Raw genomic sequence first — 42211 nt, forward strand, 5'->3', positions numbered from 1 at the left:
CAATGGCCACATGGTCCCATCCGGCCGCGTGCCGCCCGGCCAGCCACGCCCCGATGATCCGGTCCAGGTGGCCGGCGTCCAGATCACGCAGCAGCAACGACAGGGTGTTGGCCGCAGGCATCTTCTTGCTCGGGAACCCGAGAGGGTGGCCGAGTCGCGGGCCGCGCAGACGGCCGAAGTGGGCAATGGCGGCCAGACTGGTGTGCCCGGCGAGAATGGCGACCAGGCACAGTCCCAGAACGGACGCCAGCGGATACTGCAACCCGCGCGGGTCACGCGGGTCTTTGAGTTCTCGCAACAAATCGATCAGCGACGCGGCCATGACGGATCTCCAAAAGGAAATCCTCCATAACCAATTTCGCCATCCTGCCCAAGATCAACCGCTGAGTAGCCCTGCCACTTCTGGCGTGTTTAAAACAAATTCTCCACCGTTGAAATTCCCGCCAATTTTCCAGTCTCTTGATTTAAATCTTGGACCGGCTGGTTTGATGAAAGGATATCCCTCTTTTCCATTCCTCAATGTGGTGATTTTTTCCGCGAGGACGGACCATCGGGTCATTGTGTGTGATTTAAGATTGCGATCACTCTTTTCAAACACGACCAAACGGAAACCTCTCCTTCCAACATGTTTGATGTGTTTTTTCCGCCCCTTTTTCTCTCGAAAGAAACCGAATCATGTCAACAAGAATCTTGGGGAAACTCCGCGACGGGTTCACCTTGATTGAACTGCTGGTGGTGATCGCCATCATCGCCATCCTCATCGGACTTCTGCTGCCCGCCGTGCAAAAGATCCGCGAGGCCGCCAACCGCATGAGTTGCTCCAATAACCTCAAGCAGGTTGGCCTGGCACTGCACGGCTACCATGACGACAACAACAAATTTCCCCCCGGCTGCTCCAATGACGTCGCTCCCTTTGGCAACGGGACCAATGGATGGGGGTCGTCGTGGAAGGTGTACATTCTGCCATACATCGAGCAGGGCAACATCTACAAACAATGGCAGTTTAACAACAACAGCGGTTACACGAACGCGACCAACATTGCGTTGGTAAACAACGTCACCATCAAAACGTATCGATGTCCGTCCACCGTTCTCCCCGCCATGTCCCCATGGGTCAAGACAGGCTCGGCGTTGGAGATGTACACCTCGTACATGGGCATCTCCGGATCGGCGCTTGACACCACTCTGGGTTCCGGGGCGTCCGGCTACACTTCCGGGACTGGATTTCTGTTTGCCAACAGCCAGCAGACGTTCGCCAGCATCACCGACGGCTCCAGCAACACCCTGATGGTCGGCGAGCAGAGCGACCATCTCCGGGATGCCGCCAACGCGCCAATCATCAGCGCGACGTACTCAAACATGGCCATCACGAGTCAGGGACCGGATGGCTGGACAATGGGGGCGGGCACCACGGCCGTCGGCGCCGCCTGGACGGACCGTGCGTTCAATTGCACCACCGTTCGCTGGTCGATCAATCAGCGCGGGCTTGGCAACTCCGGTTCAAACGGAACAAATGACAACACCGGAAACAACATTCCGCTGTCTTCCAGCCACACGGGCGGTTGCCTGGCCGGCATGGGCGACGGATCAGTCCGGTTTTTGCGACAGGCGCTGGATGTGACCATCTTGCAGCGGCTTGCGGGCGGGAATGACGGCGTGGCGGCGAGCGCCAACTGATCGCAGAATTTGACATTCCGACGACGGCCTTCCGGGCAATTCGGGAGGCAATCGCTCTTGCTCCATTTGTTTCAAACGAAGGATGACTGCCCCATGGATCGGCGTGCCTGGCTGATGGCCCTCTTCATCACAATCGTCTCGACCACGGGTTGCGACTCGGGAAAAAAGAAAGCGGTGGCTGTTCCCGTAAAGGGGAGCGTGATGATCGACGGAAAACCCCTGGCCGAGGGGGAAATCTCGTTCTTGGTGTCCAACGAGGCTCCGACCACTTTTCCGATCAAAGACGGAGCCTACTCCGGGAATGCCAATGTTGGCAAAAACAAAGTCGAAGTCCGGGCTTTCAAGGATGGGCCGCCGCTTTCCACCGACCCTGAGAAGAAACCCACCAAACTGAACTACCTGCCGGAACGGTTTGGCATCTCCAGCCAACTCACCGCCGAAGTGACGGCCGGCGGAACGAACGATTTCAAGTTTGAAGTCAGCGCCAGATAAGAGTGGATTGGTGTTATCCACGCCAACCCACGGAGACCGACGACAATCTCGATTTGCCCACCCCTTCCCGGCAGTTGTGGCGACTGCGTGGTTCGGTCATGCGATTGGACTGCTTGCCGACCAGAGTTCTTGCAAAACCTCAAACTCAAACTCAAACCCATACCCGGCGACCAGCTTTCTGAACGCCGGTGTCGTTTTCATTCGTAACTTTGACTTCCCAAACATTTTGCCTTCCGGGTTCTTCCAATGACGGATAAAGAAGATCCTTTCAGGAAATTTGCCGGGCTTGTGGACGCTGACTACGGTCACGATCTGGCTTCCCACGCCATCCGCAACTGCCACTGGATCACCGTAACCCATCAGCTCATGACGAACCCCGGGACGCCATGACAACGTTTTGTAGGTTCCTTCACCGTCGAACAGATTCACTTCTTCGCGGAAGAACGGGTAATTGAACTCGAAAACCTGCCCTTCCAGAAATGAGGGTTATTTGCTCATTCGCCATCCCCATTTGCACAAGTGAACGGCACATCGCCTTCGTGGTGGTCACCGCACACCCCGCATCGCAAATGGTGGCGGTTGGTTTACGCCCAGGGCGGCCAGGACGGCCCTTTGCTGGAACATGGTTTTTGCCTTGGCGAAGTCGGATGGAAGTTGATGGGTCATACAGGTAGCTCTTGGTTTGGATCGGTGGCGGCAAGGACTTCCTCCGCGAGGCAGTAGCCATTGGTCAAAAGCTCTTCGGTGGGGACAGACAGGTCATCCTCGGGATCATTGCTGTGGGGCAGCAGGTTATCTTTGAAGAGCCGCAACGCCTCTCTTACTGCCTCGATCTGCTTCTGCTGGACGCGGATGACGGCCATGGCATCTTGGAATCCGTTCAGATAGGTCGAAACGCCCAGAGGCGGATACTCATCTTCCACACCTGTCAATCTGGTTATCTCACTTGCGATGGATTTGGGAACGTATTGATCGTAACTGTTCTCGGCAGCATGATCGCGGCAGAACATTCGTACAAAACCATGCCCCGGATGTGAAATGCATTGATAGTCGGCGAGGTGTGCGTGTCCATCCCGGTCTTCGTCCCACGATTTCGGCAGGAACAACTCGCCGTCGAGCAGGGTCTTGAAGCCGTTTTTCACCGCCGCCAGGTGAACCGTGACGATGCCGTTCTCGATCTTGCCGAGACAGCCGAGGTATTGCCGTTGCACGCCCGGCGTATTGTCCCCTTCCTTGACGGCGCTGGTCTCGTCGCTGACCGCCACCGTCCCCAAACCGTCGTCGGGCCGGCGGACGGCTTCCTCGCGCAAGTGTTGTTGAACCGCGTCGACCAGCCCCCGGTCGTCCCAGACGCAAGCCTTGAGAAACTGCCGGACGTTGCGGACCGGGACGCCGGAGAACAGCGCCAGCGGCTCGGCGGCCTTTCGTTCCAGATCCGAGAGCAGCCCTCGCGAATAATTCCGAAGATGAACAACCCCCTGCGGATTGTCAAAAAACTGCTCGAAAGTCCGCAAAAAGGCGGTCAACGCCGACCCGATCTCCTGAAGTTGCTCGCTCGTCACGACGAATCCCTCCCGATAGGATGGAGAAAATCCCACCCGAAACTCGCCTCTTTGTCACAGCGATGTTGTGTTAATGGCGAGACGGGCGCAAAAATCTTGCGGGTCTCGGCGTCTCCACCAACTCCGGCTCGTCACAAATGGCATCAACGCCCCCTAAAGCCGTCCGCACTGGCCCGGCTCATCTCACCCATGAGATCGCCGATTTGCTTGAGGCTCCGGGCGGGTCAAAGAAACAAATCTGAAAAATCTTGAAGGGTTTTCACCCGGCGCGTCGCATTGGGAATGCGTGACGTTGACGCGCCTCCGGCGGGTGGCGAAACAGGCGGGTTTCGCAGGTCATAACGAATAAGCGGCCGTTCCCATGATGATCATGCGCCAGCTCGCTTTCCCTGGTCGGCGGCCAGATCTATTTCGTGAGCGTCCGCGCCGTTGACAACGTCGGCAACACCAGCCTGCCGGGGTTGTCCGGCGGGGTCACTGTCGCCGTGGATTCCAGCTTTCTGGCGGGCAATGTCGGCACTTTCACCGACACCGACGACGACAAACAGACGGTGCGGCTGACGCCCGCCAACGTCGGCAAGATCGCCGTCCTTCAGTACGCCCCCTTGTCGGCGGCGCGGGGCCGATCGCGGGGATCGTGTTGGAGAACACCGATCCAGCCAGGAGCGTCCTGAGCATCACGGTGGTCAAAGCCAAAACGGGGGGACGGTTATGTGGACATCGGCGACATCCAAGGATCGGGGCTGAAAACGCTGTCGGCCGGAAGTGGGACAGCCGGGGCCATTTCTTCGCCGCCGCCGAGGCCATGCGCCGGTTGCTGGTTGAGAGCGCCCGCCGCAAAAAGCGGCTCCGGGACGGTCTCGGCCGTCGGCTCGTCGATCTGGACGCGGCCGAGTCGCTGGAACTGGTTCCCGACGAGGATCTCCTGGCGATTGACGAGGCGTTGACCCGCCTGACGGATCTCGACTCGGCCAAGGCCGAGGTGGTCAAGCTCCGCTTTTTCGCCGGGCTGACCATGCCGGAAATCGCCAGTTCGCTGGACATTTCGCTTTCCACGACGGAAAGGCACTGGACCTTCGCCCGCGCCCGGCTCTACGCGCGTCTCTCCGGGACGAACTCGGAATAATTTCAACAAATCCTCATTTTGATGAAGGATTTGAGGGCCTTTCGTCGCATTGAAGCTAAGGCAACCGGTCCGTGGAGCGAGGTCATGAGCAAAACGTCCGCCGTAGAAGACCTGTTTTTCGCCGCCCTAGAAAAGGGGACGGAATCCGAGCGAACAGCCTTTCTGGACTCGGCCTGCGGCGACGATGCGAAGTTGAGCCGGGAGATCGAAATCCTTTTGAAAGCCCACCCAAAAGCCGGAAGTTTCCTGAACAAACCGATCACAGACCAACTGGCCGCGTCGGGGGATCGGCCCGACGCCAACCTCGTCCTCGACAGTTCCCCCGACACTCGTTCCGCCGCCGGCCAAAACGGGTCGGCCCCGGCCAAAGGCGACGGATCGGACGGGGACGACGGCCTCGATTTTCTGCAACCGTCATCCCGGCCCGATTCGCTCGGCCGGCTCGGACACTACGAAATCCTCCAAGTTCTCGGCAAAGGGGGATTCAGCGTCGTGTTCCGCGCCTTTGACAATGTTCTGCAACGGGTTGTCGCCATCAAGGCGCTGAACAAGCAGGTCGCCGCCACCTCCCCCGCCCGCAAACGCTTTCTCCGCGAGGCGCGCTCGTCCGCCAAGGTCCGGCATGAGAACGTCGTTCAGGTGCATGCGGTCGAGGAACAGCCCCTGCCTTACCTGGTGATGGAATTCATCCCCGGCGAGACCCTTCAGCAGCGGTTTGACCGGTCGGGGCCGATCGAGCCCCGGGAGGCGGCGCGGATCGGCCGGCAAATTGCCGAGGGGCTGGCCGCCGCCCACGACACCGGGCTGATTCACCGAGACATCAAACCCGGCAACATCCTGATCGAGGACGGCCCGCAGGAACGCGTCAAGATTACCGATTTCGGTATGGCCCGCGCCGCCGACGCCAGCATCACCCAGTCGGGGATGATCGCCGACACGCCGATGTTCATGGCCCCGGAACAGGCGCTGGGGGGAAAAACTCGACCACCGGGCGGACTTGTTCAGCCTCGGAAGCGTCCTCTACACCATATTGCTCCGGCCGACCACCGTTCCGGGCCAATGGCGCGCTCGCAGTGCTCAAGCGAGTGGTCGAGGACGCGCCGCGACCGATCCCCAAAGTGATTCCCGAAGTTCCCCGGCGGCTTTGCGACATCATCTCCAAACTGCACGCCAAGAACGTACGACCGGTTCCAGTCGGCCCGCGAAGTGGCCGTGTTACTGGCTTGCGGCTCCGGCGAAATTCCCGAAACCACCTGATTTGCCGACGGTGACCTTCGAAGGCCGCCCGCCCGGCCGCGCCGCCCCGCCAGTCGCCGGGCCGCCGGCGCCGCCGTGCTGCTGATGTTCGTCGCCGGCCTCGGTTTCGCGGAGGCGGCCGGGGCCACGCATTTGAGCGGCACGGTTATTCGCCTGGTTTCACCGGAGGGGACGCTGGTCGTCGAAGTCGATGATCCCGACGTCAGCATCAACATCGACGGATCGGATGTCGTCATCACGGGGGCCGGCCCCAAGGAAATCCGCGTGCAAGGCACGCAGGTGAGCGGCGAGGGACTGGCCAATTTCAAAGAATGCAAAAACCTCGCCGAACTCTTGTTGAACGGCTCCCTCGTGGATGACGCCGGGCTGGCCGGCCTCAAGGAATGCAAAAACCTCAAGAGCCTGGCGCTTCAAAACACGCTGGACAACATGACGTTGAGCGACGAGGGGCTGGCCCGTCTCAAGGAATGCAAAAACCTGACGCAACTGGTCCTGATCGGGAACACCAAGATCACGGCGAAGGGAATCAACCAGTTGCAGAAGGCATTGCCAAAGTACAAGTTCAAATGGGACGGCGGCGTAATCGAGCCAAAATAGATTTTTGGTTTCCTCCGATTGAACATCAAATTACGCCGACAATAAAACCTGATTGTCGTGCCGCCGTTCTCCGCATCAATCCGGACAGAACGATGTGGAGGCTTCCCGTCGAACCAATCGGGGCATTCCCATTTCTGCCGCCAATGCCCCCATCCACAACGACCTCGAAAAGTGTTGAACGGCCTGAAACGGCATCCGGATCACCGAGTGTTTCCAATGATTCAAAAGCGGAAATCTCAAGTCGGCAGATCGACTTTTTGGAGCGGGTCGAGCAATGGCTGTCGGCCGGCCCCGCCCACATCTGCGCCATCCTCGACAACTTGGCCGCCCACGGGCCCCGCGACGTGCTGCTCTTCAACGTGGCGTACCCGCGGTGGGAGTCTGTCTTCCAGCCGGTCGCGGCGGCGTACTTGAACCTGTTCGAACTATAGTGGAAGGTTCTGCGGTCCTTGGCGCTCAAGGGCCGCCGATTCGGGACATGGGAGGAGATCGTTGAGGCGGTCAACCGGGCGACGGCTTACTGGAACGCGCACCGACATCCGTTTCACTGGGGCCGACGACGGCGTCACCGGCCCGTCGGACGACCGGAGTCGCCACCCCGCCATCTGTGCGTTAATTTGGCGGATGCACCATTTGGCGTTGTTTCGCGAATTCGCCAAATGCCCGGACATCCTTGCGCTGGCCGAGGAAGTTGGTTACGGACCCTATGAGGCTTCCAAAATGCCGGGGGAAAAGGCGGCCGCTCTCCGGATCCTTGGGATCAGGGATCCGGAGCCGGTCGTCCGGCTCGCTTTGGAACTTCTGAAAGATCCTGAAACAACCGACGGCGAATCCTATGTTCAAGTAGTGTCAGCCTTATGCCCGTCAGAAGCCGCAAAACATTTCCTCACGGCACTTCTGCTCAATCCACCTGGCCGGGTTGTTCAGGCGATCGGGCGAAAACTGGGACGGGTGGGGGCGACGGAGATGGTGCGACAGTGGTTCCACGATGAGTTGCCTGCAAAGAGGATCGCGGCATGTTCTGTTGTGGACTTCCTGCCACAGGCCGAAGAATGGGATCTTGAAGTTCTGCTGCTCGCGGACGACCCGAATTCCGACGTTTCCGACGCCGCACTGGTTGCGGGAGACAGCTTGCGGAGGGCGAGGATCACGGCCGATCTGCTGATCTCAATCGCCAATGAACGGGATCTTTCCCATCGATGGGTCTTGCTCGACGCGCTGATCAACGTCGGAGATCTGCACGGCGGAGGCGCCGTCCCCCCCGTGGTCAGAAACGGTGCAAAAGTTTCTGGAACCTGCCATGGCCATACACCTTTCGGAACAACTCAAAAAAAGCAGGAAGAAATTGAAAGAAGATCTCGACAGAACTGATCGCTGGCGGCGGCGAGCGCCAAACAGAATCGAGAGCGGAGGTTCCCGATGACACAAGAAGTTTGATGAAGTTGCCAGCTGGCAGCCGGTGGCTTTGATTCGAGGCACCGAACAACTCTGAGCGATTGAATCACCGCCGCACACCTACAAAATGTTCTTGGTGACGCAACAAAGTTCTTATGCAAACGCCGCAACGTCTCGTCGATCAGTTTGATCAGGTTCCTGTCCAAATCTGAACGTCTTTTCGTTGCACGAGGCGTATTGGAAAATAACTGAATCACTCAGCTAGTTTTGCGGACGCCATTCGACACGAAAAAGCGAGTGATCGCACGTTGGCAACCTTGCGATCTTGCCCAACTCAAATCGTTGGCATGTGAAGTAGACGCAGGCAGAAAATCTTGCGTTTTTGAGACGAGGTGAGGAAACGAAGAGACGGCGAAAAGCACTTGCCCTCGCCGTCTCTTCGTTTTTCCGAACGCGTTACGAAGACTCACAAGCTGCTTTGGAGCTCACCAACTTGAAGATCCTTCAGCAAGTCGCCTGTTGAGAAGACGAACCAGTCGAGACCGGCCTCGCCAAACAACTGATCGGCAACGCCGTCTTTGTTGACGGTCGTGCTGTTTAAGAATGTGGGGCTGTTGGCCCCATCGACCAGGGAACCGATCAACCGACGCTGCCGTGTCAGGTAATCTTCACTGGTGTTCCCCCACTCGGCCATCAGTTGCAACAGACCAGCCTGATTGGTTTCCAAGGGCGAACTGTCGGCAACCAAGATGTCGTCGCCGGCCCCGCCCATCAGCGTGTCCCTTCCCAACCCGCCCAGCAGGATGTCGCGTCCGCTGCCTCCCGTAATCTTGTCGTTGCCGGCCCCGCCCACCACGACATTGTTGGCGCTGCTACCCGTGAGGGTGATCGTGTCGTTGCCGACATCGCCATCGATTACCATCGGAACTGCCATCTGCACCCCTGCCAGGGCACCGGCACCCGGCTCCAGTTTGATCGTGTCGTTGCCCGCCAGTCCGTAGATCAAGATCTTGCCTGTGGGAGTGAACGGTCCCAAGGGCAGCGCCGTGGCGCTTGTGCCGAAAAAGACCAAGACCTGAGTGCCGTCGACATTGGCCGGCCGGATCCGAATGGTATCGGCGCCGGCCGTCCCGCCGATAACCAAGTCGCCGCCCGGCTCTTGGAAGGCAGACTTGTAAGGCAGGGCTCGCGTCTGCACCGTGCCTTGGATCAGCGGTGAAGCCGCGGTGTTCTGGACGGTGATGATCTGCACACCCGGAGTGGTCGGCGTGATTGTGAAGACTTTCTTGCCCCCGTCCTTGGCGACAAAGGTGTAGCCGGCTGGCAGGGTGGCCGGGCCGTCGCTGGTCAGCCGCACGGTGCCGGTGTAGCCCTTGACCACGTTGTCGAAGGCATCCAGGGCGGTGACCGTGACTTTATAGGGCTTGTCACCGGTAGTCAGAGGTGTCCCGATGACAGAGAAGCGGGCGGGCGTGGCCTGGGGGTTGACCGTCAGCGCAGCGGTCACGCCTTTGATGGTGCCTTTGCCCAAATCCGCCACCGTGACCGCGTATCTGCCAGCGGTCTTGTATTGAACGGTGAAACTGCCAATGCCGTTGGTCAAAGCCAGACTCCCTGGCAACACGGCTTGCTTGTCGGTGCTGCCCAACTTGACCATGCCGTCATAATCCACGACCTGATTGGCAGCGGTGACCGCCCGGACGTTGTAGGTAATTGTGGTGCCTGCGGTGATGGGCGAGGCAGGCGAACCGATCGCAGGGGTCACCAGGAATTTCTTGATCGTGCCCAGAACGTCGAAGGCGGGGGACACGATCCCCGGCAGCGTGGCGGTCGATACCAAGAATGTGTAGCCCGTGCCCGCCTTGCTGACCGTCAGATTGGAGAGCGTGGCCATGCCGTTGACCAGGTTCACGCTGGTGGTCCCACCCAGCGTTGCTGCGGACGGATTGTTGAGGAGACGAACGGATGCCTTCTCGCTGACATTAACGGGATTGTTGAAGGCATCGCGCACCTGGAGTATCAAGGCCGGGGCCAGCGGCACGCCGACGATGCCGGCGACCGGCATTTGCACGAAGGCAATCTGGGTCGCCGCGCCCGCGGCGATCATCACGGCGGACGTCGTGGTCAGGGTCGGGTCGCCTTGGACAGTGGCGGTGATTGTCTGGTTGCCGGCAGTCTTGAGGGTAGTCTGGAACGTGCCGACGCCGTGGTTAAAGATCACACTGTCCAAGGCCGCCTGAGTGTCACTGCTGGTCAGGGTAATCGGTCCGTTGTAGCCAGTCACCACGTCGCCGTTGATGTCGCGGGCGGTGAAAGTAACTTGGAACGGGACGCCTGCGGGGCTGCTGGCGGGGGCCGACAGGGTCAGATGAGTGACCGGGGCGTTGACCGTGATGGACTTCGTGTCCGTATCCGTCTTCAAACCACCGATTCCGACGTTGCCCAGATCGTTGGTGACCATGGTCAACGTGGCGGTGGCGGAAGCGGCGGGCGACTGGTAGCACACGCCAGCGGCGAGAGAAGCATTGATCTGGCCGACGGTGCCGGTGAGGGTGAGCACGCTGCTGGCATTGGGATCATTCGTGATCACCGATAGCTTGCCGGTGGTGACGCTGAGGACCACCACAAATGTCCCGGTGTTGGTGTCCACATCCGGGTCACTGATCGAGAGGCCGGAGATCAGCAGTTCCTGGCCGATGTTAACCGACAGCGTCGCCGCCGGAAGGGTGTTGACCGGGGCGTCGTTGACGGCGTTGACCGTGATCGTCACCGTGGCCAGATTCGACAAACTCATCCCATCAGTGGCCTTGTAGGTGAATCCGGTCGATCCATTAAAGTTGGAGTTGGGTGTGAAACTGAACGAACCGTTGCTGTTGACGGTCAGTTTGCCTCCCGTGATGGTGATCTCATTGCCTACGTTGCCTGCCAGCCCGTTGATCTCCCCGACGGTGAGGGCGGGGCTATCGATGTCGTTGTCGTTGGTCAGCACATTGCCGGAGATAATACCCTCGTCTTCGTTACCGCTGGCAGTGTCGTCACTGGCCACTGGTGCGTCGTTGACGGGGTTGACGGTAACAGTGAAGGCGCTATCCACAAACACGCCGGCCACGTCTGTCGCACGGATGGTGATGTCGGCTGAGCCGAAAGCATTAGGCGAGTAGCCGAGGGTCAACTCGTTGGTGGATGCATTGATCGATACTGAGGCGAACATCGCAGCGTTCGTGTTTGAGTGGACAGTGTAGATTAGGCCGGCTGCGCCATCTTCTGTGTCCGCAAAGGCGGTCCGCAGATCAATCACCGAGTCGGGGGCATCCTCATCAACCGTCACGTTGGCAATGCCCGTGGTTGTCGGCGGATCGTTGACGTTGACCAAAGTTAGTTGGAAGTCGTCGAAAACGTTGCCGCCTCTGCCATCGTCGGCGGTCACGCGGACCTGCAATGGCGTGACATCGCTGGGGCTCGGGTTGCCGCTAAAAGTACGGGTGGCGGGTGTGAAAGTCAGCCACGCCGGCAGCGGGTTGCCGTCTGCCAGGGTGGCGTTGTAACTGAGCACGTCGCCAGCGTCCGCGTCGGCGAACGTATTGGCCGCGAACTGAAATGCTTTCGGGCCCGGACCGGAGAACGTCTGATCGGGGATCGTGTTGGCCACCGTCGGCGCGTCGTTGACATTGGTCAGGGTCAGTTGGAAGTCGGCGGATACGTTGCCGCCGTTCCCGTCGTCGGCGGTCACGCGAATCTGCAAGGGGCTGGTGTCAGAAGAGCCGGGGTTGCCACTGAAGGTGCGCGTGGCTGGCGTGAAGGTCAGCCATGCCGGCAGCGGAGCCCCCCCCATCAGGGTGGCGCTGATGGCAAGCGAGTCCCCGGCGTCCCCGTCGGCGAAGGTGTCGGCCGCGAACTGGAACGCGTGCGCGCCTGGGCCGGTGAACGTCTGGCTGGGGATCGTATTGGCAACCGTGGGCGTGTCGTTGACATTGACCAGCGTTAACTGGAAGTCTTCGGTGTCCGTGCCGCCGTTGCTGTCGTCTGCCTTCACGCGGATTTGCAACGGGCTATTGTCGGTGACTCCCGGGTTGCCGCTGAAGGTGCGCGTGGCGGGGGTGAAAGTCAGCCACGCCGGCAGCGGGGCGCCGTCCACCAGGGTGGCGCTGTAACTGAGCACGTCGCCGGCGTCGGCGTCGGCGAACGTATTGGCCGCGAACTGAAATGACTTCGAGCCCGAGCCGGTAAAGGTCTGGTCGGGGATGGCGTTAACCACCGTGGGCGTGTCGTTGACGTTGGTCAGCGTCAGTTGGAAGTCGTCGAACACGCTGCCGCCGTTGCCGTCGTCAGTGGTCACTCGGATTTGCAACGGCGTGATGTCTCCGGCGCTGGGGTTGCCGCTGAAGGTGCGCGTGGCCGGTGTGAAAGTCAGCCACGCAGGCAGCGGGGCGCCGTCCGCCAGGGTGGCGCTGTAAGTGAGCGTCTCGTTCCCGTCGGCGTCGTTGAAGGTGTCGGACGCGAATTGAAATGTCTGCGGACCCGGGCCGGTGAACGTCTGGTCCGGGATGGCGTTGGCCACCGTCGGCGGGTTGTTCACTGTCGCCGTCACCGTTGTGTCGTCTTGGAAGGGAGTGACGAGAGCGTTGCCGGCGAGGTCTTTGACTGCCGCCCCGCCGGGAATCCGAAGGATGAGGGTGCCGGCCGTGGTCGGGGTCACCTCTACGGTGTACGTGCCCGCGGAGACTTCGGTGATGGCCCCGATGGATATTGACGCAGTGCCCGCGTTATCCAAGTCGGCGGCCGTGAAGCTACCTCTGGCGAGCGGCTCGCTAAATTTCACCGTGTACTTCAGCTTCGTGTTCTCCACGACCGTGTCGTCGTCGTCCCCGTCGTCAATGGAAATCACTGTCGGCGGGGTGACGTCCTCCATGGCCACGTTGTCCAAGGCAAAATAGGACGGCGTGTTCAAGCCAAAGGCGCCGACGTCTGAACCAGCGATCGAGAACTCCAGGCTTGCCGCATTGCCAAGACTGGAGACGTCGACCGGAGTCCATTTGTCGACGATGTAGTCAAGCGAGTTGTCGGCGAATCGATAATCGGCGAGGTAGAAATCCAGAGTCCCGATGGCGGCCCCGCCGGAGTCCTTGCCCGTGATCGTGAGCAAAAGGAAGTCGGGGTCGTTGCCGGTCGCCCCGCCGAACTTCTTGGCGAACTGATCGCCGTTGCGCATGGAAAGGGCGTCGTAGGTGGTGTTGGAGATCCATAGTGTCTGGAAATTCAAGCCCTCCGTCGCGGCCGTGCGTTCAATGGTCGGCGGGGGGGAGCTGCCAGACACGTCGTCGAAGGCAACCGCGTAAGTGCGTGAGTTCGCCGCCCCCGAGCCGGGGTATGCGCTGAATTGGTTGCCGAAGCCAGCCGTCGTCGTGTCAGTGGTGTTCGAGTACGCCCAGCCGCTCCAACTGCCGTAGTCCAGTGAGTAATTGTTGTTAAACCGGAGACCGCCGCTCTGGAACTCACCGGAGACGACCTGATCGCCGAAGGGCCCGGTCCCTTGCGTGCCGCTCGGGTCGGGGCCGTTGAAATAGCTCTTGTCCGCAAGCCCCGCCCCGACGTCCTCAAAGTGCGCCGTTTGCGGGCGATAGTTCAGCACCCCAATGGCCTCCAAGTCTATGCCGCCGCTGCCCGAGGTCGGGTAGGGATCGTAGATCGGATGGCCGCTTGTGTCCAGGACGCTGCCGTTGCCGGTGATGTCCACGATTCGAACGTACTTCACCGAATTGACATCCAGCAAAGGATCCACGCCATCAAGTTCCTCCAGGTCGAACGGGGTGCCGTACCCAACCCGGTATTTGCCGATGTAGCCGTCGATGTTCGTCGGATCGACAGCGCCGAAACCACCGACGGGGTTTGGCGTGAGCGAATGGTTGGGGAAGCGGACGAAGTGACTACCGTCGGAGGAGACCTCCACGAATCCCAGTTCCAAGAACGTGTCGTTAAAACTATTCTCGAACGTGGCGAAGTCCGCGCCGGGGCCGTTGGCGATCGGCCTGTCGAACGTCAAAGTGATCGTCCCGCCGTCTCCCAGTGAAACGATGTCGGTGGTCGACCCGGTGGCCTTGCCCAGAGCCTTCAGCGGCGTCTGGAAGGAGGCACTCACATTGGGGCCGACCACATAGTTTTGATATCCCGTCGCCCAGCCCACGAAGGCGGTGTCATCTTTGGAGAGGGCCGTGGAACCGGGTAGCCCGGCGGCGGGCGCATAAGGGCCTGTCAACACCGTGCGGTCTTCCAGGGTATCCAGCCGGAGCAGCGTCCGGACAGACTTGATCTTCTTTCGCATTGCGTTGTCCTTCGTTTGTTTGGTTAGGGTGAAAACAACTGCCTCGCCTTGCGGCGGGGCAAATCAATGGTCGCGTTTTTGAATGAGTGGAGGTCAATATGGGTCGGTGACGACTTCTCCACCGTCCCGAGTGCTCAGGGCGGTCAAGGTCTGGGGAGAAAGCCCGTCGGTGAGAAATCGGACGGAGCCGTCAACGAACAAGGCGTTGGCTCCGCCGGAGTGATCACTGGAGATGCCCCAAGTCCCCCCCTGTCCCTTGCCCGGCCCTCGGTTGCTGACCGGCAAGTTGGAGCCGTCTGGGAACACGGAGTCGGGCGCGCCGTTGTACCCCCGGAGGGTGTTGATCGAAAATGCCGCCTGGTTGTAATGTGGCCGGCCGTGGATCCACACACCTCGCCCGAAATTCACCGTCTCCACCACATCAATGGTCTGGGAGGTGCCGTCGGTGAAGTCGCCGATGCGGAGAGCTTGCCGCTCGGCGAATCCCCCGTGGTCCAGCAGTTGACTCTGGGCAGGAGCTTCTGTGTACAACCGGTTGGAGCCGTTGAGCCCGTTATAGTCGATCACCGCCAGCTCAAGTGTCGGGTCGCTGGTCGGCCGCGAGTGCGGAGCTTTCTTCACGCCGTAAATGTGCCGTGCCGAGGGGCAGAGGTAGAGCGAGACCTGTGTCTGACCCACCGAGCGATTGGGCTCCTCGTCGATGGCGAGGTCCATCGCCAGTTGCCGGTAGAGGTTATCCTGCTCCATGTAGGGCAGAATCCTTGCGAACAGCCCCGGACGGTAGGGGCCGTTGTTGAGGGCATTGAGTGGGATGGCATCGGGAGGGGTGCCTTCGGCGTAGTCCTTCAAAGCCGTTCCGACCGGAAAGTAGTCTTGTGCGCCGTGGAAATTTTGCAGGGCCAGGCCAATTTGCTTGAGGTTATTCTGGCACTTCATCCGGTTCGCCGCTTCGCGGATCTTCTGAACGGCCGGCAGCAATAAGCCGATCAGAATCGCGATAATGGCGATGACAACCAGCAACTCGATTAACGTGAACGCACGGCGGGAATGTGAGACAAGGCCATCAGTCCGCACAGAAAAAGCTCCTATCTTTGCCGGGACGGGCAAGAAAGGTGCCGGACGGACCGTAATGAGAACAGAACAGACAGGGGTAGGGTTTTTAGACGTACCTGCCTGTCCGGTCGCCTGGGTTCCGAGGCACCGAACACAAACCCGACAGGCAGGTCTTCTGACTCACGGCTGATAACGATTCCCGGACGGCCTTCCCGCGACTTGCGTCACAGTGGCAAAATGACCGGAATTCTCGCCGAATACAGTAGCGGCCCTGCGCCGGATTCTCACCGGCTTCCCTTTTCGTCCTCGGTACCCGGAAATGGGACGAGGAACCTGTCAGACACAATTAAGGTACTCCGGTGTGCGCGAGCGTCCAGTGTCAGCCTCGCTCCTGGCGAACTCAAACTAACCAATCGACAAGGCCAAACAGGGAATGGCCCTGCTGACGGAACAAAGACAGTCATTCGCTTGACATTCACGCATGGGTCGGTACATCTCCCATTGAACCGACAGGTTCCCCGTGTGTGTCTCATCGCGGGGATTAAAAGGGAAGCCGGTGAGAATCCGGCGCAGGGCCGCTACTGTATTCGGCGAGAGGTCCGGGCATTCTGCCACTGCGACGCAAGTTGCGGGAAGGCCGTCCGGGAATCGTTATCAGCCGTGAGTCAGAAGACCTGCCTGTCGGGTTTTGTTCGGTGCCTCGTAACCAGGCGACCGGCAGGCAGGCGTTTCCAATCGCGTCATCGCGCAACATCTGTCCGTCGGCGACTGATTTTCGCAGGCACCCTTTCACCCGACCCGGCGAAAAGGAGTGTTTCTGTGTCCATCATCACGGTGGTTTTCCACCATCCTCATCCCCCTGATTGTCCCCGCCGTCAACAAACCGGTCGCATCTGCGGAGTCGATTAGACACCTCGGATTTGCCGTTCCGTGATCTGACCGCGGCGTCACGTTCCGGAGAATTCTCGCCATGCGAGCCACTCGCTTCATGTACGTGAGCAAAAAAGACGCGCATGAGCGCGCCGCCAAAAACAAGTTGCGCAAACACCAAACCAACAATCAGGGACAACGCATGACCATCGCCTCCAATCTCGGATTTCCCCGCATGGGCCGGAATCGGGAACTCAAGAAGGCTCTTGAACAATTCTGGGCGGGAAAGCTGCCCGCCGAACAACTCCGCTCCACCGCAAAACAGTTGCGCAAAGCGCACTGGGAGCTTCAGGAAGAAGCGGGGCTGGCTCAAATTCCATGCAACGACTTTACGCTGTACGACCACATGCTCGATACCGCGATCATGGCCGGGGTAATACCCGACCGTTTCGCGGACATTTCCGATCCGCTTGACCAATACTTCGCCATGGCCCGAGGCGGTAAGCCCCGCGACGGCAAGGCCGGACCGACCGCTTTGGAAATGACCAAGTGGTACGACACCAATTATCACTACCTTGTGCCGGAGTTCAAACGCAACCAGACCTTCCGATTGGACTCCCGAAAAGCCGTTGGAGAATTTCGGGAGGCGAAGAGCCTCGGCATCCCCGCCCGGCCGGTGCTGGTCGGCCCGGTGACTTTCCTGACACTCGGGAAAGCAAAAGAGCCTGGGTTCGAGCCACTTGAACTCCTCTCCTCGCTGCTGCCGGTTTACGAAGAGGTACTCCGCGAACTGGCTGCTGCGGGGGCCGAATGGGTGCAGATCGACGAGCCGTGCCTCGTCACCGATGTGGACGAACGTGTACTGGAGGCGTTGGAACAATCTTTTGCCCGGCTGACGGCGTCTGCGCCATCGCTCAAGATTTTGCTCGCCACTTATTTTGGCCCGATCGGCGAAGCATTGCCGCGTGTCCTGAAGCTGCCCGTGCAGGCGGTGCATCTTGATCTGACTCGCGGCGAAGACCAACTGGATGCCGCGCTTGATGCCGTCCCGGCGGGGTTGACGCTGTCGCTCGGTTTGGTGGACGGCCGAAATGTCTGGAAGAGCGATCTCTGGTCGGCCGTCGGGCGTGCGGACAAGGCGGTGAAGCGCCTCGGCTTTGGCCGGGTGATGATCGCCCCGTCTTGTTCGCTGTTGCACTCACCCATCGATCTGGATGACGAAACAGCCCTTGATCCCGAGGTGAAAGAGTGGCTGGCCTTTGCCAGGCAAAAACTCGACGAAATCGTCTTGATTGCCAAGGCGGCCGGGGGCGAACGCACGCAGGTGGTCGCTCAACTGGACGCCAATCAGGCGGCAATCACCCGCCGGCGAAACTCTCCGCGAACCCACAATCCCGAGGTACGGGCGCGACTGGCCGCCGTCACTCCGGTCATCTTGGAGCGACGCTCCCCCTACGAACGCCGGAAGACCGCCCAACGGTCCAAGACCCCACTCCCGGCGTTTCCGACAACGACCATCGGGTCGTTTCCGCAAACCGAGGAGGTCCGCAAAGCCCGGGCCGCGAACAAGGCGGGAACCTTGTCCGCCGACGCCTACGACAAGTTCCTGAAGTCTGAAATCGAACAGGCGATCCGCTGGCAGGAACAGGTCGGTCTCGACGTGCTGGTCCACGGCGAGTTTGAGCGGAACGACATGGTCGAATACTTCGGCGAACAACTCAACGGGTTCGTTTTCACCGCCAACGGCTGGGTGCAGAGCTACGGCTCCCGCTGCGTGAAGCCGCCGATTATCTTCGGGGACGTGACCCGACGAGGACCGATGACCACAGCCTGGACCAAGTATGCCCAGTCCCTCACGGGCAAGCCGGTCAAGGGGATGCTGACCGGACCGGTGACGATCCTGCAATGGTCGTTTGTCCGCGACGACCAGCCTCGCCGCGACACCTGCTGGCAGATCGCCTGCGCGATTCGTGACGAAGTGGCCGATCTGGAGCATGGCGGGGCGGCCGTCATCCAGATCGACGAGCCGGCTTTGCGCGAGGGGCTGCCGTTGCGCCGGGCCGACTGGGCGCCATACCTCCGCTGGGCGGTGGACGCCTTCCGGCTGGCGGCGGGGGGCGCCAAGGACGAAACCCAGATTCACACGCACATGTGCTATTGCGAGTTCAACGACATCATCGACTCGATCGCAGCCCTGGACGCGGACGTGATTTCGTTGGAAACGTCGCGATCGCAGATGGAAATCCTTGGGGCATTCCGCGAGTTCCGGTATCCGAACGAAGTCGGGCCGGGGGTGTACGACATCCACTCGCCCCGGCTGCCGTCCCAAGCTGAAATCGAGCAACTGCTGGACAAGGCGCTGGCGGTCTTGTCGCCGGATCAGGTGTGGGTGAACCCGGACTGCGGACTCAAGACCCGCCGTTGGGAAGAAGTGAAGCCCGCCTTGACCGCAATGGTCGCGGCCGCCCGCAACCGAAGGGGCGGCGGATCCGCGTAATCGCGCCAACCGGCGCAACCCTTTCGATTTTGGGGAGGACTTTCCGCTTCGTGGCCCGTGGTAATTTGTCCGAGGGGCACGGCGCGTCAACAATCCTTGTTGTTGTCGGTTCGGCCCGTTCACGGGCCGATGAAAAGGGAACCCGGTGCGAATCCGGGACTGCCCCCGTAGCGGTATGTGGGAACGAACGCCGTCACACGCACTGGTCCTCTCCGGGCCGGGAAGCGACGGCCAGTAGGCGCGAGGTTTGCCCCGCCAGCCCACGAGTCCGAAGACCTGCCGACGACCCGCGCGCCAGCGCGAGACAGACCAAAACCTTCGTGGGGAAGGCGGCGGAGTGCTTGCGTGTCGCGCTTCGGCGCGTCTGGTTCGCGCTGCCGTGCCTTCCCTGCCATTCGCCGCAGGGAGTTTTCATTGGACGCCGTTCTCCTCGCCGATTCAACCTCGAACGCCATCCCCCCGGATCGCCGCTCACATACCCCCAACCAGTCTGGCGTCATGCAGGTTCGCAAACGCAATGGCTCGCTTGAGGCCGTCGAAGTAAACAAAATCGTACGCGCCGTGCTCCGCTGCGCCGGTGGTCTGAATCACGTCGATCCCATGCGGGTGGCCGTCAAGACCATCGGCGGGCTGTACGACGGCGCCACGACCGCCGAACTCGACCGGCTTTCCATCCAAACGGCCGCCGGGTTGATCGCCGAGGAGCCGGAATACTCCCGCCTCGCGGCCCGGCTACTGGCCACGTACATCGAGAAGGAAGTCGCCAACCAGGACATCCATTCGTTTTCGCAGTCGGTCGCCGCCGGACGCCGGCACGGGCTGGTTTCCGATGAGACGTTCGCCTTTGTCGCCGCGAACGCCCGCAAATTGAACGCCGCCGCCGCCGAGCCGCCCGCCGATCTGTTCGAGTATTTCGGACTGCGGACCGTATACGACCGTTACCTGCTCCGTCATCCCGAAACTCGCCACGTCATCGAGACGCCGTCCGGGTTCTTCCTCCGTGTGGCCTGCGGCCTTGCGGAATCTGCCGCCGACGCCATCGACTTTTTCCGGCTGATGTCCGCGCACCGCTACATGCCCAGCACACCGACACTGTTCAACTCCGGTACTCTGCGTCCGCAGATGTCATCCTGTTATTTGCTCGACTCCCCATCTGACGACTTGGAATCCATTTATGACCGCTACGCGGACGTGGCCAAGCTCTCCAAGTTTGCGGGCGGAATCGGCCTGGCGTATCACCGTATCCGTTCCCGAGGCTCGCTGATCCGTGGCACGAACGGGCACAGCAACGGAATTGTTCCGTGGCTGAAGACTCTTGATTCCTCGGTCGCCGCCGTCAACCAGGGCGGCAAACGCAAGGGGGCCTGCTGCGTGTACCTGGAGACGTGGCACGCGGACATCGAGGAGTTTCTGGAACTGCGTGACAACACCGGAGACGCTTCTCGGCGGGCCTACAATCTGAATCTCGCCAACTGGGTTCCCGACCTGTTCATGCGGCGAGTCGAAACGGGACAGGACTGGTCGCTGTTCGACCCCAAGAACGTCCCACATTTGACGGACTTGTTCGGGGCCGCGTTCGACATCGCTTATGAGGACGCCGAGCAACGCGGGCTGGCCGTCAAAAAACTGTCGGCACGGGATCTTTATGCCCAAATGATGAAGACACTAGCCGAGACGGGCAACGGTTGGATGACATTCAAGGACGCCTGTAACCGCGCGTGCAACCAGACCAGCGCGCCGGGGGCGGTCGTCCACTGTTCCAATCTTTGCACGGAAATCGTCGAGGTGTCATCCTCCGGGGAAACGGCGGTTTGCAACCTCGGTTCGGTGAATCTTGCCCGGCATGTCGAGGCCGGAGGATTCGACTTCGACGCCCTGGCCGCGACGGTGCGGACGGCGGTTCGGTTCCTCGACCGGGTCATCGACATCAACTTCTATCCCACCACGGCGGCGGCGGCTTCCAACAAACGCTGGCGGCCGGTCGGGTTGGGCGTGATGGGCCTGCAAGACGTGTTTTTCCGGCTCCGACTGCCGTTCGACGCCCCGGCCGCCCGGGAACTGTCCCGCCGCATCCAGGAAGAAATCTACTACCACGCCCTGGCGACCTCCTGCGACCTCGCCGACCGGCACGGCCCTCATCCGAACCATCAGGAAACCCGCGCCGCCAACGGGATGCTTCAGTTCGACGCCTGGGGCATTTCCCCGGCCGACCAAGACCGCTGGGACGCTCTCCGAGACCGGGTTCGCCGCGTGGGATTGCGAAACTCCCTGTTGATCGCCATCGCCCCGACCGCCACCATCGCCTCCATCGTGGGGGCGTGCGAGTGCGTCGAACCGCAGGTGTCGAACCTCTTCAAACGCGAGACTTTGTCCGGCGAGTTCCTGCAAATCAACCGTTCTCTGGTCGAAGACCTGAAGTCGCTTGGCCTCTGGACGGATGCCATCCGCGCCCAGATCAAACTGGCCGACGGATCGGTGCAGGGGATCGGAGAGATTCCCGCCGACCTGCGGGCTGTTTACAGGACCGCGTGGGAGGTTCCGATGCGTTCGCTCATCGACATGGCCGCCGACCGGGGGCCATACATCGACCAGAGCCAGTCGCTCAATCTGTTTCTTGAAAGCCCGACCATCGGCAAGATGTCGTCCATGTATATGCACGCATGGAAGAAGGGGCTGAAGACAACCTACTACCTGCGCTCCCGTCCCGCGACCGCTATCGCCAAGACCACCGTGACCCGCCCGGTGACGCCGGCCGAGGGGGTGGCCTGCTCGCTCGAAAACCCCGGCGCGTGCGAGTCCTGTCAGTGAATGAAATTGTCGTTCGTGAAACCCAAGGAAGCTGTCGATGCTGCTCGAACCCGGAATGAGTCTGACGCTGCGGCCTATGCGCTATCCAGACTTCTTCGAGATGTACAAGGATGCGATCAAGAACACTTGGACCGTGGAGGAGGTTGACTTCTCGACCGACCTCGCGGACCTGAGGTCGCGGGTCACGCCGGCTGAGCGGCATTTAATCCACCGATTGGTGGCGTTCTTCGCCACCGGGGATTCGATCGTCGGCAACAACCTTGTGCTCAACCTGTACCAGCACATCAACGCCCCCGAGGCGAGGATGTATCTGTCCCGGCAGTTGTACGAGGAGGCTCTGCACGTCCAGTTCTACCTGACGCTCCTCGACAATTACCTCCCGGACATGGCCGAGCGGGAAGCGGCTTTCGCCGCCGTCGACAACATCCCGTCTATCAAGCTCAAGGCCGATTTCTGTTTCAAGTGGATCGACTCCATTGAGGGGCTGGATCGATTGGAAACCCCCGCTCATCGGCGGGCATTTTTGCTCAATTTGATCTGCTTCGCCGCTTGCATCGAGGGCTTGTTCTTCTTCGCCGCGTTTGCCTACGTGTACTTCCTGCGGTCGAAGGGTCTGCTGCACGGGCTGGCGACCGGTACCAACTGGGTATTCCGCGACGAGAGCGCGCACATGGCCTTCGCCTTCCGGGTGATCGACACCGTGCGGCGGGAGGAACCTGAATTGTTCGACAAGAATTTAGAGTCTCAAATCGTGGCCATGCTTCGGGAGGCGGTCGAGGTGGAAACGACGTTCGCCCGCGACGTGCTTGGGAAAGGCGTCGCCGGGATGTCGCTCGTGGACTTGCGGAAATATTTGGAATACGTCGCCGACCGGCGGCTGGAGACTCTCGGCATCGCCCCTGTCTACGGTTCCCGAAATCCGTTCGACTTTATGGAGTTGCAGGATGTCCAGGAGTTGACCAACTTTTTTGAACGCCGGGTTTCTGCGTACCAGCTTGGCGTCACCGGGTCGGTTGCGTTTGGCGAAGAGTTTTGACCCGATCATCTATGACGGATCATCAATCCACCGGAGAGGATTTCCATGCACATTCGAGATATTTTCGAGCGGAACAGGACCACTTTCAGTTTCGAGTTCTTTCCCCCAAAAACAGACGAGGGCACCAACGAACTGTTTCTCACGATCCAACGGTTGCAGGCGCTCAAGCCGTCGTTCGTGTCCGTCACGTATGGCGCCGGGGGCTCGACGCACCGACGGACGCACGATTTGGTCGTTCGCATTTACCGGGAACTTCAAATCACCGCCATCTCGCACCTCACCTGCGTGTGTCACACGCGGGAGGAACTTCATTCAATCTTGGATCGTTACGCCGCATCTGGCGTGGAAAACATACTGGCATTGAGCGGCGATCCGCCAGCAAACAATTCCGGATATGACCGGTCAAAAGATGCTTTTCGCTACGCGGAGGAGTTGGTTCGCTTTATCAAATCGTTTGGCGGTCCGCCCGAATTCAGGGGTTTTGGGGTTGGCGTCGCAGGCTTCCCCGAGGGGCATCCCGCGACCAAGAACCGTCTGAAGGAAATGGACTTCCTCAAAAAAAAGGCGGATGCCGGAGCCGAGTACGTCTGCACCCAAACGTTTCTCGACAACCGTGACTTCTACGACTTTCGCGAGCGGTGTGAACTCGCGGGAATCAAGGTGCCCATCATCGCGGGAATCATGCCGGTCACGTCACGTGCCAACCTGGCGCGAATGAGCGAACTGGCTTTGGGGGCGAGGACGCCGGCATCCTTGCTGCGATCCCTCGGCCGTTGCAAAGACGATCACGCCATCGAAATGGTCGGAAAACACTGGGCCACCGAGCAGTGCCGCGATCTCCTCGACAACCAAGTGCGGGGAATTCATTTTTACACACTCAACCGGAGCGAAACGACGCTTCAGATTTACAAAGCTCTCGGGGTCGTCGATTCCACATGTTTAGAGGCCCTGACGAAACCCCTTGTTTCGGCATGAGATTTGCGCTTTTTGACAGATGCCCCAACAAGGAGATGCTGTCATGGCCAGCGCGCACATGTCGGATGAGTTTTATGATCTGGCCAGTCATCATTTGCCCCCGCTGCAGTCTGTCGGCCTGTTCGGAGACCGGCCCCAAGTCAGCCGTTTTCCCGGAGAAGGCCGGCCTGATGATGGTCATGGTCGAAGCCATCACTCTCGCCTTGGAGTTGAGCGCCGACCGAGTGACAAGTGTTCGGAAAGACATTTCGCTCTGCCGCCGGGGGAAACACGAGGCGATCAGGTCGCTCCGGGTCAAAACCTGACGCCCCGTTTGCGTTGCCTCCATCTCCCGTTGTTCTTTTCCGGGGTTGCGATTTTCCCAAATCGCAACCCCGATTCGTTTTGACTCCCCGCATAGGTTCACGGTGTCGTCGAAATCTTGCGAGGATCGCACATGGCCCGCCGGACCAATCCGCTGACTCCTGATGAAATCCAGGCGGCCTTCTGCGAACATTGGGCTGACTCTTCGCCCGTTCTCACTCCCGGCCAACTCGCGATGCCGTGCCGGGTCTCGAAGAAAACCATTTACGGCTGGAGTTCGGCAGGGCGGCTGGACTCGGCCAAGTTCCGCGCGGGCAAACACCTCCGGTTCTGGCGGGACCGGGCGCTGATCTCCCTGTTCAACAACCCTTGGTGAGGAAATATCCATGGAAGAGCCCGAACGAACCCCGGTGGGGGATCGCGCGACGATCTACCCCCGCGGCAAGAAAAAGATTTATGTGGCCGACTTCTGGCGGGACGGCAAACATTGCCTCGAGTCGCTGAAGACGACCAACAAGAAGACCGCCCTGCAACGGGCGGTCACCCTGGCCGCCGACCTGGCGGTGGGCAGACACCAAGGCGCACCCGAGCGAGCGCACTTCGACCGGGCCATGGCGAATTATCTGGCCCAGTTGCGGACCGAGGAAAAAGCCCGTCGCACCCTGGTGAAGTGCCGGGGAGTCTACGACCTGTTGCTCGGGCATCTTCGGGGCAAAAACGTGAGCCGGCTCGACCAGTTCACGATCCGCCACGTTGACGCTTATCGCGAGGAACGCTCGGCCGAGCGACCCCCCAAAACCGTCTACGCCAAGGGGGTGATCATCTTGCAGTTCTTCTCAAGGTGCCGCTCCCGGCGCCTCATCGCCGAGAACCCGCTCGCCGAAGTCCGGCTTAAAAAGCCGCCGTTCGTTCCCAAGGCGGGGCCGTCGCCGGGGGAGGTCAACCGAATCCTCGCGGAACTGTCCGGACTCAAGAAGACGATGGTGGCGGTCCTGGCGTTCACGGGCATGCGGGCGGGGGAGTTGCAGCGGCTGACCCCGCCGACCTGGACTTGAGGGACAACTGGCTCCGGGTGGTCTCCCGAAGGGGCTGGAAACCAAGACGCGGAACTCACGGAATGTTCCAATTCATACCCGGCTGAGGGCCATGTTGAAGACGCTGCCGGAAAGCCGCAAGCCTTGGCTGTTCACCATGCTGCCCAGTGACCAATATCCCGACGGGGATCACCGGACCAACATCAAGAAGCTCAACGAGGACTTTCAGGCGGCCGTCGCCAGGGCCGGCCTGCCCGTCGGGCGGGAGCACGGGTTCACCCTGCATTCGCTGCGTCATTTTTTCGAGACGCACACGGTGAACTCCCACGTCCCGCAGCGCGTGATTGACCACTGGCTCGGCCACCACTCGGACCGGTCCATGGGGGCGGTGTATTACCGCCTGACCGATGTGGATTCCCAGGAGTTCATGCGAAAGCTTCCGTTTGCCGACGGGACTGAAACGCAGGACATTATTCAAAAGGATTGACGAATGAAAAGCGTGTTGATGTTCGTGTTATTGCCGGTTGGTTCCCGGATTTGAACCGGGACAAACCATGTCTCAAACGTGACTGAAATGCAAAAACCCCGGAAAAATCCGAGGTTTTTGGAGGCCCCGAAAGGGGATACGGAGAGGGGGGGATTCGAACCCCCGTTATCCTTTCGGATAAATTAGTTTTCGAGACTAACGCAATCAACCGCTCTGCCACCTCTCCGTGGGGTGATTCTAGTATCCCTCCCAGGCACCGACAATCCGATCAAAAAACTTGTTTCATCAAGGGTCAAAGAGGCTGGCCGACATGCGGTTGCTCCGGTCATTTGTTTGAACGGTGTTTTATTTGATTTCTCGCCAGTGGATTGTGACTGTCACCGGGAAAGCGGTGAACTTGATGGAGGGGTTCGCTCTGAATGGTTTTGCTTTTTTCTCCAATCTTGCCGGTTTTGCGGCTAGTATGGGGACTGACAGTCCTTCCGGGGATTGGGGACGGGTTCGATGAATCATGCGAGTTCTCCGGGGGGCCGGTTGGAAGATGCGTGCGGGAAGCGCGTAGAGTGATAGTGGGAAGCCGCTGCGTGTCCGATGATGTGGGGGTCATCGGATGACGTTGCCCAAGGGAGAGGGGATTTCCATGCTCAAGAATTGTCTGCCATTGATGATCGGACTGGCGGTTGTCGCACCGTTGTCCGCAGGGGAAGCCGAAAAGTTCTTTTCCGAGCGGGCCAGAGACTTCGGGACCGTCCCGTTCGGTCCGGCCCAGGTTCATCACTTCAAGATCACCAACACCAGCAACCAAGTGGCGAGAATCGCCAGCGCTCGTGTGTCCTGCGGATGCACGACGGCCACCATTCCGGTCAACACGCTCAAGCCCGGTGAATCAACATTTCTCACTGCCTCGATGGACACCAAACGATTCATCGGCCAAAAGGAAGTCATCATTTATGTGACGTTCTCCAATCCGGCCGAAGAAGTGACGTTGTCCGTCAAGGCGAACCGCAACGACAGCTTTTCCAAGAGCGCCGAAGTAGTCTCGATGGGACAAGCCCGCAAGGGAGGCGAGGCCGTCGGTTCCGTTCAAGTGACCATGCGGAACGACCCGAATTTCACCATCACCGGAGCCACGACCAACACGGATTACGTGACGGTCGCCCCCAAAGAATTGAAGCGAGACCGTTTTGAGGTGGTGTATGAATTGACCGCCACCATGAAACCCGGCTTGGATGTGGGCGTGTGGACCACCGACATGGTGTTTACGACCACCAGCCCGTCGCTTTCCACTGTCCGCATTCCCGTGATGGTGGAGATTGTCGCCCCGATCACGGCGACGCCGGCCCAAGTCCAGTTCCCGGCCGTCAAGGTGGGGGACAGCAAAGAGCTCATCGTCGTGGTGAAGGGCGACAAGCCCTTCAAGATCGTTGAAGTACAGGGGGGCGACGGCCTGATCAAAGCGGTGGCCGACGGCAACCAAAGCAAGCAGGCCCATGTGGTGCGATTGGTGTTCCAACCGAGCGCGGCTGGGGAAACGCTCAAGAACATCGTCGTGGTCACGGACAACGGCACCGAAGGGAAAGTGACCATCCCGGTTCGCACGACCGCCAAGATGGACTGACCCCACCGGGCCGGTTATTTCACTTCAACCCGTCCCGCCGAACCGGGGCGGGTTTTTTCATGCCCCGGATTCCCCCTTCCGCCATGCGCCGAAGTCCCGGCGATCAAGTAAGATAGCTCCACAATTCGCATCCACCGCCAGCGGGAGTGAAGACGATGCCGGAGCCGGTCTCTCCACGACAGTTCCAAAAGTTATTGGTCGCCAACCGAAGCGAAATCGCCACACGGGTTTTCCGCTCGGCTCATGAGTTGGGCATTCGGACCGTGGCGATTTTTTCCCACGAAGACCGCTTTGCCCTGCATCGCTTCAAGGCCGACGAGGCCTATCTGGTCGGCCGACAGGGAGAGCCGATCAAGGCTTACCTGGACATTGCCGGGATTGTCGCTCTGGCCAAGGAAATCGGTGTGGACGCCATCCATCCCGGTTACGGGTTCCTCTCGGAAAACGCCGCGTTCGCGCGGGCGTGTGCCGAGGCAGGCATCACGTTTGTCGGTCCCCGGCCGGATATCTTGGATGAGCTTGGCGACAAAGTCGCGGCCCGCCGGATTGCGAAGCTGGCGAAGGTGCCGATCCTGTCCGGCAGCGATGATCCGATCAACGACAACGCGGTGGCGAAGCAAATTGCCGAAAAGCTCGGCTACCCGGTGATGGTGAAGGCGGCGATGGGGGGCGGCGGCCGGGGGATGCGGCCGGTGTACTCGGCCGATCAACTCGAACCGGCGTTGGATCAGGCCCGGCGGGAGGCCGGTTCGGCGTTTGGCGTATCGGATGTGTTTCTGGAGAAATTGGTCCGGCGCGCGAAGCATATTGAAGTGCAACTCATCGGGGACAACCACGGGAATCTGGTTCACCTTTACGAACGTGATTGCAGCATCCAACGACGGCATCAGAAGGTCGTCGAACTGGCCCCGGCTCCCGAACTCAAGGAAAGCACGCGCAACAAGATCTTGGAAGCCGCGCTGGCTGTCGGCCGGGCGGTGAAGCTCAACAACGCGGGCACGGTGGAGTTTCTCGTCGATGCCGAATCGGGCGAGTTTTTCTTCATCGAAGTGAATCCGCGGATTCAGGTCGAACATACCGTCACGGAAGTGGTGACCGGCTACGACATCGTGCGGACTCAGATCCTCATCGCCCAAGGGCAGCCGCTTTCTTCCGAAGAAATCAGTCTCGGCGACCAATCGAAGATCACCACGCAGGGCTACGCGATCCAGTGCCGGGTGACCACCGAAGACCCGGCGAACGGGTTCGTGCCGGATTATGGCCGGTTGACGGCGTATCGTTCTTCGGGCGGCACCGGCGTCCGGCTCGACGCGGGGACGGCCTTCCCCGGTGCGATCATCACGCCCTTCTATGACTCGATGCTGGTGAAGGTCACCACCAGCGGCATCCGCTTCAAGGATGCCGCCCGGCGGATGGAGCGGGCTCTCCAGGAATTCCGCATCCGGGGGGTGAAGACAAATATCCCCTTCTTGCTGAACCTAATCACCCATCCCTCGTTCCTGGCCAACGAGACGACGACCAAATTCATCGACGAGACGCCGGAGTTGTTCCGCTTCTCGTCCCGGCGGGACCGGGCCAGCAAGCTGCTTGGTTACATTGCGGAGATCATTGTCAATGGTCACCCGGAAGTGAAGGCCAAGCCGCCGGCCTTCCGCGGCCCCGTCGCCGTGCCGGGGGAGACGAAGATTTTGTCGCCGATCCCGGCCGGGACGAAAACCAAACTCACGGAACTCGGGGCCGAGGGGTTTGCGAAGTGGGTTCGTCAGCAAAAGCCGTTGTTCATCACCGACACGACGATGCGGGACGCCCACCAATCCCTGTTTGCCACGCGGATGCGAACGTTCGACATGCTGAAGGTCGCCAAGCGATATGCCCATTTGCATTCTGGCTTCTTCTCGCTGGAAATGTGGGGTGGGGCGACGTTCGACACCTCGATGCGGTTCCTCAAGGAGTCGCCGTGGGATCGGTTGCATCAGCTTCGCCAGGCCGTGCCGAACGTGCTGTTCCAAATGCTGCTGCGGGCCGCCAACGCCGTCGGATACACCAACTACCCGGACAACGTCGTGGAGGCGTTTGTCAAGGAGTCGTCGCAAGCGGGTGTGGATGTCTTCCGCATTTTTGACTCGTTGAACTGGCTGCCGAACATTCGGCCGGTGATCGAGGCGGTTCGCAAAACGCCGGGCATTGCCGAGGCGGCCATTTGTTACACCGGGGACATTCTCGACCCGAAACGGGACAAATATTCGCTGACCTATTACGTGAATCTGGCCAAGGAACTGGTGAAGGCGGGAACGCACATTCTGGCCATCAAGGACATGGCCGGATTGCTGAAGCCCTTCGCGGCGAAGAAGCTGGTGAAGGCATTGCGGGCCGAGATCAATGTGCCCATTCACTTCCACACACACGACACGGCCGGGGGGCAAATCGCCTCCTATCTGATGGCGGCTGAGGAAGGCGTGGACATTGTTGATTGCGCGTTCGCGTCGATGGCCGGGTTGACCAGCCAGCCAAGCGTGAACGCCGTGATGGAAGCATTGCGATTCACGGATCGATCGCCGGAATTCGACTTTGATGAATTGCAGGCGACCGCCAATTATTGGGACGGCGTGCGGAAGTTTTACGAGCCGTTCGAGACGACGCAGAAATACGCCTCCTCCGAAGTCTATCTCCACGAAATGCCGGGGGGCCAGTACGCGAACCTGTACCAGCAAGCCCAATCGCTCGGCGTGGGGGCGCGCTGGAGCGAAGTCGGCAAGATGTACGCGGCCGTCAACCAGATGTTCGGGGACATCGTGAAGGTCACGCCTTCCTCGAAGGTCGTGGGGGACATGACGCTGTTTATGATGGCCAACAATCTGACCCCCGAGCAGGTGTTGGACCCGAAACGGGACATTGCCTTCCCGGAATCGGTCGTGGAGTTCTTTGAGGGCCGACTTGGCCAACCGCCGGGCGGGTTTCCTCCGGCGTTGTCCAAGAAGATTCTGCGGGGGCGTCCGGCAATCACCGTTCGGCCGGGGGAATTGCTGCCGCCGACGGATCTGGATGCGGTGCGGGCTGAACTGGAAAAGAAACTCGGCCGCAAACCCACCGAATTGGATGTCAATTCGCACCTGATGTACCCGAAGGTGTTCGCGGACTTCATCCAACATCAACAACTGTACTCGGACACGTCGATCCTGCCGACGTCCGCCTTCTTCTACGGGATGGAACCCGGCGAGGAAATGAGCGTCGAAATCGAGCCGGGCAAGACGCTGATCGTGAAGTTCCAAACCATCGGCGACGTTCACGCGGACGGCACCCGGCAAGTGTTCTTTGAACTCAACGGCCAGCCCCGCGAGGTCACCGTGGTGGACAAAAAAGCCGGGGCAGTCGCCGGGTTCAAACGGGCCAAGGCCGAACCGGGGAACCCGTTACATGTGGCCGCCCCGATGCCCGGGTCGGTGGTCACGATTGCCGTCGGAGTCGGCGAGGAAGTGGCGGCGGGCCAAAAACTGCTGACGCTGGAGGCGATGAAAATGGAGACCACCCTGTACGCCGAGCGGGCCGGAAAAATTGCCGAAGTGGGCGTCCTGCCGCTGACACAAGTACAGGCCGGGGATCTGTTGATTCGTTACGAAAAGTGATGATTTTGCCGGATGGTGTCAGCCAAACGGCCCGAGATAACTCATGACGCAAGCGGAGGCCCCATGTCCCGGTTTCGGACGGTGTTCACCCGAGTTCACACGGTGCTTCCAGTCATTCATGTGGAAACAGCGTCGCAGGCTGTCCAAAACGCCCGTGTGGCTCGCGACGCCGGTGCGGACGGCGTGTTTCTCATCAATCACTCCATGACGGATGAGACATTGCTGGCCATCCATGAGATTGTCGCGGACGATCACCCGGATTGGTGGGTCGGTGTCAATTGTCTGGGATCGTCGCCCGAGGGAGCCTTCAAATTGCTTTCGACAAAGGTGAAGGGGCTGTGGGTTGATAACGCCGGGATCGAAGAGGGGCAAGAGAATCAGCCTTACGCCGACAAGGTTCTGGCCGTCCGGCAATCCTGTGTTCCGGAGTGTCTATACTTCGGAGGCGTGGCATTCAAATACCAACGACATGTCGAGGATCTGGAGTCGGCAAGCAAGATCGCCTCGCGGCATATGGATGTGGTCACCACCAGCGGTCCGGGCACCGGACACGCGGCCGACACTGAAAAAATCCGTCGAATGAAACTGGCGATGGGGGACACGCCGCTGGCAATTGCCAGTGGCATCACCCCGGAGAATGTTTCGGAGTTTCTCCAGTTCGCCGATTGTTTTTTGGTGGCGACGGGGATCAGCAAGACCTTTACCGAACTGGACCCGGCAAAGGTCCGGTCGCTGATTGAAACAGTGCGAGCGTTCAAAGGCTGAATGTGTTCTGAATTCGCCCGGTTGTCAGCCGTTTACTTCAGTTCTTTGCCGTTGACCATCTTGATTCCTTCTCGTGAATACGAGCCGATCACATAACGGGTGCCGGGGCGAAGATCGCGGGTTCCCAACCCGTTGATTGTCAGCGAACCTGTCTTCTCGTCTGCTTTGACAAAGTGGGAGATTTTGCTTCCCCGGCTGGTTACCACGGCGATGAACTCTTTTGTGAAATCCACTTCCGGCGGCTTTCCCTCTAATTTCCAATCTGTCCAAAGTTTTTCGAGTTCTTTCGCTTCGGTGATAATCTTTGGGCCGCCTGCCCCGGCATTGTCATCAGCCACGCTACCGGCCCACTCCTTGATTGCTTTCACAGGCTTTTTCTCATCGGCAAACGCCGGGGAACACAGGATTACTTGGGCGACGGCAACCGTCGCGGCCGAACAGAAGACGCGCATCACGGGAACATCTCCATTGAGAATGGTTGGATCGCACGGAGGAATTGTACGCCGTCACCCAACGCCCCGGATGAAATGCATGAACCGTGCCGTCGATATGGCGTTTCGCTTCGATTACTTCAATTCTTTGCCATTGACTCTCTTGATTCCCTCGCGGGAAAACGTGCCGATCACGTGGTATGTGTCGGGATAATGTTCGGCGGTGGCCATGCCCCGAATGATGACCCATCCCTGCTCTTCGTCGGGCTTGGCGAGGAGATGAAGTCTGTCGCCCCGACTAGTCACCACAACTACGAATTCATTTGCGAAGTCCACTTTGGGAACTTCTTCCATGACTTCCAAGTCTTTCCACGCTTTTTCGAGTTGTTTCGCATCCGTGACGAGTCGATAGTCCCCCAGCACGGGATAGCTGGCATTCGTGAGGCCGCTCCATTGCCTGATGATTTTTACGGGATTCTTTTCCACGGCGAACGACACAGAGGAAAGGAACATTTGGGCGATGGCAATGGCCATGATGCAACAGAAGAGACGAATCATGAAACATCTCCGTTGTGCGAGGTTGAAACCAACGGAGATAGTGTACGTGGCTTTTTTGACGATCTTAAGCAAGCGTCTTCATTCGAGTCTTCGGCAGCAGGGTTAGTTCGCCTGACTCATTTCAACACCTTGTCGTTGACCTTCTTGACCCCTTCGCGGGAAAACTCGCCGACCACAAACCGGATGCCGGGGGGATTATCTCGGGTGCCGTATCCAAACACGGACATCGTGCTTCCTTCCATCGTGGCCTTGATGTCCAGCGAACTTCCCCTGTTGAACACGATCACGACAAAGTTTTGGGCGAAATTGGCCTCGGGCACTTTACCCGGAGCCGTGGAATCCTTCCACCATTTGGCGAGGGATGCGGAATCCGTGAAGATTCGGGTTTCGCCGATGGTGGGGGCGACATCTTCAATCTCTCCGGCCCATTGATTGACCGGCTTGACAAATTTTTTGTCCTCGGCCAACGCCGGGAAGGCAAGGACCGCTTGGACGACAATGGCCGCGATGGGAAAAAGTAACCGACTCATGGGGATATCTCCGTGGTTGGGGCATGACCTGACGAAAGATTTGTAGACGGGCGGCCGGTTGATGTCACCGTCGCGTGACCCGTCCCACGACAATATCCCGAGAACCGGCAAACGGGGCGATTCGGCGGGCGAGTTCCCAAGCCGTTGCCGGGTCGGCGGCCTGCCCGGTGATGACGATCCGGCCATCCCGCAGTTCCATCCGCAAATCGGCATATCGTCGGTCGGATGTGCGAAGCCGCTCAATCGCCCGATGATCCGCATCCGTGGACGGCAGGGCTTCCGGCTCCAACAACCGGGCGACGGGTTCGGCCGGGGCCGGACTGTTTCCGGTGGTGATGAAGTCTGCTTTGGGCTTCATCACCGAGACGGTTTGACGATCCGGCGCTGCCACCGGCGGCGGGGCAGACATCTCCGGAACCGACATGGGAGACGGCGGCGGGGCCAACACCACCGGAGCAGACGGCCTCTCCGGTTCGGCGGGTTTGCCCTTCAGGGCGGCCTCGACTTCCTTCACAAAAGTATCCGTCGGCGAGGTCAGCTCGCATTGGTTCACAATGGCGGTGACACCGCGAATGCCCTCAATGGCCTTCTCGGCCTTCATCATGAGTTGTTTGCTGGGAACCGGCCCCCAAATGACGGCCACTCCCCCTTGTTCGACACGCACGCCGAGATTGAGGTCGGCCAGTTCTTCGTCGGCCTGCAAAGCGGTGTAGGCCGCGCGGGAAAGGCTGGTGTCTTTGGGGCGTTCGGCGGCCGAGATCGTTCCCGAGATCCCAAACAGGCCGAGCATGAACACGGAGATGGTGCGACACATGGTGATGATTCCTCCCCGATCAATGGTGCGGCCCGCGTGGATTATGCTGAGTTTCGCACCTGTTGGAATTGTGGGTCATGTTCCGCCGGGATGACGGCCAGAGCGTGAAAGACTTACAAAACATGGCGTAAGTCGGCGAAGGAGTGATGAATCTTCGGGATGGCCCGGTCGGCGAAAAGGGTTGGATTGTGCGGATTATGCGGACAAATGAGAAATCGGAATGGACTGACCACAAAGCCCCGGAATTAAGGATGTCGGCGAACTTCGTCACCCGTCTTCTTTGCGAGGCTATGCGTGACTTTGAGTCTTTGCGGTCAGCCTTTTCCCTTGCAGTCAGACGCCGCCAGCGCCGCCTGGTCGCGGCGGGCAATTTTTCGCTCGATGCCGAGCATGGCCCGGATGCCGAGATAAACGATCGTCGAGAGCGAACGCACGGATTCCCCGACGTTCACTTTTGAAGTGCCGTGCTTGCGGTTTTCAAAGAGAATCGGCGTTTCGCCGATGGTGGCCCCGGCCAGCTTGCAGCGGTACAGCATTTCTTGCTGGAAAGAGTAGCCGCTGGAGATCATTCGGGCGAAATTCACCCGGCGCAGTTTGCTCACCCGGTAACAGCGATATCCGCCGCTGGCGTCACGGATGCCAAGGCGGAACAGGCTTCGCACTAGCAAGTTCACCCCGAGGCTCATGCACTGACGGGACAACGGCCAGTTTTCGGAGCCGCCGCCGCGGATATATCGCGAGCCGATCATAATGTCCTTGCGGCTCATCCCTTCCAGCATCGCGGGCAAGTAGCGGGGTGGATGGCTGAAATCGGCGTCGATGTTCACCATCATGTCGTAATTTTGGGCGATGGCCTGTTTCATGGCGACGATGATGGCCGTGCCGAGGCCGAGCTTCCCGGAGCGGTGCAGGCAGCGGACTCGCGGGTCGGCCTCGCTCAATTCGTCCACGATCTTGCCAGTCCCGTCGGGCGAGTTGTCGTCCACCACCAAAATGTCGGCGTATGGAACCTGTTCGTGAATCCGGGCGATCAACTCGCGGACATTGCCAGCCTCGTTATAGGTGGCCATCGAGATCAGAACTCTTGCGGGCAATCCAGCTTGCATCAAGGGGGACTCCGGCCCTATGCTTAACCCCAAGGGGTCCGTGGCAAAGGTACAACCAACATGGCGACGACATTTGTGATAGCGTGTCCGGAGTGCGAGAAACAGGTGCGGGCCACCGATGAATTGGTTGGAAAGAAGATTCGCTGCAAAGGATGCGAGCATGTGTTCCTGGTGAAAGCCCCGGCCGGCCCCCCGCCGTTGAAGAATGCCGCCCCCGAAAAGCCCAAGTCGAAGGGGCCGCCCCCTCCCCCGCCGGTGCCGTCGAAGGAAGCCAAAAAGGAGGCTCCTCCCAAGGAGGAGCCGAAACCGGATGCCCCGAAAAAGCCTTACGATGATGACGACGACGGCCCGAAGAATTACGGCCTGATCGCCGAGGAAAGCGATCTGCCTCGCTGTCCGTTCTGTGCCAAGGAAATGTCTTCGGCGACGGCCATCATCTGCATGAACTGCGGCTACAACACCCGCACCCGGTCCCGGCCGGATGTCCAGAAGGTTCACGGCCACACGTTCATGGATGTGTTCGTCTGGCTGCTGCCCGGCATTATTTGCGTCATCGTCATGCTGGGCCTGATTACTTGGGATTTGATTTTCTGCTCGAAGGTCGAAGGCTGGATCAAGGAAACTCTCCAGGAATCGGACGGCTCATGGTCGGCCGGGCTGAATCCCGGCTTCTTCAAGACGATGATGACCGTCTTCGTGATCGTGTGCTGCTTCTTTCTCGGGAGAATTGCCTACAAGCGATTGGTGGTGAACAATCGCCCGCCGGAGAAGTCGATTGAAAAGGATGATGAGTGAGACATTCCGGATGACAAGACAGGGTGGTCACCGGGTGACCACCCTACGCAACCGCTTCTCCCGCCCGTGATCCCTGATCGCCGACCCGTTTCAAGACTTTTGCCAGCATTTTTGGCAGTCGCACCGTGAAGGTGCTGCCGCGACCCGGTTCGCTCTTCAGGGAGATCTCTCCTCCCAACAGGACGCACAACTCCCGCACGATAGACAGGCCCAAACCCGTTCCCTCGTGTTCGCGGGTCAGGGTGTCGTCCCCCACTTGCCGGAACTTCTCGAAGATTTTTTCCTGTTCCTCCAGAGAGATGCCGACGCCGGTGTCGGCGACGGTGAAGATCACCAAGTCAATGTCTGTCGTCACCCGCAACGAAACACGGCCATTTTCCGGGGTGAATTTGATGGCGTTTGAAAGCAAGTTGGTGAGAATCTGCCGGACCTTGCCCGCGTCCTGCCGGATAAATTTCAAACCCGGTTCGTAGTGAAATCGCAGGTCGATGGACTTCTTCTCGGCGGGGATGCGGAAACCCGGCAACATCGAATCGCAGAACTCCGGCACGGAGAATTCATCCGGCCGCACATCCATCTTTCCGGCTTCGATTTTTGCCAGATCAAGGATGTCGTTGATGAGCGTTAGCAATTGTTGGCCGCTCGTTTTGATGTTCACCACCCAACGAGCCTGTTTTTCGCTGAGGGTGCTGCCGGTGGAAAGCAGCACGTCGCTAAAGCCAATGATCCCGTGCAACGGGGTGCGAAGCTCATGGCTGACGGTGGAGAGAAAATCCCCCTTGGTTTTGTTGGACTCGAAGAGGAAGTAATTCGCTCTCGCCAGTTCATCGTTCGTGTGTTGCAGGCTGTGATTGAGCTTTTGTTGTTCCTCCCGAAGCTCCATCAAATGGCGGACCATCCGGTTGAATGCCTCGCTGAGATCCTCGAATTCGTCCCCTGTGTGAATCTCGGACCGCACGTTGAGCTGTCCCCCCACGATCGCATCGCTGACGGCCTTCAGGTGCTTCACCGGCTTGACCACGACATACCGGATGATGAGGTAACTCCCGGTCATGATGAGCAGGGAGGTCATCAGGGCGAAGGAGAGCAACAACGCCCGGTTGATGTGCATGCCGGTTTCGATGGCTCGCGTGGAGAGCGTGACCTTCACGACAGCCATCATCTCGCCATCCTTGATCGGCGCTCCTCGGGCCGATGTGATGGGATTGCGATTGTGACAGCCGACGCATTTTTCGGAAGCTCGGATCACCCCGTAATAATGAAAGACTCCCTGCGGAGACTGGTTGACGCTTTCTTCTGAGAGTTCCGGGTTGGCCGCCAGCCGGCTGACGACGGAGACCTCATCCCCCTCGGGTTTGTGTTCCGCCAGCTTTGCGTTGGGTTTGAGGATTTTGTACTTGTACTCGCTCAGGGCATCCGGCCAGGTTTCCTCGGATTGCCGCTGGAAACTATCCACGGCCTCGCGACTCTCGGCGGACAAATGTTCGCGGGCCAAAATTGGCGGCACCAGCAACCGGCCGGAGGTAATCATCTGGTCGTAGGCCAGCCCCTCGGTCTGCCGGGCGTAGGCCCAGAAGCTCAGGGTCATGAGCAGCAAAATGCCCGCCCCCAGCAGGAACCGGCATTTTCGCTCCAGATCCGTCTCGCCAAGCAACCGTTTGAACGCCCGGTAAGACATGCTTGTTGATCCTTCAATAATGAAGAACGAAGACTAACCACAAAGGCACGAAGATCACACAAAGTTTCACAGAGAAGCAACACATCAAAAAAGAAGACCAGGAAGCAAAGAAGAAAAAAGAGAATTGAGAAAGAGAAGATTAACCACAAAGTTCCGCAGAAGATCATCGATTGGCCTCAATCGAACTTCGTTTTCTTGATTATTTTCTCTTTTCTTTCCTCGTTTTGTTCTCTTTGTGAAACTTTGTGTGATCTTTGCGCCTTTGTGGTTAATCTTCTCTTCCAAGGCCCGCATCAAACATTGACCTCGCCCTGTTGTCCCAATCGGGAAGCATACCGTTCCCGCACGGGCTTCACTTCTTCCGCAATGAACTCGTCGGTTTGTTCCGGTGAACGGCCGATGTACTTGGTCGGGTCGAGTTCGTCGGCAAAGTTCAAATTCTTGAACGCGGCATCCTTCTGCAACCGGGTGATGAGTTCCCGGCTGGTGGTGGTTCCGGCCTTGATCCCGGCGGTGACGGCATGGCTGTGCGTCCGCACGACTTCGTGAACATCCTGCCGGTCGGCCCCGGCGGCGACGGCGGACATCATCAGGTTTTCGGTCGCCATGTACGGCAAATAATCATTCGCATTCTTGGCGATCACTTCCCGATTCACCACGAGGCCGTTGGCCAAGTTCAGGGCGATTCGGAGGCAGGCATCGGCGGCAAGGAACGCTTGCGGGATGTACAAACGCCGGCCGGCGCTGTCGTCCAGCGTGCGCTCGAACCATTGAGTCGCCACCGTGTCGGCGGCCATGTGCGAGAGGTTCATGAGGAAACGGGAAAGACTGCACAACCGCTCGGCCCGCATCGGGTTTCGCTTGTAGGCCATTGCGGAGGAGCCGATTTGATCCTTCTCGAAGGGTTCGTCAATTTCTTGCTTGTGGGCGAGCAGGCGAAGATCGGTTCCCCACTTGTGCAGGCTTTGGCCCAACCCGGCGAGGGCATCCAGCACAAAGCTGTCCACCTTGCGGGAATAAGTTTGCCCGGTGACCGCATACACCTCACTGAAACCAGCTTTCTTGGCAACCAACAAATCTTGCGCCCGGACTTTGGCGTGATCCCCGCGATAGAGGGCGAGGAAACTAGCTTGCGTGCCGGTGGTGCCCTTGGTGCCGCGGAATTTCATCCCGTCCCGGCGGGATTCCAGTTCCTGAAGATCCATCACGAAATCGTAGTTCCACAAACAGGCCCGCTTGCCGACGGTCGTGAGTTGGGCCGGTTGGAAGTGCGTGTAGCCAAGCGTCGGCTCGGCCCGCCATGTGTGCGAGAACTTGCCGAGGGCGTCAATCACGCTGGCAAGTTTGCCGCAAAGGTCGTCCAAGCCTTCCCGCATCAGGATCAGGTCGGTGTTGTCGGTCACATAACAGGAAGTCGCCCCGAGGTGGATGATGCCCCGCACGTCGGGGGCCGCATCACCGAGGGTGTGAACATGGGCCATCACGTCGTGTCGCAAGCGGTGTTCGTATTGGTTGGCCCGTTTGAAGTCGATGTCGTCAAGGTGCAGCCGGAGTTCGGCCAGTTGTTCCGGCCGGATGCGGGGAGATTGGCCGTCGTCGGAGAGCAACCCAAGTTCGCTTTGGGCCTCGGCCAGATGCAGCCAGAGCCGGCGCCAGGTGCCGAACTTTCGTTGCGGGCCGAAACGTTCGGCCATCTCGCGGGAGCAGTACCGGCCGATCAGCGGATTGTCGTAAACGAGGTTGGAATCCGACATGGAACGCGAACAACCTTCCAAAAACTTGAGGAAAAATCGCCCGGATTTTCGAGATTTCTCAGGGAATCACCGGGGAAGTCTTGCGTCGGCCAAGCCCGTCAGGGACGACACAACACGTTGGACATTGTAGATTTTTGACCCCGAACCGGCCTGAAGGACGCATCCGACCCGGCGTGATTGTTCGATACGAGGACTATCGAATTCTCCCGGTCGAGGATCGGCCGGGGACGCGAACAATGGGAGGATCTCGGATGATGCGTCGCTGGATGGTTGGCGCGGCCTTGCTGGCCGGCATGTTCCTCGCGGGAGGCGACAAGGCCGAGGCCAAGGATCCGCCGTTGCCGCAAGGGTATTACTACCCTTACGTGTATTTCCCCCACAATTACTGGCCGCAAAACAGCCCGCAATGGCCGGAGCCGAACGGCGCCCCGTACCAACGCCCGCCGGCTTACATGGCCTACCCGCCGTTCAAGGAACCGAACTGGCACTACATGCTGTGGATGCCGCAAAAGTATTATCGCGGCAGCCACTTCTGGCTCGACCAGTTCTAATCGGAACAGATGACATTCCAAGGAAGGAAATGTCAGATGAATCAGGTGGAAACGTTCTCAGCGCGAGTCGCTTGTGATCCCTCTGCGGAACCGACCCGGATCGCCATCCGGGTCACGCAGGGGTCACAGCAGGTCGTTGTACTTCTCCAGTACGGCGGCCACTTCGCGCAGGGCGACGGCGGCCCGTTCCGGGTTGACGACGCACTTCTCCAGGTTGCCGTAATGCTCCTCGAGACAGGAGAGCAGTAGTGTCTTGATCTTCGATTCGTCCGGGGCGACGGGGAGGCCGCTGTTCAAATACAGCGTTTCTAGCTCTCCCTCCTTTTTGGCGAAATAGTCCCGAATCTGGGCTTCGGTCCATTCCCCCCGGCGAATCGACTTCAACTGTTCCCGGTTGCGTTGCAAATCGAGATCCCCCTCGGCGAGGATCATTTCGGCCTCGTTCAGCAACCGCACCGTGTGATAGGCGAATTTCACATCATAGCCGTATTTGGCCACGGTTTCCCGGCGTTTGCCGACCGGTTCCTTCGTGCTCATCTTGTGCATTTGGGCATACGCATACCCTTTGAAGGTGTGCCAGCAACCTTTGTGCAGAAACATCCTTCGGGCCTCGCGCACCATTGTGCCGACGCGGGTGATGTGCAGCACGCATGTTTCCGGCGTGAAGAGACTGTCCACCATGTTCGGGTTGTTCTTCATCACCAACTGGAAATAATCGACGATGTTGTAAATCGTCACGTCCACTTCCCGCCCGTGCCCGGCCAGGGCGTCCGCATCCTTCAGATGATGTTCCTGATATTGCGTGAAACGTTCTTTCTGAGTGCCGAACCCGGTGATCTCGCCCCGCAGGTGGGGAAACACTTCTTCCTTGGGCGGGATGCAGAAGCCGTACACATCCATGTCGCTGGTGTCCGTGGAGACCCCATAGGCGACCGAACCCATCAAGGTTTCGTAATGCACGTTCTTCGGGAGAAACTTCGGCGGCTTCGCGATCTGCTTTTCCGCGAGTCGTTGAATGACGCTGCCCATGAGTGTGTCCCCGCTCAAATGACTTTCTTCGCCTCGCCAACCACCGGGAGATCCTCCAAACTTTTCAGCTTGAAGATTTCCAAGAAGCGTTCGGTGGTGCCATAAAGGGTTTCCCGCTCGCCGGTGGCTCGTTCCGCGACGGCCACCAAGCCGAGGCGAACCAGTTGCCGGACCACCCCGGCGGAATCCTGGCCGCGAATGGTGTCGAGTTCGGACTTGCCGATCGGCTGGCGGTAGGCGACCAAAGAGAGGACATCAAGGGCCGGTTGGTTCAGTCTTGCCTCGCGCGGGCCGCCGAACATCTTCTCATGCAACCCGGCGTATTTGGGCCGGAGTTGCATCACAAACCCGGTTGGTCTGCGGACGATGTGATAGGGCCGGTTCTGGGTCTTGTACACGCGGTTGAGAACATCAACGTATTCAGCCACGTCGTCGGCCGGGAGGCCGCGAATCACTTCCGAAACGTGTTCGGGCTTCAACGGCAAACCGCCGACGAACAACAGGGCTTCGATGATTTGCAGGGGAGACGGGGGAACCGTCGATTCCGTCACGGCTTCCGCCAGCGGCGGGGGAGGTTCCTCGACCGCCTCGGCCAGCGGAATCACGGCCGGAACATCGACGGCCTCCGCCAGCGGCACCTCCGCCTCGGGGACGAATCCCTCCAAGGCATCCATTCCGTCGAGTTGCCATTCCTGCGAGCCGACCAGCGACGCGAAGTTCTCGCCCAATTGTTGGGCCAGCGGAATGGATTCCGGTTCTGGTTCGTCCGGGTTGGCCATCGTTCCTATTCAAACGTGTGCGGCAGGAAACCGATGCCGGTGATGGCCGTGCCCGCCCACAAGATGGAGAAGACCACGGCCAGCGGCACATGGATGCGCCTCATATGGCGGCTGCCGGTGTAAAGCATCGCGGGCAATAATACCGTGGCGGGGATGGAGAAGCATAGGTGAATTCGGAGCATCTGACGGGCTTCCGGCGTGAACCCGTCGGTGAGTTCCGGGTTGACCAGCCGGATCACCACTTCAAAGCCAATCACGGTCAGCATGGTGAGCCAGAAGAACACCCGGTTGATCTGGCCGTGCAGTTTGCGGTTCCCCCGACTGATGGCGATCACGGCGGCGATCAGCAACAGCGTGACCGTCCCCACGAGGATTTTCAGGGTCAGAATCACCAAGCCCGGCGTGAAGAACATATCCGCTCCGTTGGGTGCCGAAAACACCGGCCTGATGCGCTTTATACGCCACCGGGCCACGAATGAGATTGAATTATCCGCGACTTGAAAAAATTGACGATGTCCCGAAACCACCGCGCAAACGGCGAGATCACCAACCTGTCCCAAACCGAGAAATTTGCTGAAAAGCCGGTCCAACAGGTGTTCAAAATGGCTTCCAGAACCCTCTTTTTGACCAGTTTTTTGCCATTTACAGCCCAAAACCGGTCAAAACTGGTCATTTTCCGGCCCAAAACTGGA

At 59.5% G+C, this 42211-nt stretch carries 35 protein-coding genes, 1 tRNA gene and 3 riboswitches; of the genes, 20 read left to right on the top strand and 16 right to left on the bottom strand.

The window, feature by feature from the left end:
• The coding region (locus tag BGIM_RS54760) for a transposase family protein (RefSeq protein ID WP_020475015.1) at positions 1 to 322 on the bottom strand (322 nt) is incomplete at its 3' end.
• Positions 323 to 675: 353 nt separating this feature from the next.
• Between BGIM_RS54760 and BGIM_RS0138925 the strand changes: the two genes are divergently transcribed.
• Both BGIM_RS0138925 and BGIM_RS0138930 read left to right on the top strand, forming a co-directional pair.
• Complete coding sequence (locus tag BGIM_RS0138925) at positions 676 to 1677, top strand: DUF1559 domain-containing protein (protein ID WP_020475016.1); 1002 nt, start codon at positions 676 to 678, stop codon at positions 1675 to 1677.
• Positions 1678 to 1770: 93 nt separating this feature from the next.
• A complete protein-coding gene (locus BGIM_RS0138930; RefSeq protein WP_040891671.1) occupies positions 1771 to 2169 on the top strand; it encodes a hypothetical protein in 399 nt (132 codons plus the stop codon).
• Between the two features lie 96 nt (positions 2170 to 2265).
• Here the strand turns inward: BGIM_RS0138930 and BGIM_RS0138935 are convergent, their stop codons facing one another.
• Positions 2266 to 2598 carry a hypothetical protein gene (locus tag BGIM_RS0138935; RefSeq protein WP_020475018.1) on the bottom strand — a complete coding sequence of 111 codons (333 nt, stop codon included), beginning with the start codon at positions 2596 to 2598 and terminating at the stop codon, positions 2266 to 2268.
• A 233-nt stretch (positions 2599 to 2831) separates the two neighbouring features.
• Positions 2832 to 3767 (bottom strand): transposase, encoded by a 936-nt coding sequence (locus tag BGIM_RS59040; RefSeq protein ID WP_084760403.1) that lies wholly within the window; start codon positions 3765 to 3767, stop codon positions 2832 to 2834.
• A 377-nt stretch (positions 3768 to 4144) separates the two neighbouring features.
• On the opposite strand from BGIM_RS59040, the gene BGIM_RS0138945 reads away from it, so the two are divergent.
• From BGIM_RS0138945 to BGIM_RS0138970, 5 genes are all read left to right on the top strand, one after another.
• Positions 4145 to 4405, top strand: coding sequence for a hypothetical protein (locus BGIM_RS0138945; protein ID WP_020475021.1), 261 nt, complete (start codon positions 4145 to 4147; stop codon positions 4403 to 4405).
• Complete coding sequence (locus tag BGIM_RS54770) at positions 4372 to 4857, top strand: ECF-type sigma factor (protein ID WP_020475022.1); 486 nt, start codon at positions 4372 to 4374, stop codon at positions 4855 to 4857. Before BGIM_RS0138945 ends, BGIM_RS54770 begins: the two co-directional genes overlap by 34 nt.
• A gap of 84 nt (positions 4858 to 4941) precedes the next feature.
• Positions 4942 to 5979, top strand: a complete 1038-nt coding sequence (locus tag BGIM_RS59045; RefSeq protein ID WP_157369763.1) for a serine/threonine-protein kinase — start codon at positions 4942 to 4944, stop codon at positions 5977 to 5979.
• A 210-nt stretch (positions 5980 to 6189) separates the two neighbouring features.
• Positions 6190 to 6711, top strand: a complete 522-nt coding sequence (locus BGIM_RS59050; RefSeq protein ID WP_157369764.1) for a hypothetical protein — start codon at positions 6190 to 6192, stop codon at positions 6709 to 6711.
• Between the two features lie 492 nt (positions 6712 to 7203).
• Complete coding sequence (locus BGIM_RS0138970; RefSeq protein ID WP_157369765.1) at positions 7204 to 8082, top strand: hypothetical protein; 879 nt, start codon at positions 7204 to 7206, stop codon at positions 8080 to 8082.
• A gap of 490 nt (positions 8083 to 8572) precedes the next feature.
• Here BGIM_RS0138970 and BGIM_RS59060 read toward each other — a convergent pair whose 3' ends face one another.
• A complete protein-coding gene (locus tag BGIM_RS59060) occupies positions 8573 to 14425 on the bottom strand; it encodes a DUF4465 domain-containing protein (RefSeq protein ID WP_020475027.1) in 5853 nt (1950 codons plus the stop codon).
• Positions 14426 to 14518: 93 nt separating this feature from the next.
• The gene (locus BGIM_RS0138980) at positions 14519 to 15499 is read right to left on the bottom strand and encodes a DUF1559 domain-containing protein (RefSeq protein ID WP_020475028.1); all 981 of its coding nucleotides are present in this window, start codon (positions 15497 to 15499) and stop codon (positions 14519 to 14521) included.
• 127 nt (positions 15500 to 15626) lie between these two features.
• Positions 15627 to 15830, bottom strand: a riboswitch (cobalamin riboswitch).
• A gap of 142 nt (positions 15831 to 15972) precedes the next feature.
• Positions 15973 to 16174: riboswitch (cobalamin riboswitch) on the top strand.
• Between the two features lie 376 nt (positions 16175 to 16550).
• Between BGIM_RS0138980 and metE the strand changes: the two genes are divergently transcribed.
• The 8 genes from metE to BGIM_RS0139020 all read left to right on the top strand — a co-directional run bounded on the left by metE (position 16551) and on the right by BGIM_RS0139020 (position 25488).
• Complete coding sequence (metE, locus tag BGIM_RS0138985; RefSeq protein ID WP_029631542.1) at positions 16551 to 18845, top strand: 5-methyltetrahydropteroyltriglutamate--homocysteine S-methyltransferase; 2295 nt, start codon at positions 16551 to 16553, stop codon at positions 18843 to 18845.
• Between the two features lie 89 nt (positions 18846 to 18934).
• Positions 18935 to 19143: riboswitch (cobalamin riboswitch) on the top strand.
• Between the two features lie 200 nt (positions 19144 to 19343).
• Positions 19344 to 21653 (top strand): ribonucleoside-diphosphate reductase subunit alpha, encoded by a 2310-nt coding sequence (locus BGIM_RS0138990; RefSeq protein WP_020475030.1) that lies wholly within the window; start codon positions 19344 to 19346, stop codon positions 21651 to 21653.
• A 37-nt stretch (positions 21654 to 21690) separates the two neighbouring features.
• Entirely contained in the window at positions 21691 to 22689 is a 999-nt protein-coding gene (locus BGIM_RS0138995; RefSeq protein ID WP_020475031.1) for a ribonucleotide-diphosphate reductase subunit beta, read from the top strand.
• 45 nt (positions 22690 to 22734) lie between these two features.
• Entirely contained in the window at positions 22735 to 23664 is a 930-nt protein-coding gene (gene metF, locus BGIM_RS0139000; protein ID WP_020475032.1) for a methylenetetrahydrofolate reductase [NAD(P)H], read from the top strand.
• A gap of 74 nt (positions 23665 to 23738) precedes the next feature.
• Complete coding sequence (locus BGIM_RS64015) at positions 23739 to 23969, top strand: hypothetical protein (protein WP_029631544.1); 231 nt, start codon at positions 23739 to 23741, stop codon at positions 23967 to 23969.
• 131 nt (positions 23970 to 24100) lie between these two features.
• The gene (locus tag BGIM_RS0139010) at positions 24101 to 24343 is read left to right on the top strand and encodes a MerR family transcriptional regulator (protein ID WP_020475034.1); all 243 of its coding nucleotides are present in this window, start codon (positions 24101 to 24103) and stop codon (positions 24341 to 24343) included.
• A 10-nt stretch (positions 24344 to 24353) separates the two neighbouring features.
• Entirely contained in the window at positions 24354 to 25022 is a 669-nt protein-coding gene (locus BGIM_RS0139015) for a site-specific integrase (RefSeq protein ID WP_020475035.1), read from the top strand.
• A 34-nt stretch (positions 25023 to 25056) separates the two neighbouring features.
• Positions 25057 to 25488, top strand: a complete 432-nt coding sequence (locus BGIM_RS0139020; protein WP_261340000.1) for a tyrosine-type recombinase/integrase — start codon at positions 25057 to 25059, stop codon at positions 25486 to 25488.
• Positions 25489 to 25627: 139 nt separating this feature from the next.
• On the opposite strand, the gene BGIM_RS0139025 is transcribed toward BGIM_RS0139020, so the two are convergent.
• Positions 25628 to 25714 (bottom strand) — tRNA-Ser (locus BGIM_RS0139025).
• Between the two features lie 384 nt (positions 25715 to 26098).
• Here BGIM_RS0139025 and BGIM_RS0139030 point away from each other — a divergent pair.
• The 3 genes from BGIM_RS0139030 (at position 26099) to trpF (ending at position 31494) form a co-directional block, all read left to right on the top strand.
• Positions 26099 to 27106 carry a DUF1573 domain-containing protein gene (locus BGIM_RS0139030; RefSeq protein ID WP_020475037.1) on the top strand — a complete coding sequence of 336 codons (1008 nt, stop codon included), beginning with the start codon at positions 26099 to 26101 and terminating at the stop codon, positions 27104 to 27106.
• Positions 27107 to 27261: 155 nt separating this feature from the next.
• Entirely contained in the window at positions 27262 to 30729 is a 3468-nt protein-coding gene (locus BGIM_RS0139035) for a pyruvate carboxylase (RefSeq protein WP_020475038.1), read from the top strand.
• A gap of 63 nt (positions 30730 to 30792) precedes the next feature.
• Entirely contained in the window at positions 30793 to 31494 is a 702-nt protein-coding gene (trpF, locus tag BGIM_RS0139040; RefSeq protein WP_020475039.1) for a phosphoribosylanthranilate isomerase, read from the top strand.
• 32 nt (positions 31495 to 31526) lie between these two features.
• Here the strand turns inward: trpF and BGIM_RS0139045 are convergent, their stop codons facing one another.
• The 5 genes from BGIM_RS0139045 to BGIM_RS0139065 form a co-directional block, all read right to left on the bottom strand.
• Positions 31527 to 31949: a hypothetical protein gene (locus tag BGIM_RS0139045; protein WP_157369766.1), complete on the bottom strand. Its 423-nt coding sequence runs from the start codon at positions 31947 to 31949 to the stop codon at positions 31527 to 31529.
• 111 nt (positions 31950 to 32060) lie between these two features.
• Positions 32061 to 32483 carry a hypothetical protein gene (locus BGIM_RS0139050; protein ID WP_020475041.1) on the bottom strand — a complete coding sequence of 141 codons (423 nt, stop codon included), beginning with the start codon at positions 32481 to 32483 and terminating at the stop codon, positions 32061 to 32063.
• Positions 32484 to 32599: 116 nt separating this feature from the next.
• Positions 32600 to 33013, bottom strand: a complete 414-nt coding sequence (locus BGIM_RS0139055) for a hypothetical protein (protein ID WP_020475042.1) — start codon at positions 33011 to 33013, stop codon at positions 32600 to 32602.
• Between the two features lie 64 nt (positions 33014 to 33077).
• The gene (locus BGIM_RS0139060) at positions 33078 to 33827 is read right to left on the bottom strand and encodes a BON domain-containing protein (protein WP_020475043.1); all 750 of its coding nucleotides are present in this window, start codon (positions 33825 to 33827) and stop codon (positions 33078 to 33080) included.
• A gap of 314 nt (positions 33828 to 34141) precedes the next feature.
• Complete coding sequence (locus BGIM_RS0139065) at positions 34142 to 34933, bottom strand: polyprenol monophosphomannose synthase (protein ID WP_020475044.1); 792 nt, start codon at positions 34931 to 34933, stop codon at positions 34142 to 34144.
• A gap of 60 nt (positions 34934 to 34993) precedes the next feature.
• On the opposite strand from BGIM_RS0139065, the gene BGIM_RS0139070 reads away from it, so the two are divergent.
• Entirely contained in the window at positions 34994 to 35728 is a 735-nt protein-coding gene (locus tag BGIM_RS0139070; RefSeq protein WP_157369767.1) for a zinc ribbon domain-containing protein, read from the top strand.
• Between the two features lie 43 nt (positions 35729 to 35771).
• Here the strand turns inward: BGIM_RS0139070 and BGIM_RS0139075 are convergent, their stop codons facing one another.
• Entirely contained in the window at positions 35772 to 37406 is a 1635-nt protein-coding gene (locus BGIM_RS0139075) for a sensor histidine kinase (protein WP_020475045.1), read from the bottom strand.
• Positions 37407 to 37699: 293 nt separating this feature from the next.
• Positions 37700 to 39160: an adenylosuccinate lyase gene (gene purB, locus BGIM_RS0139085; protein WP_020475047.1), complete on the bottom strand. Its 1461-nt coding sequence runs from the start codon at positions 39158 to 39160 to the stop codon at positions 37700 to 37702.
• A gap of 251 nt (positions 39161 to 39411) precedes the next feature.
• Here purB and BGIM_RS0139090 point away from each other — a divergent pair, with 251 nt between their 5' ends.
• Positions 39412 to 39711 (top strand): hypothetical protein, encoded by a 300-nt coding sequence (locus BGIM_RS0139090; protein ID WP_020475048.1) that lies wholly within the window; start codon positions 39412 to 39414, stop codon positions 39709 to 39711.
• 123 nt (positions 39712 to 39834) lie between these two features.
• Here the strand turns inward: BGIM_RS0139090 and BGIM_RS0139095 are convergent, their stop codons facing one another.
• From BGIM_RS0139095 to BGIM_RS0139105, 3 genes are read right to left on the bottom strand one after another with little or no spacing between them, the layout of a single operon-like run.
• Positions 39835 to 40740, bottom strand: a complete 906-nt coding sequence (locus BGIM_RS0139095; RefSeq protein WP_020475049.1) for a nucleotidyltransferase domain-containing protein — start codon at positions 40738 to 40740, stop codon at positions 39835 to 39837.
• 14 nt (positions 40741 to 40754) lie between these two features.
• Positions 40755 to 41519, bottom strand: a complete 765-nt coding sequence (gene scpB / locus BGIM_RS0139100; RefSeq protein ID WP_020475050.1) for an SMC-Scp complex subunit ScpB — start codon at positions 41517 to 41519, stop codon at positions 40755 to 40757.
• A 5-nt stretch (positions 41520 to 41524) separates the two neighbouring features.
• The gene (locus BGIM_RS0139105) at positions 41525 to 41932 is read right to left on the bottom strand and encodes a DUF420 domain-containing protein (RefSeq protein ID WP_020475051.1); all 408 of its coding nucleotides are present in this window, start codon (positions 41930 to 41932) and stop codon (positions 41525 to 41527) included.
• Positions 41933 to 42211 lie beyond the last annotated feature (279 nt).

The sequence above is a fragment of the Zavarzinella formosa DSM 19928 genome, assembly GCF_000255705.1.
Classification (GTDB): Bacteria; Planctomycetota; Planctomycetia; order Gemmatales; family Gemmataceae; genus Zavarzinella; species Zavarzinella formosa.

What these genes read in the sequence shown, in the direction of transcription:
- BGIM_RS0138925 (WP_020475016.1), top strand. Translation starts at nt 676, where the DNA reads ATGTCAACAAGAATCTTGGGGAAACTCCGCGACGGGTTCACCTTGATT.
- BGIM_RS0138930 (WP_040891671.1), top strand. Translation starts at nt 1,771, where the DNA reads ATGGATCGGCGTGCCTGGCTGATGGCCCTCTTCATCACAATCGTCTCG.
- BGIM_RS59045 (WP_157369763.1), top strand. Translation starts at nt 4,942, where the DNA reads ATGAGCAAAACGTCCGCCGTAGAAGACCTGTTTTTCGCCGCCCTAGAA.
- BGIM_RS59060 (WP_020475027.1), bottom strand. Translation starts at nt 14,425, where the DNA reads ATGCGAAAGAAGATCAAGTCTGTCCGGACGCTGCTCCGGCTGGATACC.
- metE (WP_029631542.1), top strand. Translation starts at nt 16,551, where the DNA reads ATGACCATCGCCTCCAATCTCGGATTTCCCCGCATGGGCCGGAATCGG.
- BGIM_RS0138990 (WP_020475030.1), top strand. Translation starts at nt 19,344, where the DNA reads ATGCAGGTTCGCAAACGCAATGGCTCGCTTGAGGCCGTCGAAGTAAAC.
- BGIM_RS0138995 (WP_020475031.1), top strand. Translation starts at nt 21,691, where the DNA reads ATGCTGCTCGAACCCGGAATGAGTCTGACGCTGCGGCCTATGCGCTAT.
- metF (WP_020475032.1), top strand. Translation starts at nt 22,735, where the DNA reads ATGCACATTCGAGATATTTTCGAGCGGAACAGGACCACTTTCAGTTTC.
- BGIM_RS64015 (WP_029631544.1), top strand. Translation starts at nt 23,739, where the DNA reads ATGATCTGGCCAGTCATCATTTGCCCCCGCTGCAGTCTGTCGGCCTGT.
- BGIM_RS0139010 (WP_020475034.1), top strand. Translation starts at nt 24,101, where the DNA reads ATGGCCCGCCGGACCAATCCGCTGACTCCTGATGAAATCCAGGCGGCC.
- BGIM_RS0139015 (WP_020475035.1), top strand. Translation starts at nt 24,354, where the DNA reads ATGGAAGAGCCCGAACGAACCCCGGTGGGGGATCGCGCGACGATCTAC.
- BGIM_RS0139030 (WP_020475037.1), top strand. Translation starts at nt 26,099, where the DNA reads ATGACGTTGCCCAAGGGAGAGGGGATTTCCATGCTCAAGAATTGTCTG.
- BGIM_RS0139035 (WP_020475038.1), top strand. Translation starts at nt 27,262, where the DNA reads ATGCCGGAGCCGGTCTCTCCACGACAGTTCCAAAAGTTATTGGTCGCC.
- trpF (WP_020475039.1), top strand. Translation starts at nt 30,793, where the DNA reads ATGTCCCGGTTTCGGACGGTGTTCACCCGAGTTCACACGGTGCTTCCA.
- BGIM_RS0139050 (WP_020475041.1), bottom strand. Translation starts at nt 32,483, where the DNA reads ATGATTCGTCTCTTCTGTTGCATCATGGCCATTGCCATCGCCCAAATG.
- BGIM_RS0139055 (WP_020475042.1), bottom strand. Translation starts at nt 33,013, where the DNA reads ATGAGTCGGTTACTTTTTCCCATCGCGGCCATTGTCGTCCAAGCGGTC.
- BGIM_RS0139060 (WP_020475043.1), bottom strand. Translation starts at nt 33,827, where the DNA reads ATGTGTCGCACCATCTCCGTGTTCATGCTCGGCCTGTTTGGGATCTCG.
- BGIM_RS0139065 (WP_020475044.1), bottom strand. Translation starts at nt 34,933, where the DNA reads ATGCAAGCTGGATTGCCCGCAAGAGTTCTGATCTCGATGGCCACCTAT.
- BGIM_RS0139070 (WP_157369767.1), top strand. Translation starts at nt 34,994, where the DNA reads ATGGCGACGACATTTGTGATAGCGTGTCCGGAGTGCGAGAAACAGGTG.
- BGIM_RS0139075 (WP_020475045.1), bottom strand. Translation starts at nt 37,406, where the DNA reads ATGTCTTACCGGGCGTTCAAACGGTTGCTTGGCGAGACGGATCTGGAG.
- purB (WP_020475047.1), bottom strand. Translation starts at nt 39,160, where the DNA reads ATGTCGGATTCCAACCTCGTTTACGACAATCCGCTGATCGGCCGGTAC.
- BGIM_RS0139090 (WP_020475048.1), top strand. Translation starts at nt 39,412, where the DNA reads ATGATGCGTCGCTGGATGGTTGGCGCGGCCTTGCTGGCCGGCATGTTC.
- BGIM_RS0139095 (WP_020475049.1), bottom strand. Translation starts at nt 40,740, where the DNA reads ATGGGCAGCGTCATTCAACGACTCGCGGAAAAGCAGATCGCGAAGCCG.
- scpB (WP_020475050.1), bottom strand. Translation starts at nt 41,519, where the DNA reads ATGGCCAACCCGGACGAACCAGAACCGGAATCCATTCCGCTGGCCCAA.
- BGIM_RS0139105 (WP_020475051.1), bottom strand. Translation starts at nt 41,932, where the DNA reads ATGTTCTTCACGCCGGGCTTGGTGATTCTGACCCTGAAAATCCTCGTG.